This window comes from Plantibacter sp. CFBP 8775 (genome assembly GCF_014839505.1).
GTDB classification, from domain to species: Bacteria; Actinomycetota; Actinomycetes; order Actinomycetales; family Microbacteriaceae; genus Plantibacter; species Plantibacter auratus.
The window spans coordinates 1,065,920-1,122,371 of the sequence record NZ_JACYNV010000001.1 but is presented as its reverse complement, the minus strand read 5'-3'; the positions used below and the strand labels follow the sequence as shown (position 1 = coordinate 1,122,371).

The window sequence follows — 56,452 nt, the reverse complement described above, 5'->3', positions numbered from 1 at the left end:
CCGAGCTCCGGGTACTCGTTCGTGGGGGTGCTGAGCAGCTCGCGCAGCCGCTCCCCCAGCAGGTGCCGGCCGAGGTCGGTGATCTCGAAGGTGGTGCGCTCGGGCCGGGCTCCCTCGCGGTCGGTCCCGGAGGCGAGCACGAGGCCGTCGGCCTCGAGTCCGTAGACGGCGCGGTAGAGCGAGCCGGGGCTCACCTTGACGACGCGGTCCTCCTGGCGGTGGAGCGCGAGTTGGTACATCTCGTAGGGGTGCATGGGGCGCTCGGCGAGGTAGCCGAGCGCGGCGACGGCGAGCAGGCCGAGCGGCTTGACCTTGCCCATGACCCTCCCATCACTCCACGCGAACTATTCCACGTGGAATATACTCGTACCGCCCTGAGGTCGCAAGCCCTGGCGACCGACCCGGCCACGGCCGATGCACGATAATGAACGAGTGAGCGCACCCTCGGAGACCAACGCCTGGAACCACGTCTACTCGGGCAAGGTCCGCGACCTGTACGAGCCGGCCGCCGGGCCCGACGACCTCTTGCTCGTCGTCGCGAGCGACCGGGTGAGCGCCTTCGACCACGTGCTCGAGCCGGGCATCCCCGGCAAGGGCGATCTGCTCACCAGCCTGAGCCTCTGGTGGTTCGACCAGCTCCGCGAGGTGCCGAACCACCTCGTGCCCGATCATGAGCTCGACGCCGCGGGTGTCGCGGTGTCCAGCATCCCGGCCGGGTTCGCCGGCCGGGCGATGCTCGTCCGGAAGCTCGACATGTTCCCCGTCGAGTGCGTCGTCCGCGGCTACCTCACCGGCTCCGGCTGGAAGGAGTACGTCGCGAACCGCACCGTGTGCGGCATCCCGCTGCCCGATGGCCTCCGCGACGGCGATCGCCTGCCCGAGCCGCTGTTCACCCCCGCGTACAAGGCACCGCTCGGCGAGCACGACGAGAACATCTCGTTCTCCCGGATGGTCGAACTCATCGGCGAGGACGACGCGGTCGCGCTGAAGGACCTGTCACTCGGCATCTACGAGACGGCATCACTGACGGCGGAACGCCACGGCGTCATCCTCGCCGACACGAAGTTCGAGTTCGGCCGCAACCCGGGGACAGGCGTCATCACGCTCGGCGACGAAGTGCTCACCTCCGACTCCAGCCGGTACTGGGACCGCGACGTCTACCTGACGAGCGACGACCCCACCGCACGCATGGCCAGCTTCGACAAGCAGATCGTCCGCAACTGGCTGGCCCACAACTGGGACCAGGACGACCCGTCGACACCCACGCCTCCGACCCTGCCTGCCGAGATCGTCACGCAGACGGCCGACCGCTACCGCGAACTCCTGGAGCGCCTCACCGGCAGCGGGCGCTGACCACCGGAACCATCCGCATCGCGGAGGTGCCGGTCAGCTCGTCTTCCGACGGGCGCGGAGCCGAGCGTTGTCGGCCAGGATGGCCTGCGCGTCGGGCAGCGGTCCCTCCGGCACGATGACGCCCATGAGCGTGGCCGTCTTCTCGAGTGCGTCGCGCGCATCGTCGGCCGCGAGCCGCGCCTCGACGAGATCGCAGGAATCGTCACTGCCCACCTCGCTGCGGGTGCCGCTGCGCTCCACGAGCTCGCGCTGCAGCCGCTCCGCGGTGGCGTACATGCGCGTCAGCGTCCAGAGCGAGGTCCACGGGAGGTCGTCGCTCAGCCCGATGAGGTGATCGTTGAGCGGGTCGATCCACCGCGACGGCTGGTGCCCGCCGTCCAGGCGACGACGACGGTTGCGTCGTTCGGCCGACACGAGCAGGAAGACGGCGACGAGGATGGCACCGAGCAAGGCACCGACGACGTCGAGTCCGGGCGCCCAATCCGGGTCGAAACCGGGGAGCGACACGGACGAGCGTTCGTCGTGGACGATCGACCACTCAACGAGCACGCCCACCGTCGCACCGATGACGAAGCCCGTGAGCAGGAGGAATGCACCGAGCAGGAGCGTGATCCTCCGCCGCAGCTGGTGGCCGCGCTGTTGATCCCCGGTGAGCTCACCTCGTTCCGCGAACGGATCCACGACCATGAGGCGACCACCGACACGGACCACACCAGGGTGGCGAGTCGTGACCGTCATGGCCCGAGGATACCCCACAAGGTGGGTCATGCGGCGGGATTCACGAGCCGAGATCGGCGGAAATCCGCGGTGGATCGGCCGTCGTGACCCCCGGAATGGGGGCGCTCGAAGAGGTCACGTCGCCCTCGGACGCCGTCGCCGAGACCTCGACCGGATCCCGCGAGGCTCGCCGGAGGGTTCGAGCCGGCTCGCGTGACCTCCCGCGGGTCGTTCAGGGTCGGACACCGACGCGCGGGAAGGCGCCCGATGCAGCTGCGACGAGCGCCTCGTCGACGTCCTGCAAGGGGAACTCCGGGCCGACGAGTTCGGCGAACGGATACCGACGCCACGCACCGGTCAGGAAGTCGACCGCGCGTGCCAGATCCCGCGGTCGGTAGTTGTGTGCGCCGCGCACCGTGAGGAGGCGTCGGACGATCCGTTCGGCGTCGATGCCGAGCGGCGCACCGGGCGACACGCTGCCGACGAGGACCGCCGTCCCGCCGATCGACAGCGACGCGATGGCGGCGTCGACGGCACGGGCGTCGCCGGACATCTCGATGGCCACCGGGAAGCCCTCAACGCCCGCCGCCAGGTGCGCGGCGTCGAGGTGCTCGGCGGCGCCGACCGTGGGGTCGACGGTCGCGATGGCGCCGAAGCGACCGGCGAGCAGCCGGCGGGCGGGGTCCGGATCGCTCACGACGACGCGCGCCCCGGCATCGGTCGCGATGGCCGCGACCGTCAGCCCGAGCATCCCGGCGCCGGTCACGAGGACCGCCGTGCCGGGCAGATCGTGCCCGGCCGCATCCAGTGCGGCTATCGCGGTGGCCGTCGCGCAGGACGCCGGCGCGAAGACGGCGGCGGGCGGCGTCTCCCCCACGATCACGATGGCGGTGCCCTCGAGGAGTTCGACGTGGGTGGCGAATCCGCCGCTCAGCTCCCAGCCGCGGTGGACCCGGTCGTGCCCGTACTTCGCGAGCCGGCGGCACTTCTGCTCCAGGCCGGCGGAGCAGCGGTCGCAGACGCCGCAGCTCACGACGACCGACCACACGACCCGCATCCCCGCGACGAGGACCGTGCCGTCCACCGCGGTGACGGGGCCCCCGACCGCCACGACGCGTCCCACCTGTTCGTGCCCGAGGACGAGCGGCGTGGCGGCGTCACGGTGCCCGAGGACGGTGTGCACGTCGGAGCCGCACACGGTCGCCAGTTCCACCTCGACGAGGACGTCGCCCGGCCCGAGCGTCACCCCGGGCACCGCCATCGCCTGGTGCGGGTGCCCCGGCCCCTGCCAGACCATCGCGATCGGCGACGGTCTGATGAAGACGTCGTTGCCCTCGTGCGCGGTGAGCGTCGTGTGCATGGTTCCCCCGGTCGGTCGTTCAGTCGAGACCGAGCAGCGCGGGCAACTCGGCGATGCTCGTGATGATCTCGTCGGCGCCCGCCTCGAGCAGCGTCTCCTCGTCGTGTGCTCCGGTGAGCACCCCGACGACGAGCCCGGCGCCGGCGTTCACCCCGGACAGCATGTCGCTGGCCGTGTCGCCGACGACGACCATGGTGTCGACGGCGCTCGCACCGAACCGGAGGAGCGCCGTCAGCGGCAGGTCCGGCGCTGGACGCCCTCGACCGGCGTCGGCGGGCGACAGGGCGTCGTCGGCGAGTTCGGACCACCCGAGGCTCGCGAGGAGCGCGTCGCGCGTGGCGGGGGCGAACCCGGTGGTGAACACGACGCCCACGCCGAGCTCGCGGAGCCGCCGCACCGTGCCCTCGGCTCCGGCGATCGCCTCGACGCGCCCCTCGCCGACGAGTCGCTCGTAGGCCGCTTCGAAGGCGGCGTTGCCGGAAGCGGCTCGAGCCTCGTCGCCGTCGGTCAGCATGAGGAACACGTCGAGCTTCGACTGGCCCATCGTGTCGCGGACGAGCTCGATGGCCGCGTCGAGCGCGTCCTCGGTGTCGATGCCGATCGTCTCGGCGGCGACGCGGAAGGCGTCCTCGACGACGCCGTCGTCCGAGACCGTCGTCCCGGCGAGGTCGAGGACCACCAGTTCGAGCAGGAGGTCGTCCTCGTGCGCGTCGTCGAACCCGCCCTCCAGCTCGTCGAGGTCGGCGAGGTCGGTCTCCACGTCGTCGTCGAGGTCGGGTGCCGCGGTGCTGTCCTGCTGGGGTCGATCGATGCTGGTCACGAGAGGCCTTTCTGAAGGTGGGCTGATGCGGCACGGATGCTGGTCGGCTGCGCCGGCGAGAAGGTCGGGCCGAGGTGCTCGGCGACGGCCAGCTCGCCGAGCGCGGGTCCGGTGGTCATCCCGATGCCCGTGGTCGCGGCGACCACACGGACGCCCGGGGTCGGTTCGTCGATGAGCAACTCCTCCGGGGCGGTGGCGTAGACGCCCTGCCAGCGTTCGAGGACGTCGAGCCTGGTCCCGAACAGCGTGCGTCCAGCCCGCAGGAGTTCGTCGAAGGCGTGCTCGGACTGGAACGGGGAGACCGCTTCGCCGCGACTGTGGGTGTCGCCGAGGATGATCGAGCCGTCCGGCAACTGGGTCGCCATGAGGTTGACGTCGAGCGAGGCGAGCCCGGGGTGGTCCTGCTGCAACCGCTCACGGAGTGCCGGGATGGCGGGTGAGTCGGCGAATCCTGCGTAGCGCAGGAGCGACCACCCGGTCAGGAGCGGCGCCGGCATCGGCATCGGGAGTTCGGCGCGCACCCGCACCATGTCGAGTGCGCATCGACGGACGACCGCCCGCTCGGCCAGCTCGGGGAGGAGCGTGTCGATGTCGTGGTTCACCGCGACCACGGTGAGGCCTGCGGCGATGACGCCGCGGCTGGTGTCGACGAAGCCGGAGCGCAGCCCCGTCACGGTTGTCCGGCGTCGGAACTCGACACCGCGGCGTTCCAGGTACGCCGTGACGGCGCCCAGCGCCTGACGCGGGTTCACCTGGAGGTCGCGTGGCAGCCAGGCGCCGCCCACCACGTCGTCGGCACTGATCGGCACCTGCTGCAGGAACTCGGCCGTGTCGTACAGGCGGACGTCGGCCGCAGCTCCCGCCTGGGCACGGGACGCAGCGAAGTCCTCGAGGACGCGCAGCTCGTCGAGGTGCCGGGCGACCACGTGCGTGCCCCAGCGCCGGACCCACAGCCCAGCGTCCTGCTCGAGTCGCTGCCAGATCTCCGCCGAACGCGCGGCGAGGCGGGCGGCGAGCCCGGCCTGCGGCGTCGCGGCCAGATGACCGAAGTTGCGGACCGACGCACCCTGGGCTTCGGCCGAACGTTCGACGACCACGACCTCGGCACCGGCGTCCACAGCGGCGAGCGCCGCGGACAGCCCGACGATGCCGGCTCCGACGATCACGACGTCCGCGCGATCGGCCGAGGCACCGAGCGAGCCGACGCCGAGGCCGACCCGCGGCGCCGACACCCCGCCGCTCATCCGTCGTCCGTTCACGAGAACACCCTCCGCATCCACATGGCGATGCCCTCGACGACGAGGACCACCGCGAGGATCATCAGCACGATGGCCGTGACCTGGTCGTAGTTCCCACCCTGGTCCGCCTGGATCAGGTAGTAGCCGATGCCGCCTCCGCCGACGATGCCGAGCATGGTCGCGGCGCGGATGTTCGTGTCGAGCGTGTAGAAGGTGTGCCCGACCAGTGCACGGGCGCCCTGCGGGAGCGTCGCGGCGGCGTAGACCTGTGGGCGCGTCGCGCCGACGGCGGTCAGCGCGCGTTCCGGTCCGGGCGCGACCTCCTCGAAGGAGTCCGCGATGAGCTTGCCGAGGAGGCCGATCCCGCAGATGCCGAGCGCGAGCGTCCCCGCCTGGGCCCCGAGCCCGGTGACCACGATGAGGAGGATCGCGAGGATGAGCTCCGGGATGCCGCGGATGCCGACGAGCGCGAACCGCGCGCCGGTGCGGACACCGCGGTTCGGGGCGACGTTCCGTGCCGCGAGGGACCCGATGACGATCGAGCAGACGAGGGCGATGAGGGTCGCCGCGAAGGCGATGGCGACGGTCTCGAACATCGCCTCGACCATCTGCTCCGTCGTGCGCATGCCGAACGACGGAGGCCAGAGTCGGACGAGGACGTCGGGGGCCTTGGCCCAGAACGTCACGAGGTCGCCCCACTGGATGTCGGACACGACGACGCCCCAGACCACGACCGCCACGGCGAGCCAGGCACCGACGGTGTCGCGGACGCGGGCCGGCGTCCACGGACGCTTCGCTGCAGCGACGATCCGGGACTCGGCGCTCGGAGAGGCGACCGTCCGGCTGCTCCCACCCGCCGCACGACGTGCCTCCCGGCCCGCGGCCACCCGACGCACGACGCGGTCACCGAGTCCACGTCCGGTCGGCTGCACCCCGAGCATCACGGTCCGCACGGTGCTCGACACGATCTCCATGACGACGCACAGCGCGAAGATGACGATCGCGAGTCCGATGCCGAGCGAGTAGTCGAGGGATTTGAACGCGAGCGACAGTTCACGGCCGAGGCCGAGGACGCCGACGTAGCCGAGGAGGACCGAACCGCGCAGGTTGATGTCGCCGCGGTGGAGGACCGTGGCCACCCAGGACGGGAGGACCTGCGGCAGGACACCCGAGGTGAACTCCTGCAGTTTCGAGCCGCCGGCCGCCCGGATCGCGAGTCGTGGCCCCTCGTCGACCTGCTCGATCGCGTCCGCGAAGAGCTTCGAGATCATGCCGACGGAGTGCAGCCCGATCGCGATGATGCCGGGCAGCGAGCCGAGCGAGAACATGAGCACGAGGATCATCGCGATGACGACATCGGGCACGGCACGGCTGAGCACGCCGACGAACCGACCGACCGCGCGCCAGGCCGGTCCCGGGGTCGTGTTGGCGGCCGCGAGGTACGCGACCGGGATCGAGAGCACCGCAGCGAGGACGGTGCCTGAGATGACGATCCCCAGGGTCAGGGCGGTGAGCGACAGCAGTTCCCCGGGCGGCGGGAACGTGATCGTGCCCACCCGGTTGAAGAAGTTGACCGCGTTGCCCCAGCTCGCCACCATGTTCGGGATCGAGATCCCGACCTCGATGAGCGAGTAGACCGAGAACGCGAGCAGCGCGATCAGCGTGAGCACGGCGGCGATCGTCTGCGGTCGGAGCCGACCGACGGGAACGGGTCCGGAGAGTCCTGGCGGGCGGCCGGCGGGCGGTGCCGTCTTCGCGGGTGCGGTGACGACCATCAGCGGGTCCCGCCCGGTCGACGGAGCTCGTCGGGCTCGCGGCCGTCGACATCGGCGTCGAACTCCCACTCCGGGTCGTCGGGCAGTTCGTCCTCGCCCACGCGCTCCTCGACACCGAGCAGGCCGCGGAGGTCGTCGTCGGGGTCGCCGAGCAGCTCGTCGGTCTCCAACTCCACCGCGATCGCCTGCAGCTCACGGGTGCTCGTCGCGACCCGGCCGTAGATCTCCATCACCTCGGTCTTGGACAGGCCGTCGGTCGTGGTGTCGAGGACCACCTCGCCGTGGCGGAGACCGACGATGCGGTCGCCCCAGGAGAGCGCGAGGTCGACCTGGTGCAGGCTGCACACGACGGTGAGTCCGCGGTCGATCGCGATCTCGCGGATGAGGGCCATCACCTGCTCGCTCGATTCCGGGTCGAGGGAGGCGACGGGCTCGTCGGCGAGGAGGATCTCGGGGTCCTGCATGAGCGCTCTGGCGATGGCGACGCGCTGCTGCTGACCGCCGGAGAGGGTGTCGGCGCGCTGGTAGGCGCGCTCGAGGAGCCCGACGCGGTCGAGGTGGCCGAGCGCCTTCAACTTCAGGGTGCGGCCGTAGCCGAGGATGCCGAGACGCGGTCCGCGGACGCCCGCCAGCGAACCGGTCAGGACGTTCTCGAGGACGGTGAGCGACGGGACCAGCTCGAACTGCTGGAAGACGAACCCGACGCGGGCGCGGAGCCGGCGCAGGGCACGCTGTCCGAGGGCCGGCACCTCGTCACCGAGGACCGAGACCGACCCGGCGGTGGGCCGCTCGAGGCCGTCCAGGTGACGGAGGAGCGTCGACTTGCCGGAGCCCGACAGACCGAGCAGGACGACGATCTCGCCGCGACGGATGTCGAGGTCGACGCGCTGCAGGGCGACCGTCCGGTCGAAGCGCTTCGTGACCCCGCGGAGACGCACGAGCGGTTCCGCTCCGTCGGGTGCGGTGCGACGCGCCTGCTGCTCGGTGACGCTCATGGCTGCTGCCTCTCGTGAGGTTGATGGTGGTACGGATGTCGCAGCTCGACAGGCTCGGTGACCGGGTGCCGGAGCACCGGTCACTGCCCTTCGACAAGCTCAGGAACCGCTTGTCGAAGGGCGGGACTGGCGCTCAGGTCAGGCCTGGCACTGCTTGGCGTTGGTCTTCTTGCAGATGTCGCGGATGGTGTCGTAGTACGCGTCGTCGACCGGCGAGGTGCCGTAGAAGGTCGCGCGGAAGGCGTCGCTGTCGGCGCTCTTCACGCCGGAGTCGATGATCTGGTCGATCGTGACCTCGGACAGGGCCTTCTCGAGCTTCTCCTTCACGTCGGCGGGCAGCGAGTCGGACTCGACGATCGGCGCACCGGGGACCATCGTGCGGTCGATGACCTTCACGCCGTCGTTCTTCTCGACCTCGGAGTCCTCGGCGAAGCCCGCCTCGCACTCGACGCCCTCGGCGGTCTTCGTCACCGAGACGTCGTGCTTGCCGGCGAAGACCGGGGTGATGTCCTTCTCGGGGTCGATGCCGGCCTCGAGCAGGTTGTAGCTCGGGAACAGGTACCCGGACGTCGAGGACGGGTCGACGAAGCAGACCTTCTTGCCCTTGAACTCCTCGATCTTCGTGATCGACGAGTCCTTCGGGACGATCGCCTCGGAGTAGTAGCCCGGCTCCTGCCCCTTGACGGTGATGATCGACGAGATCGGCGTGATCTTGGCCCCGTTGTTGAGCGCGGTCACGTAGGTGAAGCCGGAGAAGGAGGCGACGTCGATCTTCCCGGCCACGGCCGCCTCGATGAGGGCTGCGTAGTCGGTCGACTCGTGGTACTCGACCTTCTTGCCGGTCTCCTTGGCGATGTAGTCCATGAGCGGCTGGTAGTTGGTCTGCGTGTCGACCGAGTCGGGGACGACGCCGAAGACGAGGGTCTGATCGTCGACCGCGAAGGTCCCGGCCGCGGCGGAACCGGTGTCGCTGGCGGTGGCGCTCGAGCAGGCGGCCAGGCCGATCGAGAGGAGGGCGGCGGCGCCGAGCGCAGCGACGCGGGTGAGGGAGAGCTTCATGTGCTGGGACGTACCTTTCAGAAGGACCGATGCACCCGCCCGCTCCGCGCGTGGCTCCGGTGGATCGGAACCGCGAGTGACCGACGCGGGCACTGCTGTGTGCCGTACGTGTGATCACGCTACGAGCGGCGCCCGAACAGGGCCGGGCCTCCCGGTGAACAGGAGGTGAAGCCCCGCGGAAGGATCGATCAGGCAAGCCACGGCCGTCGTCCGCCGAGCCGCCTAGACTGCTGGAATCCGCCCATCCGAGCAGCAGAGCAGGTGAGTCGTTTGCCCCTCGACCCGATCTTCGTCGAACGAGCGCGGACGCACCGCGCCTACCTCATCTCGACCGCACTCGAGCAGGCGAAGGCCTTCTTCCTGCGGCCGAAGACGACCACCGTAGCGCGCCCGAAGCCAGCTCCCGCGGCGGACCCGAAGGCGACCTCCCCGAAGGCCGCCGGGCCGAAGGCGAAGCCCTCGAGCCCGACGGCGAAGGCGACCACCGCCGCACCCCGCCGCAAGAAGACGCGCGCACAGCACCGCAAGGCCGCGCGGAACTGGGACAAGAAGGAGCTCGCGACCGTCGGCGTCCCGGGCCCGGAGCTGCGCATCGAGGAGCACACGATCCCGGTCGCCGGCTTCCCCGACGTCCGCATCCGGCTCTACCACCCGCCGACGGCCGAGGGCGACCAGGCGGTGCCCGCGGTCCTGTCCTTCTTCGGTGGGGCGTTCCGCATCGGCGGGATCGACTACCCGACGACCGACGCGGGGTTCCGTCGTCGGGCGGCCGACGCCGGCGTGGTCGTCGCCGCCGTCGACTACGCGCTCGCTCCCGAGCACCGGTACCCGACGCAGCTGGAGCAGGCCCATGCGGCGCTCGAGTGGCTGTTCGCCGAGGCCGCGACGCTCGGGATCGACTCGGGGCGGATCGCCGTCGCCGGGGTGTCCGCCGGCGGCAGCATCGCGGCGGCGCTCACGCTCGTGAACCGCGAACGCGGCCGGCTGCCCATCCGACTCCAGCTGCTCGAGGTGCCGGTCACGGACCTCACCGGCGGCCACATCGACCTCCGTCCCGTGCGGGAGATGGGCATCCCGAGGATCTTCGCGATCAAGGAGCTGCGCTCCGTCGCGAAGACCTACCTCCTCGATCGACGTCAGGCGAAGGAACCGCACGCGTCGCCCCTCCTCGCCCGTTCGCACGCGGACCTCCCCCGCGCCGTGATCCTCACGGCCGAGTACGACCCCCTCCGCGGCGACGGCGCGGCCTACCTCGCCGCGCTCCGGGCCGACGGCGTCGACGCGAGCGGGACGATGTACCTGGGCGCGACGCACGACACCCCGATCTTCGGCGGCGTACTCCCTGCGGCCCGCCGCTGGCACGACGACGTCGTGACCGCCCTGCGGTCACTCCACGACGCGGACTGAGTCGGGCCGCCGCGCCCACCGGCTTCCCCTCGGGCCGGAAAGCTGGAATCGTGTCGGCATGGACGCCCACGAGATCCGGAACGCCTACCTCGACTTCCTCGAGCGGAACGGCCACGCGCTGATCACGCGGGCGCCGCTCGTCCCACGCGGCGACACGAGCACCCTGTTCAACGGCAGCGGGATGCAGGCACTCCTGCCGTACCTCCTCGGTGAGGATCACCCCGACGGACGGCGGCTGACCGACAGCCAGCCGTGCGTCCGGGCCCAGGACATCGAGGACGTCGGCGACAACCGGCACACCACCTTCTTCGAGATGCTCGGCAACTGGTCGCTCGGCGACTACTTCAAGGAGACGCAGATCCGGCAGTTCTTCACCTTCCTGGTCGACATCGTCGGGCTGGACCCGGAGCGGATCTCCGTCACCTGCTTCATCGGCGATCCCGCGAACGGCATCCCGCGCGACGACGAGGCCGCGTCGATCTGGGCATCCGTGTTCGCCGAACGCGGGGTCTCCAACGGGATCGCGGAGATCGGCTCCCAGGCCGACGGCGACGCCCGCGGGGTGCGGCCCGGAGAGCGGATCTTCTTCTACGACGGTGGCGAGAACTGGTGGTCCCGCGGCGGGTCACTCGAGGGCACACCGATCGGTGACCCGTGCGGCCCCGACAGTGAGGTGTTCTACGACTTCGGCCCCGAGTACCAGGATCCGTCCTTCGGCCTCGCGCATCCCGCGAGCGACGGCGGACGGTTCATGGAGATCGGCAACCAGGTGTTCATGCAGTACCGCCGACGCGAGGACGGCTCGTTCGAGGAACTCGCCAGACGCAACGTGGACTTCGGCGGCGGCCTCGAACGCATCGCCGCCGCGTCGATCGACTCCGACGACGTCTTCCGCATCTCGCTCCTGTGGCCCATCGTCGAGCGACTCCAGGAGCTCACCGGGAAACGCTACGAGGACGAGACCGCCGCGATGCGCATCATCGCCGACCACCTGCGCGGGGCGACGTTCCTGGCCGTGGACGGGGTGCGTCCGTCGAACAAGGAGCAGGGCTACGTCATGCGGCGGCTGCTCCGACGGGCGATCCGGCTCGCGCTCTCGCTCGACCTCCACGAGAACTTCTTCGGCGAGATCGTGCCCGTCATCGCCGGCTTGTACGCCGACGACTACCCGGAGGTGGCCGCCGCCCGTGACGAGGTCGTCGCCGTCCTCGTCAAGGAGGAGCAGTCGTTCCGACGCACGCTGGGCGCAGGCCTCCAGATGGTCCAGGGGTACGCCGGGCGGGTCATGACGGGACACGACGTGTTCCGGCTGTCCGACACGAACGGCTTCCCGAAGGAGCTGACCATCGAGGAGGCGGGGCGCCTCGGCATCGAGGTCGCTCCCGACTGGGAGGCGGAGTTCGCCGCCGCCCTCGCCGAGCAGCGTGCGCGGTCCCGCGGGGCGACGCACCTCGGCGCCGCCGGCCTCCCGGGCGGCGACACCGCCTGAGGGTCGGCCTCCGCTCAGTCGCGCTTGAGCATGTCGATGCCGGCGCCGGCGAACTGCCGAAGCGTCGCGTCCGGCAGGAACGCGCGGGTGAGCGCGGCGGCGATCCGAGTGAGGTCGCCCTCGTCGCGGTACAAGAGGTAGATCGGCTCCGATCGCGGGTTGAACTTCTGCTTGAACCGGTGGAGGGACGAGAAGCCGTACACGGGCTCCAGGATGCCGCTGAGCTGACCCAGCAGGTGCGCGATGCGGCCCTCGTCGTCCTCCACCCGGTGCGCCAGCGGCGCACCCGAGAGCGAGAGGATCTGAGCGCCCTCCTCGGCGAAGACTTTGGCCGAGGAGGCGATGAGGAACTCCATGACCGATCCGAAGCCCTCCTCGCGTCGCCGCATGAGGTCGAGCGTCCACCCGCGGTGCTCGCTGTCGGGGCCGAATACCGGGAGCCAGCTGAGGAATCCGTCGACGTCGCCGTCGGGTGAGATCGCGAGTGCCAGACGGACCTCCGGGTCGTCGGCCTCCTGCAGGGTCCCGAGGGTGAACCGCATCTCGGGCAGACCCTTGTCGCCGACCCAGCCTTCGGAGATGGCGCGGATCTGCTGTCGCACGCCCCAGGTCTCGGCGGCGTAGGTGCTCATCCGGAAGACCATCCCCTCGCGCTCGGCCTTGTTGAGCGCCGTGCGGATGTTCGACCAGGCCTTGCCGGTGAACGCGAGGCCCGGGAGGTCGACGATCGTGTCGTCGGCGATGATGAGGTCGCGCCATCCCTCGGGCATCGCGTCCTTCGTCGCCTGGCTGGAACTGAAGAAGCACGGGATGAGGGAGTCACGCTCGGCCGCCTGGACGAACTCCTCGACGCTGGCCTGGAGGTGCTCCGGCGGGCCGAGCGGGTCGGCGAGCACGATCGCGACGCCGGCGTGCTTCTGGTAGGGCACGAGGCCCACCGAGGTGCGGAAGTACTCCATGCCGTCCCATGTGGCCATCCAGGAGAGCGAGCCGCCGCCCTCGGTCCGGATGAGCGCGCGGGCGTCGTCCGCCGAGGGCAGATCCTGCTGCTGCTTCCGCCCGACGCCGAGTTGCCGGCGTCGGTGGGACGAGAACGCGCTGCGGGTCGCAAGGAGGTAGACGAGGAAGGCGAGCCAGAGCACCGACGTCGCCAGGAACACGTCGGTGTCGCCCCAGTCGATCGGGAGCTCGGCGGGGTCCAGCGGCGACAGCGCCAGGTACAGGACAGCGACCAGGACGTTGAGGATCGCCCAGACGACACTCAGCACCCATGCCCAGCGGCGACCGAGCCGCAGGCCGTTGGCGACCAGGATGATCACGACCGTGTCGATCGCGACGTCGAGCCACGGGCCCTCCGCCGGAGCGGTCGGACCGAACGGCCCGTTGGTCGGCACGAGCAGGGCGACGATCTGGACGACGCCGAGTGCCACGCTCGTCGTGAACGCGAGCAGTCGACGCTCGCGCACGCTGGCCCGCTGGATGCGGAAGGAACGGTTCACCGCGAGGACGAAGAGCACGGCGAAGGCGTGCTCGAGGTCCGCGAGCGAACCGATGAAGAGGACACCGATCGCGGCGTAGGACGCGACGATGATCCAGCCCCGCTGCCGCCAGGGCGAGGCGAAGAGCGACACACAGGCGGCGAAGCAGGCCATCGTCCCGCCGGACGGACCGACGTCGAGCATCCCGGCGAGGCTCGTCGCCCAGGGCCAGGGCAGCTGACTCGCGGCCCAGAGGAACCCGGCGGTGGCGAGGACGGCGACGAGCTGACCGGCGGCGAAGGTGATGAGCGCCACCTTCGATCCCCGCCACCACTCCAGCAGGCCGACCCAGGCGAACCCGATCACCGCGAACACGTAGGCCCACGGCTCCACAACGAGGAACGTGCCGGTGACGGGAGTCCACCAGCGCCCGGCCTCGAAGGCGGGCAGGCCGTAGGCGACCGCGTCCCACCACGGTTGCGCCGTCGTCGACTCCCAGAGGCCACGTCCGACGACACCCACGACGAGGACGACCAGCACCAGGGCGATCGTGACCGGCACCCGGGCGACCACCGTTCGGATCCTCATGCGCGCTGCCCCCTTCGTGGCTCCACGGAGCACACGCGCGCCGTGCGGTCGAGGCTACAGAACGGCCGCGCGGGACCGCAACGCATCGCCGTCCGGCAGGCTGACCAGCGCGAGCCAGAGTTCGGCCCGGGCGGCGAAGGTGTCGAGGGGTCGCCCGAGCACCTGTTCGACCCGGGTGATGCGGTTGCGGAGCGTGTGTCGATGGATCCCGAGTCGCCGCGCGGCGGGCTCCCACTGACCGTTCGCCTTGAGCCAGCCACGGAGGCTCGGCACGAGATCGGAGCCCTCCTCGCGGTCGACGCGGAGCACGGGCTCGAGCAGTTCCTCGGCCACGGCGGCGGCGCGGACGGGGTCGAGCAACCCGGCCATCCCCGCCGCGGCGAGCGCCCCGAACCGTACGACGGCCTCGCCGGCGGAGACGGCGTGCTCGTGTGCGGAGACCGCCTGCTCGATCCCGGTCGTCAGATCAGCGAGCGCGAGGGATCGGGAGAGGCCGAGCCGCCGAGCGGGGGCCGCCGCGATCACCGCCTCGACCGCCCGGTCGACGTCCGTCTCGGTGTCCCCCTCGGCCGGTGCGAGGAGCAGGACAGGCCGTCCGTCCTGCTCGGCGACGAAGAGCGAGCCCGGGCTGAGCGTCTCGGCCCGTTCCAGCTCGGTGAGGAGCGCCTCGCGCCCTTCGGTCGGCCCGGAGCAGACGCCGACACGAACCGCTCCGGTCGGCAACGGCGTACCGAGCTGTTCGGCGACCTCGCGCGCCGCGGTGGCCTGTCCGGCGCGGAGGAGCTGCCAGACGCCGGTGCGCAGCGAGCGCCCCGCCCGTCCGAGCGCGCCGCCCTGCTCGAGGGTGAGCCCGGCGATGGCGACGACGGAGGTCACGACGCTCTGGGCCGCGGCGTCCAACGGGCCATCGGTCCCGGCGATGGCGAGCACGCCCCGGAGGTCCCCACGCCGACCGAGGGTCTGGAGCGACACCGTCCGGGTGCGGCTCGCGAGCGTCGCACCCGACCGCTGTCCGCGGCTGAGGAGCATGGTGGCCTCGCCGGCCACCCGCTCCAGAAGGCGCTCGGTCTCGGGACCGGCGGAGGGCCCGTCGCCCGCGATCGCCACCGGCGTCGCATGCGCGTCGAAGAGCACGACCCAGGCACCGAGCGACCGCGCGAGTTCGGCGACGACGGCGGCCGTCGCGTCGGGTCGGAGTGCGGCGAACGCGATGGCGCGCTGGGCTCCCAGGGCCCAGGCGTCCCTCGCCCGCGCCGCCTCGGTGAGGAGGTCGGCCGCGTACCGGATGACGGCGATGAACGGCGTACGGTACGGGACCTCGATGAGCGGCATCCCGTGCGCCGCGCAGGCCTCGGCGAGTTCCGGCGGCGTCCCGGCCGTGATCACCTCAGTACCGAACCCCAGTCCGGCGACACCGGCGTCGGCGAGACGGGCGACGTACGCCTCGACCTGCGTCGTCGAGACCGCGGTCCCGAACTGCGTGCCCGTCGTGAGCAGCACCTGGTCGGCGAGAAGGAAGGGCGTGGGGTCCGGGAGGTCGGATCCGGAGACCCAGGCGACCTGCCGGTCGAGCGCGCCCTCGGACCCCGCCACCACGAGCTTCAGGCCGAGCGCACGGTGGTCGAGGAGGTCCTGCAGCGTCGGTGCCATGGCGTGAGTCTACGCACGGATGCCGGATCGTCCAACTGATGCCAGGTGCATGGACAGACTGTCGACTGCCTCGACGCGAGCCGCTGCCTAGCCTGGGTGCACTGCTCGCGGACGACCTCGGCGCCCCCGCCGGACGCGGCAGCCGAAGGAGTACCGATGACGAGCAGCACCGCAGCCCCCGCGCCCTCCATCCTCGGCGGACCCTCGCTCCCCCAGGAACGTCGCCTCGTCACCGCCATCCCCGGACCGATCTCCGAGGAACTCATGGCCCGGAAGCACGCCGCGGTCGCGTCCGGCGTCGGCACCACGATGCCGGTGTTCGCGGCCGGCGCGGGCGGTGGGGTCCTCGTCGACGTCGACGGCAACTCCCTGATCGACCTCGGGTCCGGCATCGCCGTGACCGGCGTGGGCAACAGCAACCCGCGCGTCGTGGAGGCCGTCACCCGACAGCTGCAGGAGTTCACCCACACCTGCTTCACCATCACCCCCTACGACTCCTACGTCGAGGTCGCCGAGGCGCTCAACCGCCTCACCCCCGGCGACCACACCAAGCGCACGGCGCTGTTCAACTCGGGCGCCGAAGCGGTCGAGAACGCGGTGAAGATCGCCCGCAGCCACACGAAGAAGCAGGCGGTCGTCGCCTTCGACCACGCGTACCACGGCCGCACGAACCTGACGATGGCCCTGACGGCGAAGTCCATGCCCTACAAGAGCGGTTTCGGCCCCTTCGCCTCCGAGGTGTACCGCGCTCCGTTGTCCTACCCCTTCCGCGACGGCGGACTGACCGGCCTCGAAGCGGCACAGCGCGCGATCACCCAGATCGAGAAGCAGATCGGCGCCGACAACCTCGCGGCGATCATCATCGAACCCATCCAGGGCGAGGGCGGCTTCATCGTCCCGGCGGACGGCTTCCTGCCGGCCCTGCTCGACTGGGCCCGCGCGAACGACGTCGTCTTCATCGCCGACGAGGTGCAGACCGGCTTCGCCCGCACGGGTGCGATGTTCGCGTCCGAGCACTTCGACATCGTGCCCGACCTCATCATCACCGCCAAGGGCATCGCGGGCGGCCTGCCACTCTCCGCCGTCACCGGACGCGCGGAGATCATGGACGCCCCGCACGCCGGCGGCCTCGGCGGCACCTACGGCGGCAACCCACTCGCCTGTGTCGCCGCCCTTGCAGCGATCGAAGCGTACGAGGAGGAGGACCTCGCAGCCTCGGCCCGGGCGATCGAAAGCCGCATCGTCGACCGATTCACCGCGGCGCAGGCCTCCGACCCCCGCATCGGCGACATCCGCGGGCGCGGCGCCATGATGGCGGTCGAGTTCGTCGACCCAGCGACCGGCGAGCCCGACGCCGCCCTCACGGCACGCGTCGCGAAGGCCGCCCACCAGGCCGGGGTGATCGTCCTCACCTGCGGCACCTACGGCAACGTGGTCCGCTTCCTCCCGCCGCTGACCATCCCCCTCGAGCTGCTCGACGAAGGACTCGACGTCGTCCTCGAGGCGCTCGCCGCGAACTGACGCCCCGCCCGCCGCTTCCTGAGCTTGTCGAAGGGCCGCCCTTCGACAAGCTCAGGGACCGAGGCGGCCCCCGCCCTTCGACAAGCTCAGGGACCGATGTGATCGTCCCCGAGCTTGTCGAGGGGCATGCACGCTGAAACACTGTGACCGACGGCACCGACACCACCAAGGAGCTCCACCCATGACCGACGCACGTGAAACCGATCTGCTCGCCAAGGTCCCGAACGGCCTGTTCATCGGAGGCGTCTGGCGCGACGCGGCGGAGGGCGCGACGCTCGACGTGAGCGACCCGTCCACCGGCGACGTCATCAAGACGATCGCGGACGCCTCGGTCGCCGACGGCACGGCGGCCCTCGACGCCGCGGTCGCAGCCCAGGACGAGTGGGCGGCGACCGCTCCCCGCACCCGCTCCAACATCCTCCGGAAGGCTTTCGACCTCCTCCAGGAGCGTCGCGAGGAGTTCGCCCTCCTCATGACGCTCGAGATGGGCAAGCCGCTCGCCGAGGCGAACGGCGAGGTCACCTACGGTGGTGAGTTCCTCCGCTGGTTCTCCGAGGAGGCCGTCCGCATCTCCGGACGCTACGGGTCGAACCCCGAGGGCACCGGCATGATGACCGTCTCGCAGCACCCCGTCGGTCCGTGCTTCCTCATCACCCCGTGGAACTTCCCCCTCGCGATGGCGACCCGCAAGATCGCCCCGGCGCTCGCCGCCGGCTGCACGGTCGTCGTCAAGCCCGCCGAGCTCACGCCGCTCACGACCCTGTACTTCGTGAAGCTGCTCGAGGACGCCGGGCTTCCCGCCGGCGTCGTGAACGTCATCACCACCTCCAGCTCCTCCGCGGTCTCCGGCCCGATCATCGCCGACCCGCGGCTCCGCAAACTGAGCTTCACGGGTTCGACGGCCGTCGGTCAGAAGCTCATCGAGCAGTCCGCGAAGAACGTCCTCCGCACCTCGATGGAGCTCGGCGGCAACGCCCCGTTCGTGGTGTTCGAGGACGCCGACCTCGATAAGGCCGTGGAGGGCGCGATGGCCGCCAAGTTCCGCAACATCGGACAGGCGTGCACCGCTGCGAACCGCTTCATCGTCCACCGCGACGTCGCGGACGAGTTCGCGAAGCGCGTCACCGACAAGGTGAACGCGTTCCGCATCGGTCGCGGCACCGAGGACGGCGTGACGATCGGTCCACTGATCGACGACCGCGCGGTCACGAAGGCGAAGACCCTCGTGGGCGACGCCGTCGAGCGCGGCGCCGAGGTCCTCACCGGCGGCGAGGCCGTCGACGGACCGGGCACCTTCTTCCAGCCGACGGTTGTCACCGGCGTCGTGCCGGGGTCCGACATCCTCCGCGAGGAGATCTTCGGCCCGGTCCTCGCGATCGTGCCGTTCGACGACGAGGACGAGGCCGTGCGGCTCGCGAACGACACCGAGTACGGGCTCGTCTCCTACGTGTTCACCACCGACCTCGCCCGCGGACAGCGCATGATCGGCCGTCTGCAGACCGGCATGATGGGCCTCAACGTCGGCGTCATCTCGAACGCCGCAGCACCGTTCGGTGGTGTCAAGCAGTCGGGCATCGGACGCGAAGGCGGACTCGAGGGCATCCACGAGTACCTGTACACGAAGTACACCATGACGCCCATCGGCTGACCCGCCTCGGTCGGCACAACGGAAACCGTCGCCGATCGCCGATACGACCGGCGACCTCGCCATCCTCGGTTCCATCCGACCGCCGGATCCGCCATACTCGACTATCGGCGCCGGTCCCGAGCACCAGCCGACACCAGCGCATCACCCCAGTCCCGAGCACCACCCGGTATCGAGAGCACCACCCGGCCCCGAGCACCACCCCGGTCACCCGAGCACCACCCCGGTCCCTGAGCTTGTCGAAGGGCCACGAACAGGAAGACACCTCATGAGCGCTATCGAACGCGACGTCGTCATCATCGGCGCCGGGGCCTCCGGGCTCACGGCCGCCACCAAGCTCCGCGCGGCGGGCCTGTCCGTCGCCGTCCTCGAGGCGCGCGACCGCGTCGGTGGTCGCCTCTGGACGAACCACATCGACGGAGCCATGCTCGAGCTGGGCGGCCAGTGGGTCTCCCCCGACCAGACCGCCCTGCTCGCCACGCTCGAGGAGCTCGGGCTCGACACCTACTCCCGCTACCGCGAGGGCGACAGCGTCTACGTCAATGCCGAGGGCGTGCGCACCCGCTTCACTGGCGACATCTTCCCCGTCGCCGAGTCGACCGCAGCCGAGATGGAGCGACTCATCACCCTGCTCGACGAGCTCGTGGAGGAGGTCGGCGTCACCGAGCCGTGGGCGCACGCCCGGGCGAAGGAGTACGACCGCATCTCGTGGAGCGCCTGGCTCGCCGAGCAGACGGACGACGTCGAGGCGCGCGACAACATCGCCCTCTTCATCGCCGCCGCGATGCTCACGAAGCCCTCCCACTCCTTCTCGCTCCTGCAGGCGCTCCTCATGGCGGCGTCCGCCGGCAGCTTCACCCACCTCGTCGAGGCCGACTTCATCCTCGACAAGCGCGTCGTCGGCGGCCTGCAGCAGGTTCCGATCAAGCTCGCCGAGGCCCTCGGCGACGACGTCCACCTGTCCTCGCCCGTGCGTCGCCTCGAGTGGTCCGACGCCGGCGTCTCGGCCGAGGCGGACAGCGTCACGGTCAACGCGCGGTACGCGATCGTCGCCGTCCCGCCGAACCTCTACTCCCGCATCGACTTCCAGCCGCCGCTGCCGCGCCTCAGCCACCAGATGCACCAGCACATGTCGCTCGGGCTCGTCATCAAGGTCCACGCCGTGTACGAGACGCCGTTCTGGCGCGAGGACGGCCTCTCGGCCACCGCGTTCAGCCCGTACGAGCTCGTCCACGAGGCCTACGACAACACGAACCACGAGGACCCGCGCGGCACGCTCGTCGGGTTCGTCTCGGACGAGCGCGCCGACGAGGTCTTCAAGCTGAGCGCCGAGGAGCGTCGCGAGCGGATCCTCACCTCCCTGTCCCACTACTACGGCGAGCAGGCGCTCTCCCCCGTCGTCTACTACGAGAGCGACTGGGGCAGCGAGGAGTGGACGCGCGGCGCGTACGCAGCGAGCTTCGACCTCGGTGGGCTCTCACGCTACGGCGCCATGCAGTCGACGCCGGTCGGTCCGATCTTCTGGTCGACGAGCGACCTCGCCGCCGAGGGCTACCAGCACGTTGACGGCGCGATCCGCAAGGGAGCCGACACCGCGGAGGCGATCATCGCCCGCCACCAGGCGTAAGCGTCTCCCGGTTCCTGAGCCTGTCGAAGGGCCTCGGCCCCTGCCCTTCGACAAGCTCAGGAACCGCGTGTCGAAGGGCGCTCCGCTCCCCGCCCACCGCCTCCGGTCCCTGAGCACCACTTCCGGTCCCTGAGCTTGTCGAAGGGCCACCCCCGTCGATACCCTGCACCAACGAAACACCCGCACACCGCCGTGCATCCTGGTCCCGGTCCCTGAGCTTGTCGAAGGGCGCACCCGATCGAAAGCGAACACCAGATGAGATACATCGTTGGCTACACCGATACGCCGGCGGGACGCGACGCGCTCGCGCTCGGCATCCGGATCGCTCGGACCACCGGCGCCCGGCTCGACATCGTCCTCGTACTCGCGAACGAGGAACGCCCGACGATCACCCCGGCCGATCCCGGGTACGAACGGTTCCTCCGTGAGACGGCCGACCGCTGGCTCGCCGAGGCGCTCGACGCGGTCCCCGCCGACATCACGGCCAAGACGCACCTCGTGTACGACGAGTCGTTCGCGGAGGGCCTCCTGGAGGCTTCCCGCATCCTCGAGGGCGGGCTCATCATCATCGGTGCGGCGCGCGGCGGACTGCTCGGCCGGTTCACGCTCGGCAGCGTCGCGAACACGCTCCTGCACTCAGCGGTCGTCCCGGTCGCCCTCGCTCCGGTCGGCAGCCGCGACCTCCTCGACGCGCAGCCCACCGGCGGCACGGTCAGCCGGATCACCTGCGCGATCGGCACCCGTGCCGGCGCGCACCAGCTGCTCGACGCGGCCATCGTCGTCGCCAAGAACGCGGTCATCCCGCTCCGCTTGGTCTCGCTCGTCGCGCTCGACCAGCCCGAGGGCGCCGAGCACCCCGAGGCGACCGCCCGGGCCGAGTCGCACGCGGCGGAAGTGCTCGCCTACGCGACCGAGCACCTGCCGAAGGACATCGACGTGACCACCGAGATCGCCTCGGGCACCCGCATCGAGGACGCCGTCTCGCACCTCGAGTGGAAGCCCGCGGAGATCGTGCTCGTCGGTTCCAGCCGACTCGCCACCCCCAAGCACCTCTTCCTCGGCTCCACGGCAGCGAAGATGCTGCGGGAGCTCCCCGTACCCATGGTGGTCGTGCCCCGCGACTCCGTGCTTACCCTCGGAGACCCGACATGACTCCTCCCGAAACCACTCCCCCGCGCGACGTCGCCCACCCCGAGACGACCGCGACGGGCGCCCTCTCCAAGAAGGGCCTCGGCGCGGGCACCGTCGGCCTCGTCGGCGCGATCGTCATCGGCATCTCGTGCATCGCCCCGGCGTACACCCTGACCGGTGCCCTCGGTCCGACCGTCGCGGAGGTCGGCACCCACGTGCCGGCCATCTTCCTCGTCGGTTTCATCCCGATGCTGCTCGTCGCCTTCGGCTACCGGGAGCTCAACAGCCGCATGCCGGACTCCGGCACCTCGTTCACCTGGGCGACGCGCGCGTTCGGCCCGTGGGTCGGTTGGATGGCCGGTTGGGGTCTCATCGCCGCGACCATCGTCGTGCTCTCGAACCTCGCGGGCATCGCGGTCGACTTCTTCTACCTGATGCTGTCGCAGATCTTCCAGAACCCCGACATCGCCGGCCTCACGTCGAACCCGTTCATCAACGTCATCACCTGTCTGGCGTTCATGCTCGGGGCGACGCTCATCTCCTACCGCGACATGCAGACGACGCAGAAGCTGCAGTACGTGCTCGTGGGCTTCCAGTTGCTCGTGATGGTGCTGTTCGGCATCGTCGCCTTCGCGCACGTCGCGGGCGGTGACGCGTTCGACGCCCTCCCGATCTCGCTCGACTGGTTCAACCCGTTCGCCGTCGGGTCGTTCAGCGCCTTCGCCGCCGGCCTCTCGCTCTCCATCTTCATCTTCTGGGGTTGGGACGTCACGCTGACGATGAGCGAGGAGACGAAGGGGTCGAGCTCGACGCCGGGCAAGGCCGCCACGGCCACGGTCGTCATCATCGTCGTCCTCTACCTGTTCCTGTCGGTCGCGCTCATCAACTACGCGGGCGTCGGCGACGGCGAGTTCGGGCTCGGCAACGAGGACATCCAGGGCAACGTGTTCTTCTCGCTCGCGGGGCCCATCCTCGGTCCGCTCGCGATCCTCGTGTCGATCGCGGTGCTGTCGTCCTCGGCCGCCTCGCTGCAGTCGACCTTCGTCTCCCCGGCGCGGACCCTGCTCGCGATGGGGCACTACGGCGCGCTGTCGCCGAAGTTCTCGAAGGTGCACCCGAAGTTCTTCACGCCCGGCTACGCGACGATCGTCTCGAGTGTCGTCGCGTCGGTGTTCTACGCGGTCATGCGCTTCATCTCCGAGGACGTGCTCTGGGACACGATCACGACCCTCGGCATGATGATCTGCTTCTACTACGGCCTGACGGCGTTCGCGTGCGTCTGGTACTTCCGGAAGCAGTGGTTCTCGAGCGCACGGAACTTCTTCTTCCAGTTCTTCTCCCCGCTCGTCGGCGGTCTCATCCTGGGCGTGCTCTTCTTCACCACGATCATCGAGAGCGCGGACCCCGACTACGGCAGCGGCTCGAACATCGGCGGTGTCGGGCTCGTGTTCATCCTCGGCATGATCATCATCGTGGCGGGCATCGTCATCATGCTCATCCAGGCGAAGCTCCGACCGGACTTCTTCCGCAACAAGACGCTCGCCCGCGGCATCGCCGGCGACGCGAACGAAGCGGACGCAGCCCTCCCCGAATGACCCGATGACCTCGACGCCCGTCCGACGCACCGCCGTCGGACGGGCGTCGTGCGCTCGGCGCTAGACTGTTCGCATCCCCGCCGCGTCGCAACGAAAGAGACCTCCGTGCCGACCATCGTCGTAGAAGTCATGCCGAAAGCCGAACTGCTGGACCCCCAGGGCAAGGCCGTCGCCGGCGCCCTCGCGCGTCTCGGCAAGAGCGAGTTCACCGATGTCCGCATCGGCAAGCGCTTCGAGCTCACGGTCGACGGCCCCATCACCGACGCCACGCGCGCCACGGTGCAGCAGATCGCCGACGACATCCTCTCGAACGCCGTGATCGAGGACGTCGTGGCCATCCACTACCCCGAGGGCTCCGAGGCATGACGACCCGTATCGGTGTCATCACCTTCCCCGGTTCGCTCGACGACCGCGACGCCCAGCGCGCGGTCCGCATGGCGGGTGCCGAGGCCGTCGCGCTCTGGCACGGCGACCACGACCTCCAGGGTGTCGACGCCGTCATCCTGCCGGGTGGCTTCAGCTATGGCGACTACCTCCGCGCCGGCGCGATCGCCGCGGTCTCGCCGATCATGACCGAGCTGAAGGACGCCGCCGGCAAGGGCATGCCGATCCTCGGGATCTGCAACGGCTTCCAGATGCTCGTCGAGGCGCACCTGCTGCCCGGCGGCCTCATCCGGAACGCCCACCAGCAGTTCATCCGTCGCGACCAGCTGCTCACGGTCGAGAACGCCGACACCGCCTGGACCCACCAGTTCTCGAAGGGGCAGGAGATCACCATCCCGCTCAAGAACGCCGACGGCGGCTACATCGCCGACGCCGAGACTCTGGCACGCGTCGAGGGCGAGGGCCTGGTCGCCTTCCGCTACGCGGGCGTGAACCCGAACGGTTCGCTCGACGACATCGCCGGCCTCACGAACCCCGCTGGCAACGTCGTCGGGCTCATGCCGCACCCCGAGCACGCGATCGAGCCGGGCTTCGGTCCCGACACCCCGCTCGCCATGCGCTCCGGTGTCGACGGTCTCGCCTTCTTCACGAGCGCCGTGCAGGCCCTCCAGGCGGTCTAGCCAACACACGTCGTTTCCACGCCCGTCCCGATCCGTCGGGGCGGGCGTGTTGCGTCGGTGGAGGGATCCCGCAGCGCCGCCCAGGTCCCTGAGCGCCGCCCGGTCCCTGAGCCTCAATCCGATCCCTGAGCCCCACCCCGGTCACTGAGCCCCAATCCGGTCACTGAGCCCCAATCCGGTCTCTGAGCCTCAACCCGGTCCCAGAGCGCCAATCCGGTCCCCGAGCCCCCATCAGGTCCCTAAGCCCCAATCCGGTCCCTAAGCCCCAATCCGGTCCCTGAGCCCCAATCTGGTCCCTGAGCTTGTCGAAGGGCGGCCCGCACCACCGGCTACCATCGACACTGGTCGGACCAATCGAGGGGGCAGCATGGCGGAGCCGCTCGAAGCGCTCGTGGCGAGGCTCGTCGAACTGGCCACGCCGGAGCCCGGCACCACCGCGCGGCGCCTGCCGCCGGAACGCGAACTCGGCGAGGCACTGCAGATGAGCCGCGGTGCCCTTCGCGAACAGCTCGCGGTCCTCGAACGGCTCGGCTTCCTCCACCGCACTCAGGGTCGGGGCACCTCCATCGACGCTCCTGGCGACGACTTCGTCCGCAGTTGGTTCACCATCTCCCGTCAGCTGGGCTACCTGTCCGACGGCCAGTTCGCCCGGTCGCGCATGATGCTGGAGGAGACCGTCGCCGAGGCGGCGGCCGGTCTCGTCACCGACGAAGCGGTCGCGGTGCTGCGCGACGACGTCGATCGCATGATCGCCGCGACGCTCGCCGGGGATCACGATGCGGCGCTCGAGGCCGACGTCGACTTCCACAGCCGACTGAACGCCATCGTCGACGACCCGATCTTCCGACTCATGCACGAGGGCTTCAGTCACGTGCTGCGCGAGACGATCCGGCAGCGTCGATTCCGCGCGATCGAGGTGGAGCAGCCGGACGAGCGAGGCGTCCGGCGGACCGACAGCGTGCACTACGCCGTCGTCGACGCCCTGGCAGCTCGAGACGCCGAGGCCGCCCGACGCGCGATGCGCCAGCACTTCGAGGACTGGTTGCAGCTCGAAGCCGACGACGGCGCGAGCTGACGCGTCGCGACCCCGACGCCGTCCGGGCAACCTCAACCGGTCCCTGCCCCTGTCGAAGGGCCCGCGGAACACATCCAAACCGGCGCACCCTCCCACTCACCAACCCCGTCGACGAGCAACCCTTCCCCGCTCCCTGAGCTTGTCGAAGGGCCAACGATGGAACCCCGCGAGTCCGGCCACACCCCTCCGGCCTCCGAGTCTGTCGAAGTGCCCACGTCAGCACTTCGACAAGCTCAGTGACCGGAAGAGGTGCATGCGAAAACCCTCCGGTCCCAGAGCACCCCCTCCGGTACCCGAGCAACCCCCTCCGGTCCCTGAAGCACCCCCTCCGGTCCCTGAGCTTGTCGAAGGGCACACGGAGGAACCCTGCGAATCCGGTATGCCTCCTCCGGTCCCTGAGCCTGTCGAAGGGCCCACGGAGGAACCCTGCGAATCCGGTATGCCTCCTCCGGTCCCTGAGCTTGTCGAAGGGCACGCGGAGAACCTTGCGAATCCGGTACGCCCCCTCCGCTCCCTGAGCCTGTCGAAGGGCACACGGATGAACCCCGCGAATCCGGCATACCTCCTCCGCTCCCTGAGCCTGTCGAAGGGCACACGGATGAACCCCGCGAATCCGGCATACCCCCTCCGGTCCTGAGCCTGTCGAAGGGCACACGGATGAACCCCGCGAATCCGGTATGCCCCCTCCGGCCCCTGAGCCTGTCGAAGGGCACACGAGCAACTTCCACAACCGCTTCGACTCAGCATCTGGAATGTCAGTGGTCCGTGGTGGACTTGTTCCATGACCGAGACCACCTCCGCCGCGATCCGCGCGAGCGACGAGTACGCCGCGCGGCTGGTGGAGTTCTCGGACGAATACGCGGAGATCCAACGGCTGCGAGCAGCGCTCGATGCACGAGAGGCCCGGCTCCTGGCCCGCTCCGCCGCATACGCGGACGCCTTCGCAGACGTCACGGTCCCGGCGATCTTCCCGCCCGCGGAACGGCAGGCGCTCTCGCGCCGGTCGACCTGCGCAGCCCTCGCGATGGCGACCCGCACGCCCGAGCGGACCGTCCAGCGGGCGACGAACGACGCGGAACGGCTCGTCAACGACGCACCGGCCGTGCTGGCCTCCCTCGAAGCCGGCCGCATCTCGGCGCGGCACGCGCAGACGATCATCGACCAACTCAGTGATGTGCCGACCGCAGGGCGCACGGCGTTCCTCGCTGAGGTCCTGCCGGTCGCGGAAGAGTCCACCAACGCGAACCTCCGCAGGCGAGCCCGCGTCCTGCGCGAGCGCCTCCACCCCGAATCGATCACCGCCCGAGCGGTCCGCTCCGAAGCTGACCGCCGGGTCGAGTTCGAACCCGCAGCCGACGGCATGGCGTGGGTGCACCTCTTCACCACGGCGCCGATCGCGCAGGGCATCATCGAGCGGGTCGAAGCAGCGGCGGCGGAGTCACGCAAGGCCGGTGACACCCGCACCTGCGCCCAGCTGCAGGCGGACGCCCTCGCGGCGCTCGCGCTCACCGGGGTGACCCAGGAAGATGTGATGACGAGCCCGGTCCTGCCGCACCCGATCGAGGTGCAGGAGCACATCAAGCCCACCGTGCAGATCACCGTCCCGGCGCTCAGCATGGCAGGTGCCAGCGACGCGCCGGCCACGCTCGACGGGTACGGTCCGATCGATCCGGAAACCGCTGCACGTATCGCGGTGAACGCACCAAGCTTCACCCGGATCCTCGTCCAACCGGAAACGGGTGCGATCCTCTCCGTCGGCCGCAATCAGTACCGGGTTCCGGCTAACCTCCAGCGCGCGGTGCGCCGCCGGGACGGCACCTGTCGGGCACCGGGCTGCAGGCGACGAGCCAGAGCCTGCGACCTCGACCATTCCGTGGCATGGGACGACGGCGGGACGACAGATGTCGGCAATCTTGCCTGTCTCTGCCGACATCACCACCGCCTGAAACACCTCCCCGGCTGGAACCTCGACCACGGGCCCGGCGGGGTCCTCGATTGGACGACACCCGACGGGAAACACCATCGAACGGAACCGGACCCCGCCCCGTTCTGACCTCCGTCGGTCCCTGAGCCCGTCGAAGGGTTCCTCGTGGGCACTTCGACAAGCTCAGTGACCGGAAGAGGTGTACCCGGAACGACGAGGAGTCCTCGTGGGCACTTCGACAAGCTCAGTGACCGGCAGAGGTGAACCCGGAACGCTTCGGTACACGAGCCAGTCGAAGGGTTCCTCGTGGGCACTTCGACAGGCTCAGTGACCGGGCTGGCCTGTGCTCGCACGCTTTCGGTCCCTGAGCCTGTCGAAGGGCACTCGGGTCGCGCCGCCTCGATGAGCGGGAGAGGTTCACCCGGATGGCCCGGTCCCTGAGCCCGTCGAAGGGCAGCCGAGCCGCGCCACCTCGGCCATCGGGCTAGGGTTCTACGAATCACCCTCGATCGCTGAGCTGCGCCGCAGTGCGCCTGTCGACGGGTCCTCGGGGGCATTTCGACAAGCTCAATGGCCGGAAGGAGCCGCGTACCCCGTGTCGACGGGCAGCCGGGCGCCCACCACCGGGCGCTTGCCCGTGTCGACACCGGCGGCTACGATTGGTCCAACCAATCCACCGGAGGACGCCATGGCATCGACGCCACTGCCCGCACGCACCATCACCTTCGTCGGTATCGGCGCGATCGGCCTGCCGATGGCCACCCAGCTCGCCGCGGCCGGCCACCGGGTCACGGGCGTCGACCCCTTCCCCGCCGCACGGGAACGCGCGGACGCCGCCGGCATCAGCGCGGTCGAGTCGATCACCGAGGCGCCACAGGCCGACACCGTCGTGGTCATGGTCGCGACGCCCGACCAGCTCGCCGAACTCGTCACCCTCGCCCTCGCCGCCACCGATCCCTCCGGCCAGACCTGGATCATCATGAGCACCGTCGGCCCCGCCTCCGTCGTCGAGCAGGCCGCCCGTCTCGAAGCCGCGGGCGCAGCGGTCGTCGACGCACCGGTCACCGGCGGCGTGGCACGCGCCAGCACCGGCGAGCTCACCATGTTCGTATCCGGATCCCCCGCCGCCACCGCGGCCGCAGCGGAGCCGCTCGCCGCCCTCGGCACAGCCAGGCTCGTCGGCGAAGCCATCGGCGACGGCCAGGCGATCAAGGTCGTCAACCAGCACCTCTGCGCGGTGCACATCGCCGCTGCCGCCGAAGCCCTCGCCCTCGCGTCCTCGCTCGGCCTCGACCCGGCGGCCGTCCTCCCCCTCGTCGAGTCCGGTGCAGCCGCGTCCTGGATGCTGTCGGACCGTGGACCCCGCATGCTGCAGGACACCGATGCCCCGGTGATGAGCCGCGTCGACATCTTCGTCAAGGACACCGGCCTCGTCGCCGATGCGGCGAGCGCCGCCGGAGCCGCGACCCCCGTCCTCGACGCAGCGCGCGAACGCTTCCTCGCCGCTGCGGCGTCCGGCCTCGGCGCACGCGACGACTCCCGAGTGATCGAGACCTACCAGGAGCCCCACGCATGAAGACCCTCATCCTCGACGACGACCCCACGGGCACGCAGTCGGCCTCCGGCGTCGACGTCCTGCTGGAGTGGGACGCCGACCTCATCGAGCAGGCCCTCGGCGGAGCCGACGCGGTCTACCTGCTCACCAACACCCGCGCCGTCCCGGAGGACGAGGCCGTCGCGCTCCTGGAACGCACCCGCGAGCAGGCGGCGGAGGCCGGCCGTCGTCTCGGAGAACGCATCCACATCGTCCTCCGAGGTGACTCGACCCTGCGCGGGCACGTGTTCCCCGAGACCGCCGTCTTCACCGGGGACCGCAGCATCATCGTGTTCGTTCCGGCCTTCCCGGAGGGCGGGCGCACGACGATCGACGGCACCCACTACGTCCGGATCGGTGACGAGACACTGCCGGCCCACGAGACGGAGTACGCCCAGGACCCCGTCTTCCCGTTCCGCTCGGGACACCTGCCGGACTACGTGCGCGAACAGTCCGGGCGGGAGGCCGCCCACTTCGGTCTGGCGGGTCTCCGCGACGGCGCCGCCGAGTTCCGTGCAGCTCTCCGCGAAGCCGTTCCCGGAACGGTGCTCCTTCCGGACGTGGAGACGGGAGACGACGTCCGGATCATCGCGCAGGCCATCACGGCGGCCTGGGCCGACGGAGCCGACGTGGTCGTCCGGTCCGCGTCCCCCCTCGCTGCGGCCATCGCGGGCGTCGAGAGCGACGGGCTCCTCCCCTCGCCGCTCGTCGCGGAGCCGGTCGCCGCGCTCCTCGTCTGCGGCTCCCACACCATCGGTGCGACGCGACAGCTTGCGCCCGTCGAGGCGGCGTTCGGCCCCGCCGAGATCGTCCCCACGAGCGACGCCCTCCAGGATGCCGTCGCCACCGGACGGGCCGTGGCGGAGGCCGCTCGAGCGAGACTCGCCGCGACGGGGTTCGCCGCGATCTCGTCCGAGCGGGAACGGGACGCCTCGCACAATACGCTCGACCACGGCGAGCGGGTGATGATCGCGCTGACGTCGGCGACCGCCGCGCTCCGACGATCGGTGGAGGTCGTCGTGTCGAAGGGCGGCATCACCTCCGCCGAGGTCGCCCGGGTCGGCCTCGGCGCCAGGCGGGCGCGCGTCCTCGGGCAGGTACTGCCCGGGGTCTCGGTGTGGAGCGTGGTGACACCCGAGGACGAGGAGAAGCTCTACGTGGTCGTCCCGGGGAACGTCGGCGACCCATCGACGCTCGTGGACGTCCTTGCGGCACTCGGCCGGACCGCCTAGCGTCCGAGGATCTCCGACGCGTTGTGGTCGATCCACGCCATCAAGGGCATCAGGTGCTCGTTGAGGTCGCGACCCCGGTCGCTCAGGCTGTACTCGACGCGAGGCGGGATCTCGGGGTGCGCGACGCGGACGACGAGGCCGTCCTCCTCGAGCGTGCGGAGCGTCTGGGCCAGCATCTTCTCGCTGATGCCCTGGACCACCCGTCGCAGCTCACCCCAGCGATGGGTGCCGTCGGACAGCGCCAGGAGGACGAGGACGCCCCACTTGCTGGTCACGTGGTCGAGCACCGTGCGCGAGGGGCAGGCGGCAGGCAGGATGCCGTCGGTGAATCCGGGGCGTCTTCCCAGCTGCGTGTCTACGCTTGTCATGACTCATTCCTTACTTATTGGACAGTAGCTTACCTCAAAGTGGGTACTGCAGATCGGGAAGTAATGTGATCGGAAGCGGGTTCCTCCTCAGCGAACCCCATCGAAAGGACCCTCACATGTCTCTCGTCGTCACCGGAGCCACCGGCCAGCTCGGCCACCTCGTCGTCGAGCACCTGCTCGCCCGCGGCACCGACCCCGCCACCATCGTCGCCACCGGCCGCCGGACCGAGGCGCTCGCCGATCTCGCTGCGCAGGGCGTCCGCACCGCGAAGGTCGACTTCGCCGACCCGGCCACCCTCGACGCCGCCCTCGAGGCCGGCGACACGGTCCTGCTCGTCTCCAGCAGCGAGGTCGGCCAGCGCGTCGCCCAGCACGCCGCGGTCATCGACGCCGCCAAGCGCGCCGGCGTCGCCCGCCTCGTCTACACGAGCGCGCTCCGGGCCGACACCTCCCCGCTGATCCTCGCCCCCGAGCACAAGGCGACCGAGGAGCTCATCCACGCGTCCGGCCTCCCCTTCACCATCCTCCGCAACGGCTGGTACACCGAGAACTACGGCCAGTCCGTCGACCAGGCCAAGGCGACCGGATCGTTCGTCGGGAGCGTCGGCGACGGTCTCGTGTCGAGCGCGTCGCGTACCGACTACGCGGAGGCGGCCGCCGTCGTCCTCACGACCGACGGCCACGAGGGCAAGGCCTACGAGCTCGCCGGCGACGTCGCGTGGTCGCACAACGAGCTGGCGCAGGCGATCGGCGAGGTCATCGGCCGCGAGGTCGCGTACCAGGACCTCTCCCCCGAGGACCACCTGACGGCCCTGCTGGCTGCCGGTCTCGATGAGGGCACCGCGGGATTCGTCGTCGCCCTCGATGGCAACACCCGTGACGGGCTCCTCGCCGACACGAGCGGCGACCTCGGTCGGCTGATCGGGCGTCCGACCACGCCCCTGATCGAAGGACTGCGCACGCTCGTCGCCTGAGCCGCGTCCACACCTCCTGCAATCAGCCGGGCCCGGAGCACATGCTCCGGGCCCGTTCGCGTGCACTGACGCCACGGCTGGAGGAATCCGTTGCAGAAACGCGATCCGACGCACGAATCCGTCACCTCGATCCGGGTTATGCTCTCGATACCGCTAGCGCGCCGAGGATGACGCGCCGGCCAGACGGCACCACCGACGCTTCGAGCAGGTGATATGACGAGCAACGCGGACACGGTCTTCACCGGAGGCACCGTCTTCCGGAACGCCCTGCTCACGCCGCAGACCGGTGCCGTCGCCGTCTCCGACGGCCGGATCGTCGCCCTCGACGCCGACGCGCGCGCGGCGATCGGTCCCGACACCGAGATCGTGGACCTCCGAGGCGGTCTCCTGCTCCCCGGCTTCGTCGACGCGCACGTCCACCCCGTCGAGGCCGGACTCGAACAGCTCGCGTGCGACCTGTCGGCCGAGCGCACCCCCGAGGAGTACCTCGCCACGATCGCGGCCTACGCCGAGGCCCACCCCGAGCGCCCGTGGATCGTCGGCGGCGGCTGGCAACAGGCCGCCTTCCCCGGCGGCACCCCGCTCGCCGCTGACCTCGACCGAGTGGTGCCCGACCGCCCCGTCTTCCTCCAGAACCGCGACCACCACGGCGCCTGGGTGAACACCGCGGCACTCCGCCTCGCCGGCATCGACCACACCACACCGGACCCCGCCGACGGCCGGATCGAGCGGGACGCGGACGGCACCCCGAACGGCATGCTCCACGAGGGTGCCCGCTCGCTCGTGTCCCGGTTCGTCCCGGTCGACACCGACGAGGACGTCGCGGCCGCCCTCGTCGCAGCCCAGCAGACCCTCCACAGCTTCGGCGTCACCGGCTGGCAGGACGCGATCGTCGGCGACTATGGCAGCCACACCGACACGAGCGACGCCTACCTGCAGGCCATGGCGGACGGGTCGCTCACCAGCGACGTCGTGGGGGCGCTCTGGTGGGACCGGGATCGTGGGCTCGAGCAGATCGACGACCTCGTTGCACGCCGCGCCGCGATCGCACGCCGCGCCGCAGCCCTCGGGACGACGACCGGGCGCTTCACCGCGGGCACCGTCAAGATCATGCAGGATGGCATCCCCGAGAACCGCACCGCGGCGATGATCGACCCCTACCTCCGCACCTGCCACTGCGGTGACACCGCGCCCGAGCACGGCATCTCCTTCCTGGAGCCCGCCATCCTCATCGAGGCGGTCACGAGACTCGACGCCGCGGGGTTCCAGGTCCACTTCCACGCGATCGGCGACCGGGCGGTCCGCGAGTGCCTCGACGCCCTCGAGGCCGCGCGGGAGCGCAACGGCGAGAGCGACAACCGGCATCACATCGCGCACGTGCAGATCGTCCATCCCGACGACCTGCCGCGGTTCGCCCGACTCGGCGTCACGATGAACATGCAGGCGCTCTGGGCCACGTGGGAGCCTCAGATGCTCGAGCTGAACCTGCCCCTGCTCGGCGACGAACGCGCCTCCTGGCAGTATCCGTTCGGCGATGCGGCACGACTCGGCACCCTGCTCTGCGCCGGATCGGACTGGCCCGTCACGACCCCCGACCCGTGGCAGGCCCTGCATGTGGCCGTCAACCGGACGCTGCCGGCCGACGATCCCGACCACCACCCCGAACCACTGAACCCCGGCCAGTCGCTGACGCTCGGAGCGGCGATCGGCGCGTACACCCACGGGTCCAACCGGATCGACCACCGCGACGACACCGGAGTGATCGAGGTCGGCGCCGTCGCAGACCTCGTCCTCGTCGATCGTGACCCGTTCGCCGGCCCCACCACCGAGATAGCGCACACCAGGACCCTCGGGACCTGGATCGCCGGACGCCGCGTCTTCACCTCCACCACCACATCAACCGAGCAAGGAACCTGACATGAAGAACCGATACCTGCTCCCGGCCGCACTCACGGCCGCCGCCGCGCTACTGCTCACCGGCTGCGTCAACAACGAGGTCGCCACGCCCGACGCCACCGGCTCCACGGCCGCGGTGACGGTCGACAAGGCCGCCGAGGCCCTGCTCCCCGACGACATCCGTCAGGCCGGCAAGCTCATCCTCGGCACCGACGCGACCTACGCGCCCAACGAGTTCAAGGACGCGAACGGCGACCCGATCGGGTGGGAGATCGAGCTCGCCGACGCGATGGCCGGCAAGCTCGGCCTCACCACCGACTACCAGGTGGCGAAGTTCGACAACATCATCCCGAGCATCACCGGTGGCAAGTACGACGTCGGGCTGTCGTCCTTCTTCGACACCAAGGAACGTCAGCAGCAGGTCGACATGGTCGACTACTTCACGGCCGGGATCCAGTGGGCCACCCTCGCGGGCAAGTCCGTCGACCCCGACGACGCCTGCGGGCTGAAGGTCGCCGTCCAGAACGGCACGACGGAGGCCCTCGACGACGTCCCCGCCAAGTCGCAGGCCTGCACCGACGCCGGCAAGCCCGCGATCGAGGCCCTCGGCTACGACACGCAGGACGAGGCGACGGCAGCAGTCACGCTCGGCCGCGCCGACGCGATGACCGCCGACTCACCGGTCGTGCAGTACGCCGTCCAGCAGAGCGACGGGAAGCTCGAGCTCTCCGGTGACGTCTACTCGACGTTCCTCTACGGCATGCCGATCGCCAAGGACCGCGGCGACCTCGGCAAGGCCCTCCAGGCCGCCCTGCAGTCCCTCATGGACGACGGCACCTACGGCTCGATCCTGAGCAAGTGGGGCGTCGAGTCCGGCGCCATCGACAAGATCGACATCAACGGCGCGACGAGTTGACCATGAGCGACTCCAGAACCACCGGAACGGCGTCCGCGCCCCCGGTGCCGTTGAAGGTCGTCAAGCTCCGCCATCCCTGGCGGAACGTGTTCGCCGTCATCATCGTGCTGTTGCTCGTCGCCTTCGTGGTCGACGCGGCGACGCGGCCGGCGTACGACTGGCCGGCCGTCGGCAAGTACGTCTTCGACCGGCGGATCACCATGGCAGCGCTCATCACGCTGCAGCTGACGGTGTACTCGATGATCGGCGCCATCGTCCTCGGCGTCGTGCTCGCGATCATGCGACTGTCACCGAATCCGGTGCTCAAGGCCATCGCATGGGGCTTCGTCTGGCTGTTCCGCGGGACGCCGGTCTACGTGCAGCTGGTCTTCTGGGGCCTGCTCGCGACGATCTACCCGACGCTCAACATCGGCCTGCCGTTCCTCCCGCCGATCGCGCAGCTGCCGACGGACGCCGCGCTGAACACGTTCTGGATCGCCGTCATCGGGCTGGCACTCAACGAGGCCGCCTACATGTCGGAGATCGTGCGCGCCGGTCTGCTGTCGGTGGACCGCGGACAGGAGGAGGCGTCGACGGCGCTCGGGATGAGCTGGGCGCAGACGATGCGGCGGGTCATCCTGCCGCAGTCGATGCGGATCATCATCCCGCCGACCGGCAACGAGGTGATCTCGATGCTCAAGACCACCTCGCTCGTGACGGCCGTCCCGTTCACGCAGGAGCTCTACACGAGGTCGCGGGACATCTCGTCCGAGACGTTCAACCCGATCCCGTTGCTCATCGTCGCGTCGCTCTGGTACCTGCTGTTCACCTCGATCCTGATGGTGGGTCAGTACTTCCTGGAGAAGCGGTTCGCGCGCGGGCTCACCCGGATCGACGCGGGGGCACCGGTCACGACCGAGGCCATCCAGGTCCAGGAGGCGGAGGCGCGCGCGAAACAGAGCCCCGCCGACGGCGAGAGCGGAGAACGACGATGACGATCACGGACACGACCGACATGGTCCGCGCCGAGGGCGTGGTGAAGTCCTTCGGCTCGAACACGGTGCTCAAGGACATCTCCCTGACGGTGCGACGCGGCGAGGTGATGTGCCTGGTCGGGCCGTCGGGCTCCGGTAAGTCGACCTTCCTGCGCTGCATCAACCACCTGGAGCGGGTCGACGGCGGACGGTTGCTCGTCGAGGGTGACCTCATCGGATACCGCGAGCGGGGCGACAAGCTCTACGAGCTGAAGCCCAAGGAAGCGGCGAAGCAGCGGCGCGACATCGGCATGGTGTTCCAGCGGTTCAACCTGTTCCCCCACATGACGGCGCTCGAGAACATCATCGAGGCGCCCATGCAGGTGAAGGGCCAACGGCGCGCGGTCGCCGAGCAGCGCGGCCGGGAACTCCTGGACCGGGTCGGTCTGAGCGACAAGGCGGCTGCGTACCCCGGCCACCTGTCGGGCGGTCAGCAGCAGCGGGTCGCGATCGCGCGGGCCCTCGCGATGGACCCGAAGCTCATGCTGTTCGACGAGCCGACCTCGGCACTCGACCCGGAGCTGGTCGGCGAGGTCCTCGACGTCATGAAGGGGCTCGCGAAGGACGGCATGACGATGATCGTCGTCACGCACGAGATGGGGTTCGCCCGGGAGGTGGCCGACTCGCTCGTGTTCATGGACGGCGGCGTCGTCGTGGAGACGGGAGCACCTCGCGAGGTGCTCGCCAATCCGCAGCACGCCAGGACGCGCGCGTTCCTGTCGAAGGTGTTGTGAGCACGAACGCCGCCCGCTCCCCCAGACCTGGGCGAGCGGGCGGCGTTCTGCCCGAGGACGGGCGGACGAAGGGGCTCAGTGGAGCTTCTTCTGGACTTCCTTCTGGGCCTTCGCCGTGGCCTTCTTCGCGTTCTTCACGGCCTTCTTGCGCGCCTTCTCGACGCGAGGGTCGTTCCAGAACTCTTCTGCGGCGTGCTTGATCTCGCGGTACCGGGTGCGTCCGGCCTTCGCGCCGAGCGTGTAGGCACCGAAGGCGATGAGGCCGACGATGATGAGGAGGATCTTCTTACCCATGGTGTTGCTCCCTCTCCCACGGATCGCCGTGGGGCGTTGATGTGTCCCGATGGTTCATCCCGCGACACTGGCATTCTGCGACGCGTGGCTGCGGATCAGCCGATTCGGACGGGGGCTTGCAATTGCACCGGCATGTCCGGATCAGTGACGGTCACTGGAGGACGCGCTTCGGCTTGGCGGCGCGGAAGCCGCCACCGACCTCGACGAGGACGGGGAGCTCGACGCCGAGCAGGCGGTCGAGCGACTCCACCGCCGTGCTGACGGTCTCCACCGCCGTGCGGGGCGAGACGCCGCGCCGGCAGGTGACGGCGACCTTGAGCGCCTGCGCCCGGTTCACGTCCCAGGCGGAGACCCGGACCGACGAGAACGCTTCGGTGTCGTCGAGCGCATCGCCGAGCGCGTTGGCCGCCACGTCCGTCTCGAGCACGATGTCGCCGTGCTCGACGGTCGCGCGATGCACGACGCCGGAACGGCCGCGACCCTGGCGCAGGACGAACGAGATGAGCAGGGCGGCGACGATCACGAGCAGCACGATCCCGGCGATCGGGACGAGGACCGGGGCCGTCTGACCGGCGTCCGCGCCGGGCGCCGCGGCGAACGGGTTCCAGGCGAACCAGCCGTCGATCGTGTCGAGCACGGCGTTCCGGTTGTCGCGCCACCAGTCGGCGACGACGGGCACGGTGACGACGGCGAGCGCCGCCGCCCCGATCACGACGAACACGAGTCCGATGAGGAGGATGAGCAGACGGTTCAGTCCGCGGTTGGTGGAGTTCACTGTCCGACCTTCCCGTTCGACGAGATGGAGGTGGTCGCCCGGAGCGACGGCTGCAGGCCGAACGCGTCGAGGTCTGCGGCGACGGCGCGGTCGACCTCGGACCGGTCGACGGGCATGCCGCTGGCGGGGGTGATCCGGATCGCGGCGCTCCGCCGGCCGACGGCCACGGAGGTGCCGTCAGGATGCGTGGCAGCCGTCGTCGAAGCGCGCTGCGCGAGGGCCGACGCGATGACCTCGTCGTCGACGACCGCGAGCACGCGCCCGGTCGACAACAGGTGGCGGTGCCGACGTCCCGGTCCGAGCGCGATCCCGATGAGGATCACCCCGAGCAGGAGCACGAGTGGCCCCGCGACACCGAGGATGACGGGTTGCGTCGTCGGCAGGCTGGCCGCGGCTCCCGGGATCTCACCCGGGGCGACGAGGAGCGGGCGGACGCCGATGAGGGCGAGCACCGTCTCCACGGCGATCCAGAGCGCGACGAGCACGAGCAGGACCGCGAGGAGGATCGCGGCGGTCGAGCGCGGCGAGTGCAGTTCGCGACGAGCCAGGCGCCGGAGCACCCTCGTCGGGCCGGCGGCCGGGGTCGTGGCTGCGGTGGCGGTCATGAGACGCGTCCTTCCTGGTCGATCTCGAGTCCGCTCACGCGGATGGAGACGCGCGAGACGCTCGAACCGGACAACTGCTCGACGCGAGCGGCGATGGCACCGGTGGCGGCCGAGACCCGTTCGACGATGGAGCCCCCTGAACGCTGGAGCGCGTCGGAGGTGGCCGAGACGCGCGCCAGTGGGATCGCGCGCATCGGCGAGGTGACGATGAGCGCGAGTGCACCCCGGTCGTCGGCGAGCTCGACCTTCACGCGTCCCGCCGGGACCCCGAGCGATTCGGCCGCGATGTTCACGGCGACGTGCTCGAGGGCCTTCGCGGTGATCCGCGTCCGGCCCGGCCCGCCGTGCGGGTGCACGCCGGGAGCTTCGGCGACCGAGGGGACACCCCGGTCGAGGACGGCGGTGGTCATGACGAGACGCGCTTCCCGCGGACGGCGTCGACGATCGCGTTCAGGTCTGTCTGGCCGGTGACGATGCGGGCCACGAGGGCGCCGATCCCCATCGCGACCGCGACGAACACGAACGCCCAGAACCCGAAGGCCACCCAGCTGAGTGCGAGGACGGCACCGATCAGGATGCCGGTGTTGGAGGCGGTCACTGGACTCGCGCCTCGGCGTTCTGGTCCTCGTCGTCGGACGGGATGAAGACGTCGCTGACGGTCACGTTGACCTCGGTGACCTCCATGCCGACGAACTGCTCGATCGCGCGGATGATGGAGGCGCGGACCTCGCTCGCGACGGCCTGCAGGTCGACCGGGTAGTCGGCGACGATCACGACGTCGACGGCGACCTGGGTCTCGCCGACCTCGACGCGGATGCCCTGCGACAGGTCGGAGGAGCCGATGGCGTCGCGAATGGCACCGAAGGCACGGGCTGCGCCACCACCGAGGGCGTGCACGCCGCGGACCTCGCGGGCTGCGATGCCGGCGATCTTCGCGACCACGCCGTTGTCGATGACCGTCTTGCCGTGGGTGTTCGTCTGCGTGGCGGCGTTGTTCTCGCCGACGACACCCTTCGTGACGGTGGGCTTCGGGGAGTTGGTGGTGTTCGACATGGTGTTGCCCTTCCTGGTTCGTCTCGAGCGAGCGGTTGATCGCTTCGTTGGTGATAGGACGCAACCATCGCACCGATCGTCACGGTCGATCTCGAAGCTCGTGAAGAGACCGCGAATCAGGCACCGCACCGTGACGAATCGGCGTCGACCTCCGACGCCCATCCGAGGATCTGTTCGTCGCCGCGCGCCGCTAAGATTGGTGGGTCCGGCATCCCACCACTTCCTTTGGAGTCCTGCCCTCGTGACGACCACCACCCCCACCAGCTCCGCCGTCGCCGACACCGTCGAGAACGCCGTCGCGACACCGGACCGCGAGCAGCCCTACGGCGCCCTCGGCCTGAAGGCCGACGAGTACGCGAAGATCCGCGAGATCCTCGGCCGTCGTCCCACGAGCGGCGAGCTCGCCATGTACTCGGTCATGTGGAGCGAGCACTGCTCCTACAAGTCCAGCAAGATCTACCTGCGCCAGTTCGGCCAGAAGGTCACCGACGACATGAAGAAGAACCTCATGGTCGGCATGGGCGAGAACGCCGGCGTCATCGACGTCGGCGAGGGCTGGGCGGTGACCTTCAAGGTCGAGAGCCACAACCACCCCTCCTACATCGAACCCTTCCAGGGTGCGGCCACGGGCGTCGGCGGCATCGTCCGCGACATCATCTCGATGGGTGCCCGACCGGTCGCCGTCATGGACCAGCTCCGCTTCGGCGACATCGACCACCCCGACACCGCGCGCGTCGTGCACGGCGTCACCGCCGGCATCTCCTCCTACGGCAACTGCCTGGGCCTGCCGAACATCGGCGGCGAGACCTACTTCGACAAGGTGTACCAGGGCAACCCGCTCGTCAACGCCCTGTCGGTCGGCGTCCTGCGTCACGAGGACCTCCGCCTCGCCAACGCCTCGGGCGTCGGCAACAAGATCGTCCTCTTCGGTGCCCGCACCGGTGGCGACGGCATCGGCGGCGCCTCCATCCTCGCGTCCGACTCCTTCGACGCGAACGGCCCGACGAAGCGTCCGGCCGTCCAGGTCGGCGACCCGTTCGCCGAGAAGGTGCTCATCGAGTGCTGCCTGGAGCTTTACCGCGACAGCCTCGTCGAGGGCATCCAGGACCTCGGTGCCGCCGGCATCTCCTGCGCCACGAGCGAGCTCGCGGCCAACGGCGACGGCGGCATGTTCGTCGAGTTGTCGCACGTCCTGCTGCGCGACCCCTCGCTGACGCCCGAGGAGATCCTCATGTCGGAGTCGCAGGAGCGCATGATGGCGGTCGTCGAGCCGGGCAAGCTCGACGCCTTCCTCGCCGTCACCGACAAGTGGGACGTCGAGACCTCGGTGCTCGGTGAGGTCACCGACACCGGCCGCCTCGTCATCAACTGGCACGGCGAGGAGATCGTCAACGTCGACCCCTCGACCGTCGCGGTCGACGGCCCGGTCTACGAGCGCCCGGTCGCCTACCCCACCTGGATCGACGCCCTGCAGGCCGACTCCGCGTCGGCCCTCCCCCGCACTGACGCCCCTGCCGAGCTGGAGCAGCAGTTCCGCTCCCTCCTCGGCTCGGCGAACCTCGCCGACAAGAGCTGGATCACCAACCAGTACGACTACTACGTCATGGGCAACACGGCGCTGTCCTTCCCCGACGACGGCGGCATGATCCGCGTCGACGAGGAGTCCGGCCTCGGCTTCGCCATCGCGACCGACGCGAACGGCCGCTACTGCCAGCTCGACCCGCGCCAGGGCGCGCAGCTCGCGCTCGCCGAGGCCTACCGCAACGTCGCCGTCACCGGTGCCGTCCCGGCCGCCGTCACCGACTGCCTGAACTTCGGCTCGCCGGAGAACCCCGAGGTCATGTGGCAGTTCTCCGAGGCCGTCGCCGGCCTGTCGGACGCCTGCCTCGAGCTCGGCGTGCCGGTCACCGGCGGCAACGTGTCGTTCTACAACCAGACGGGCGACGTCCCGATCTTCCCGACGCCCGTCGTCGGCGTGCTCGGCGTGATCGACGACGTCGCGCGCCGCATCCCGAGCGGATGGCAGGACGAGGGCGACAACCTCTACCTCCTCGGCACCACGTCACTCGAGCTCGACGGCTCCGCCTGGGCCGGGACGATCCACGACCACCTCGGTGGCCTGCCGCCGAAGGTCGATCTCGCCGGCGAGAAGACGCTGGCCGAGCTGCTGCACGCCGCAGCCAAGGAGGGCCTCGTGTCCTCCGCCCACGACCTCTCCGACGGCGGTCTCGCCCAGGCACTGGCGGAGAGCGTCATGCGCTTCGGCGTCGGCGCCCGGGTCTTCCTCGGCGAGCTGCTCACCCGCGACGGCGTCGACCTCACGACGGCGCTCTTCTCCGAGTCCACCGGACGCGTCATCGTCTCGGTGCCGCGCGAGGACGACGTCAAGTTCCAGGGCCTGTGCGAGGGCCGCGGCTACCCGGTGCTCCGCATCGGCGTGACCGACGCCTCGGCTGTCGGCGACGCGACCGAGCCCGCCCTCGAGATCCAGGACGTCTTGACCATCCCGGTCTCCGAACTGCGTCGGGTGTCGAAGAGCGTGCTCCCCGAGCGGTTCGGCCCGGTCATCGGCTGAGCGACCCGCCTCCACACAGCCCCTGCGCCCGACGGCGTGGGGGCTGTGCTGTGTCAGGAGAGGCGTGCGCGGCACCGACGCGTGAGCTGCATCGAGGTGACCGCTCCGTCGCTAGAGGATCAGACGCCGGGTGGGCGGATACCCGAAACCCACCCACCCGACTCACCACCGGGCGCTCAGGCCAGGAACCCGAATGTCCTGACCGGCGTCTCCGGCAGTGGTGTCGCAAGCGACGACTTCAGCATATCAGCATTTGGAATGCTTCACGGAAGCATCGCGGCCATGCCCCACAGTCGTTCCACGGCCAGTTCCGCGGCGATCGCGTCCCCCTCCGCGACCGCGTCCCGGAGGATCGGGAAGTCCACCGCGAGTGACGGCCAATCGAGCCAATCGGTGTCGGCGGTGACCTCGAGTTGCGGCGACAGCAGCGCGAGGGCATCGCGAGCGGTCGTGACCAGGATGCGATTCGGGCAGAGAGCGACGAGATGGTCCATGAGCGGCCACGAGAGCTCGGCGTAGGCGACCGGGTCCTGCAAGCCGATCACTCGCGACACCTCGTCCAGCTCGGCGACGAGCGCCGCTCGGTCGGCGTCCTCGAGGACGGGCACGGTCACCCGCGTCACACCGCCCAGCAGCGCCCCGAGCGTCTGGAACAGATGGATCCGCCGATGGCGGGGCCTGCTGGCCGCCGAATCTGCCGACATGCGTCCCACCTTCCTGCCGCTCCGAGGTACGCCCGTGCGCGCCAGGATAGCAAGGCTCGGCGCACCCGGCTGCACCTGTGCATCCGGCATGTTCACCAACACATGAGGCACAAAACTATCCAACACACCTTGGATATCGGTATTCTGAACTGGTCACATCCCAGCTCGACGATCGGAGTCCCATGCCTGTTCCCAAAACCGTCGAGACGAGCCCTCGGAAGCTCCTGCGCGACATCGTCTTCGAGCAGCTCCTGACCGCCATCGAGGACGGCACCCTCGAGCCCGGCGAGCGCCTCAACGATGAAGAGCTCGAGAAGTGGCTCGGCGTCTCGAGGACCCCGATCCGCGAAGCGATCAGCAAGCTCGCCGACATCGGACTGGTCGAGACCGCACCGCAGCGGTACACCCGCGTCGCGAAACCCACCGCCGAGCAGTACGCCGAAGCACTGCGCCTCCTGAACGGCTTCCACGAGCTCAGCGCACGCTGGAGCATCCCGCAGTTCACCGACGAGGACGTCGCGGCGTTCCGCGAGCTCGGCGACGCCGTGCTCGCGGACATCGAGGCGCGTGACAAGCACGTCCTCCGGTCGTCGTCCGCCTTCGCCGACTTCATGGTGGAGCGTTCGGGCAACTCGCTGCTGCAGCAGGTCGCCCGTCAGATGAACACCCGGGTGACCTACACCTCGCTGCCGACGATCGACTTCTTCCAGTGGGACATCTTCGCCGCCTACGTCACCGGGCTGGTCGCGGCCGCCGAGGCGCGCAGCGCCGAGGACGCCGAGCGCGTCATGCGCAAGCAGGCCGAGGCCACCGACGCCTTCCTCGAGCAGGTCATCGCCGCCGGTGGAGGACTGCCCGCCGCGAGCTAGTCGGCGAACGCTGTCGACCAGCGGAACGTCACAGAGCCTGTCGAAGCGCCGACCGCCCTTCGACAGGCTCAGGGACCGGAACATTCCGCGGACACCTCGCCCGGTCACTGAGTCACACACTCCTCCCGGTCACTGAGCTACACACTCCTCCCGGTCACTGAGCTTGTCGAAGTGCCCACGAAAGACTTCCTGAGCCGCAGATCGTCACAGAGCCGCCTCCCGATCGGGAGGCGGCTCTGCACGTTGTACGGTGGACCGTCGGTCGCGTGACCGCGCATCATCTGGCCACGGACCCGATCGGAGCACTGCAGTGGGGATCCTCCTCTGGCTCTTCGACGCGACGTTCAGGGTCGGCGACCAGGTGGTCCTCTGGCGGGAAGTCGTCGGCAACCTGTTCGGCCTGGCGAGCGCCCTCGGCGGCGTGCGTCGCCGCGCCTGGGCCTGGCCCGTCGGCATCATCGGCAACGCGCTCCTCCTGACCGTCTTCCTCGGCGCGGTGTTCCACACGCCGAACCCGACCAACCTGCTGGGACAGGCGGGCCGCCAGCTCATGTTCATCGTCGTGTCGATCTACGGCTGGGTGCAGTGGCGACGGGCTGAGCACGTCGAGGCGACGACCGGTCCCGTCGCCGTGATCCGGCCCCGCTGGGCCGGCTGGCGGGTACGGCTCGTCCTCGTCGGCCTCCTGCTCGGCGGCACGCTGCTCCTGATCCCCGTGTTCCAGGCACTCGGTTCCTACGAGCCGGTCTGGGCCGACGCCTGGATCTTCATGGGCTCCCTGCTCGCGACCTGGGGGATGGCGAAGCGCTGGGTGGAGTTCTGGCTCATCTGGGTCGCGGTCGACCTGGTCGGCGTGCCGCTCCTGTTCGGCGCCGGGTACTGGGTCTCGGCGTCGATGTACCTGTTCTACGGGGCGTTCACCCTCGCCGGCTTCTTCGTGTGGGCTCGCGGCGAGCGCGTCGCGACGGCGCGCTGAGCTGACGCCTCGGTGCCGGCGTCCGGGCCGCTCGGCGGGAACGTGACTGTCACCACCAGCCCACCCTCCGACCGCGCGGTGAGCTCGAGCGACGCCCCGTGCACCTCGGCGATGCTCTCCACGATGGCGAGTCCGAGCCCGCGTGACCGCTCCGGACCCCGCGCGACCCGGCCGCCGGCGCGGTAGAACGGTTCGGTGAGCCTCGCGACCACGTCCGCCGGGATCGACTCCCCGGAGTTCTCGACCCGGAGGACCACCGCGCCACCCGCCGGACCGCCCGACCGGCGCACCGAGACCCGCACGAAACCACCGTCGACGTTGTGTCGGACGGCGTTCTGCAGGAGGTTGCCGCACAGCTGGTGCAGCATGCCCTCGTCGCCCCAGACATCGAGGTCCTGCACCTCGGCCGTGCAGTCGATCCCGCGCTCTCGAGCCGCGGAGGCCGCGGCGACGCAGGCCTCGGAAGCCAGCTCTCCGAGTGCCGCGCTCTCACCCCGCAGCTCCGAGTGCTCGAGGTCGGCGAGGTCGAGGACGGCCTCGACGGTCTGGATGCTGCGCGTGTTGGTCTCACGGAGCCGGGCGATCAGTCCCCTGACGGTCTCGTCGTCGAGGTCGCCGCTGGTCGCCGCGACGTCGAGCATCGCCTGGGTCGTCGCGAGCGGGGTGCGCAGCTCGTGCGAGGCGTTCGCCGCGAACCGTTGGTGGGCTCGGAACGACCGGTCGAGTCGCTCGAGCATGTGGTCGAAGGTGTCGGAGAGGTCGGTGATCTCGTCCCGCGGGCCGACGAGGGCGACCCGATGGTCGAAGGATCCCGTCGCCGCCCGCTGCGCGGCCACGTTGATCGCGTGCAGCGGACGCAGCAGCCGGCCCGACAGGATCCAGCCACCCCACGCGCTCGCCGCCGCGAGGACGGCGAGCACGATGAGCGACCAGACGAGGAGCGTGTTCAGGATGTCGCTCTGGTCCGAGACGACGAGGGCCGCAGTACCGTTCGCCGAGGTCAGCCCCTCGGCCGGCTGGTAGGTGGCCGCCCCGGCGACCTCGGTCGGCGCGGTCGCCCACCAACGGGTCGCGCCGTCCATGGCCTCGTCGGCCCGCACCGCGGTGATCGCGTACGTCGGGACGTACCGCATGAAGGCGTAGATGAGCGCGAGCATGATCGAGCCGGCGACGGTGAACAGCAGCGCGTACGTCAGCGTCAAGCGCATACGCACCGTCAAGCGGTTCGGGCGGCTGAGCAACCCCGCAGCGTCGGAACGCGGCATCAGTCGCCCTCGATCCGATAGCCCGCGCCCGGGACGGTCGTGATCACCCACGGCGAGCCGAGGCGTCGGCGGAGGTTGGAGATGGTCACGCGGATGGTGTTCGTGAACGGGTCGACGTTCTCGTCCCAGGCCTTCTCGAGGAGGGTCTCGGCGCTCACGACCCCTCCGTCGGCGAGCAGCAGCTGCTCGAGGACCGCGAACTCCTTCCGTGACAGCTTCACGTACACGCCGTCGCGGAAGACCTCCCGCCGGAACGGGTCGAGTCGCACCCCCGCGCGCTCCAGGACCGGTGGACGCGATTCCGCCGTCCGCCGGGCGAGCGCGCGGAGCCTGGCCACGAGCTCCGGGAACTCGAACGGCTTCACCAGGTAGTCGTCGGCGCCGAGGCCGAGGCCGGACACGGTGTCGTCGAGTCGACGGGCCGCCGTCAGCATCATGACGCGGACACCGGGATGCTCGGCGACCACCGTTCGACACACCTCGTCGCCGTGGGTGCCCGGCAGGTCCCGATCGAGCAGCAGGACGTCGTAGTCGTTGATCGTGAGCGCCTCGAGGGCTGCGTCGCCATCGTGGACGAGATCCGCGGCGATGGCCTCCTGTCGGAGACCGGCTCGGACCGCCTCGGCCAGGTAGACCTCGTCCTCGGCAACCAGGACGCGCATGATGTTCCTCTCGATGGGGTGTGGTGACACCGGGAGCGTACGGACGCCGATCGAGCAACCCCCGAGTGTCGGTTATCCATCGTGCCGTTCGGGACGTTCAGGGAACGTCAACGTTTTCCTTGACGCCCGGACAACGCGCCGCCGAGTGGACTGGTCGTCACCAGTCAGCCCCACCCACTGAGGAGTGCAGATGTCCGACATCACCATCACCCGTTCCGTCCGCCGTCCGGCCGGCAGACTCGCCGCCCTCATCGCGATCCCGTTCCTCATCGGATCGTTGGCGGCCTGCAGCTCGGGCTCGCCCGAGACCGTGGGCAAGACGCCCGAGGCCGAGCAGACCTTCGACGACTGGCAGATCGCCTTCGCGTCGTGCATGCGCGATGAGGGCGTCGACATGCCGGACCCGGAGCAGAGCGGATCGGGCGGCGCGTCGGTGACCCTCGGCGGAGAAGACTCCGGCGCGTTCCAGGCCGCCTCCGAGACGTGCATCGACCGGCTCGGTCCACCGCCCGCTCCGGCCGGCGGCTCGTCCTCCGTCGCCGACGCCTTCGAACAGCAGCTCGAGATGGCCGACTGCTTCCGCGAACACGGATACGACGTGTCCGACCCGGTCGAGGGCCAGGCCATGGAGATCCCCTCGGACATCACCGAAGAGGTGATGGAGGCCTGCGGTCTCGGAACGACGCCCGGCACCACCACCGGGTCCACCAGCCGATGAGACGACGACGCCCGCTCGTCGTCGCCGCGGTCTGCGTCGGCGCCGTCCTGCTCGCAGGCGGCGCCGTCGCAGCCGCGACGACCCTGATCCCCGCCCAGGGGACGAGCCAGGAGGAACCGCGCAGCAGCATCCGCACCGGCACCGCACCGATCACCGCCGGCGACCTGGCTGGCACGACGCAGGCGAGCGGCACCCTCGACTACGCGGACCAGCGCACCATCGGCGGCGGGACCGGCATCGTGACGAGCACCCCGGCCCCGGGAAGCACGGTCTCACTCGGTGGCACCCTGTACGCGGTCGCCAACGTCCCGGTGACCCTACTCCACGGGCCATTGCCCGCCTGGCGCACGTTCGAAGCCGGGATGGGCGACGGACCGGACGTCCAGCAGCTCGAACAGAGCCTCGCGGCGCTCGGGTACTTCGACCGCGAACCGGACGGCGAGTTCGCCGCGTCGACCGAACGCGCCATCGAGCGGTGGCAGAAAGCCCTCGGCGTCGAGGAGACCGGACGCCTGGAGCTCGGATCGGTCGTCTTCATGCCGGGCGACGTACGGATCGCATCGGTCGACGCCGCGGTCGGCACCACCGCCTCGGACAAGATCGTCACCGTCTCGTCCCTCGTGAAGCGCATCGACGTCCCGCTGAAGCTCGCCGATCAGCGGCTCGGCGTCGTCGGGACGAAGGTCGACGTCAACCTCCCCGGCGGACAGCGGACGACCGGCACGGTCACCGATGTCGGCGTCCCGACCGAATCGGATGCGGACGGGCAGAAGAAGGTCACGATCCCCGTCGGGATCACCCTGGACGACCCGGCGGCGGCAGCCGAGCTGCAGCGCGCGACCGTGACGGTCGGCTTCCCGACGGAACGACGCGAGAACGTCCTCTCCGTCCCGGTCCAAGCGCTCATCGCGATCGACGACGAGCGCTTCGGCGTCGAGGTCGTCGACGGGAAGGGGAAGCACCGGCAGGTCCCCGTCACGACGGGCCTGTTCGCCGACGGTCGCGTCGAGGTCTCGGGCGACGGCATCCGCGAAGGTCTCGACGTCGTGGTGCCGGTCTCATGACGGACACCACGACGGCATCGGCAGCCGCACTCACGCAGCCGGCCGGACCACCGATCATCCACCTCGACGGGGTCACCCGGGAGTACGGCGAGCCACCCACGCTCGCACTCGCGGGTGTCGACCTCACCGTCGAGGAGGGCGAGTTCGTCGCCATCGTGGGGCCCAGCGGATCGGGGAAGTCCACGATGCTCAACCTCATCGGGACACTCGACCGACCCACCAGTGGGACCGCCCGCATCGCGGGCTCGGACGTCGGACGCCTCTCGGACGCGAAGTTGTCGGCCCTGCGCGCCTACCGCATCGGCTTCGTCTTCCAGCAGTTCCACCTCGCCGACGGCGTGACCACGGTGGACAACGTCGCCGACGGCCTCATCTACGCCGGAGTACCGCGGGCCGAGCGCCGACGACGGGCGCACCTCGCCCTCGAACGCGTCGGACTCGGCCACCGTCTCGGCCACCGCCCGACCCAGCTCTCCGGCGGTGAGCGCCAGCGGGTCGCGATCGCACGCGCCGTGGTCGGTGACCCGCCGTTGCTCCTCGCCGATGAACCCACCGGCAACCTGGACTCCGTGTCCGGCGCGAGCATCGTCGAACTGCTGCACGAACTCCACGAGGCCGGCACGACCATCGTCGTGATCACGCACGACGCCGAACTCGCTGCGCGACTCCCCCGCCAGGTGGCGATCCGCGACGGCCGGATCGTGAGCGATTCGGGGCTGGCCGCAGGAACGAGGACCACATGAACGCCGACCACGATCGACGGTCGCGGCTCCTCGGTCGCGACATCCTCCGGCTCGGGACGACGGGTCTGCGGGCACGGCCGACGCGCGCGGTCCTGTCCGCCCTCGGGATCGCGATCGGCATCGCGGCGATGATCGCGGTCGTCGGCATCTCCTCATCCAGTCAGGCCAAACTGCAGGCGCAGCTCTCCGCTCTCGGGACGAACCTACTGACCGTCCAACCGGGCCAGAACCTCTTCGGTGAAGCAGCGACCCTGCCCACGAACACCGTCGGCAAGGTGGGACTGGTCGACGGTGTGGAACAGGCCGGCTCCGCCGCGGTGCTGAACGGCGTCCTCGTCTACCGCAGCAGCCTCATCGACCGGGCGTCGAGTGGGGGCCTCGGCGTAGCGGCGGTGACGGAGAGCCTGTTGGACGTCGTGGGCGGTACCCTCGCCACCGGTGGGTGGCTGAACCGGGCGACGGCGAGCTACCCCGCGGTCGTCCTGGGGTCGAAGGCCGCGGAACGGCTGGGTGTCGCGACGGTCGGCTCGATGATCCAGCTCGGCGACCAGTACTTCACGGTGGTGGGCATTCTGGATCCGCTCGACCTCGCCCCGGAACTCGACACCACGGTGATGATCGGTGAGACCGTCGCCGCCGAACGCTTCGGGTACGACGGCAAACCGACCACGGTCTACGAACGGTCCTCCGACGAACGCGTCGAGGCCGTCCGCGAGCTCCTCCCCCGCACCGTGAACCCTGCTGCACCCGAGGAGGTCGAGGTCTCCAGGCCGTCGGACGCCCTCGCCGCCAAGCAGGCTGCCGACCAGGCCTTTACCGGTCTCCTCCTCGGACTCGGCTCGGTCGCGCTGCTCGTCGGTGGCATCGGGGTCGCGAACACGATGGTGATCTCCGTACTGGAGCGCCGCCGGGAGATCGGCCTGCGCCGGGCGCTCGGCGCCACCCGCGGGCACATCCGGTCCCAGTTCCTGACCGAGGCGCTCCTCCTCTCGGCCCTCGGCGGGGTCGCGGGCGCGCTCATCGGAACGGGCGTGACGAGCGTCGTCGCCGCGGTGAACGACTGGCCGACCGCCGTACCGCCGGAGGTGCTGCTCGCGGGCGTCGGCGCGACCCTGGTGATCGGCGCGATCGCCGGCCTCTACCCGGCGATCCGCGCGGCCAGGACGCCACCGACCTCGGCCCTCAGCGGCTGAGTCGGGCCACCCCCGGACTGCTCCGACGCGGGCCCGCTCCAGGAGACCCTGGATCGGGCCCGCGCGGCCGGGTAGCGTGCAGCCCATGGACATCAGACTCGAGAACGTCGGGATCGCGGTCCGCGACCTCGAGGCGACGATCGCCTTCTTCACCGACCTCGGCCTCACCGTGCTCGGCCGCGACACGGTGAGCGGCGAGTGGGCCGACACGGCCGTGGGCCTCGACGGCAACCACGCCAAGATCGCGATGTTGCAGACGCCGGACGGTCACGGACGCCTCGAACTCTTCGAGTACCTCCACCCGGACGCGATCGAGACCGAGCCGACACTGCCGAACGAGATCGGCATGCACCGCGTCGCGTTCGCCGTCGACGACATCGACGAGGCGCTGGCGATCGCCGCCAGACACGGCTGCCACCCGCTCCGCGGGGTCGCGGATTATCAGGGCGTTTACAAGCTCAGCTACGTGCGCGGGCCGAGCGGCATCATCGTCATGCTGGCCCAGGCGCTGCAGCCGGATCGATCCGGCGAGTCCGCCTGAGGTCAGTCGGTGATCGACTCGGTGAGGGCGCGGACGATGGCCGGGAGCGTGCGCATCGCGAGCTCGCGCGGTGAGCCCTCATCGCCGTCCGGGTCCATGAGCACGGCCGTCTGGATGGCCGACTCGTAGAGGGCGACGACGATGTTCGCGATGTCGGGCGTCGGGATCGTGAACCGGACGTGCGCGAGTCCGGCCGCCTGGTCGAGCCACGCGGCGAGCTGGCGGCCGGCACTCTCCTGGTGCTGGAGGTAGCGGGCTGCGACGTCGGCGTCGCGCATCGCCAGCATCCGGAACTCCGACTGCACGAGGCACCAGCGGCGGTCGTCCGGCTGGAGTTCGAGGAAGGCACGGATCAGGGCCTCGAGCGAGCCCTCGGTGTACCGGCCCGCTGCATCGAGGAGCGACGGGCTGACCGCCTGCAGTCCGGCCTCCAGGCGATCGAGTCGGAGCTGGTTCTCACGCGACTCGAGGGCGAAGAACAACTCCTCCTTCGAGTCGAAGTTGGAGTAGAAGGCACCGCGGGTGAAGCCCGCGCGCTCACTGATCTGCTCGACCGACGCCGCGTGCACACCGAACTCGGCGAAGACCTCGTAGGCGGCGTCGACCAGCCGCTCGCGCGTCCGCTGCCGACGCGCGGACTCGACGGGTGCCTCGTCGCTCGGGGACTCGACCGCTTCGTGCACGCGCATCCTGACACCTTACTGACAGCTCGTCCGACTTCTTGCCGATACACCACTGTATCCAATACAGTCATGTATCGGATACACCGCTGTATCGATCCTGTCCGAACATCTCCGTCGGCTCGCCTGCAAGCAGCGCCGACCTCCCTAGGAGCGACGCGTGTCCTCACTGCTCTACACCCTCGGCCGCTGGGCGTTCGGCGCCCGCAAGCTCGTGCTGATCCTTTGGATCGCCGTGCTCGCCCTCGCGGGTGGCGGCGCGCTGCTCTTCAACCAGGGAACCGACAACGCCTTCTCCATCCCCGGCACGGAGTCGCAGGAGGCCCTCGATTCGCTCGACCACACCTTCCCGCAGGTGGCCGGCGCCTCGGCGCAGATCATCGTCGTCGCACCGAAGGGCGACACCGTCGAGGACGCCGGGGTCAGGTCGGCGATCGACGACGCCGTCACCGCCCTGGGCGACATCGGGCAGGTCGAGCAGGCTGTCTCCCCCTTCGACGAGAACGTGACGGGGGCGGTCTCGGAGGATCAGCGGGCGGCGCTCATCTCGATCCAGTTCGACGGCGCGCAGACCGACATCACCGCGGCCACGATCAGCGACGTCGAGGACGCGGAGGCAAGCCTCGCGAAGGCGCTCCCGGCCGGAGCCGAGTCGTCCCTCGGCGGGCAACTCTTCAGCAACAGCCTGCCGACGCTGAGTGTCATCGAGCTCGTCGGCGTGGTCGTCGCGCTCGTCGTCCTCATCCTCACCTTCGGCTCCTTCCTCGCCGCGGGCATGCCGCTCATCACCGCACTGCTCGGGGTCGGCATCTCGATGGCGCTCATCTTCGTGGCGACGCTCTTCGGGCCGATCTCCTCCACGACGCCGATGCTCGCACTCATGCTCGGCCTGGCCGTCGGCATCGACTACGCGCTGTTCATCATCTCGAGACACCAGGACGGCCTGCGCAGCGGGCTCGACCCGGCCGAATCAGCAGCCCGCGCGACCGCGACGGCCGGTTCCGCCGTCATCTTCGCGGGCCTCACGGTCATCATCGCCCTCCTCGGGCTCGCGGTCGCGAACATCCCGTTCCTCACGACGATGGGTGTCGCCGCGGCGGTCGGCGTCGCGATCGCCGTGGTCATCTCGCTCACCCTCATCCCGGCCATGCTCGGCTTCGCCGGCGAACGTCTCCGGCCCAAGGCGAGGCGGGCGAGCAAGCGCGCGGCGGCCCGGGGCGCTGCTGCTGAGCCGGTCGACGGCCCACAGGACGCGGTCCCTGAGCACCACAGCCCGGTCCCTGAGCCCCGTACCGCGGCCCCTAAGCACCACAACGCGGTCCCTGAGCCCCACAACGCGGTCCCTGAGCCCCACAACGCGGTCCCTGAGCCTGTCGAAGGGCACCCCAACCGCTTCTTCCTCGGCTGGGTGCGAGGCGTCACGCGACTCCCCATCGTCACGATCGTCGCCGTCGTCGCCGTCCTGGGCGCCCTCGCCATCCCCGCCCTGTCGCTCCGACTCGCGCTCCCCGACGCCGGTTCGCTGCCGGAGGGCGACGGAGCCCGCACGACGTACGACCTCGTCTCCGAGCACTTCGGCGAGGGATTCAACGGGCCACTCATCGTCACCGGCGGCATCGTCGGCAGTACCGACCCGCTCGGACTCATGGCCGACCTCAAGCAGGAGATCGAGGGACTCGACGGCGTCGCCGCCGTCCCACTCGCCACCCCGAACGCAACGGCCGACACCGGCATCATCCAGGTCATCCCGAGCGGCAGCCCCGACTCGCAGGCGACGAAGGACCTCGTCGCCGAGATCCGGGGACTGCACCAGTACTTCCAGGACGAGTACGACGTCGACCTGCAGGTCACCGGGTTCACGGCCATCGGCATCGACATCTCCGACCGCCTCGGCGGCGCCCTCCTCCCCTTCGGCCTGATCGTCGTGGGCCTGTCGCTCGTGCTCCTGACGATGGTCTTCCGCTCGATCTGGGTCCCGATCAAGGCGACCCTCGGCTACCTGCTGTCGGTCGCCGCGTCGTTCGGCGTCGTGGCCCTCGTCTTCGAGCACGGCGTGTTCGCCGAGGCCCTCCACGTCGCCAGGACCGGTCCGGTGATCAGCTTCATGCCGATCATCCTCATGGGTGTCCTGTTCGGGCTCGCGATGGACTACGAGGTCTTCCTCGTCTCCCGGATGCGCGAGGACTTCGTCCATTCGGGACTCGCGAGGCGATCCGTCGAGACCGGCTTCCTCGGCTCGGCGAAGGTCGTCACCGCCGCGGCCGTCATCATGTTCGCGGTGTTCGCCGCATTCGTGCCGGAGGGCGACACGAACATCAAACCGATCGCCCTCGGACTCGCGGTGGGCGTCTTCGTCGACGCGTTCATCGTGCGCATGACCCTCGTGCCGGCGGTGCTCGCGCTCCTCGGCGACCACGCCTGGTACCTGCCGAAGTGGCTCGACCGCCTCCTGCCGTCGTTCGATGTCGAGGGTGAGGGGCTGCAGCGCGAGCTCGAACTGCGCGAGTGGCGCAGCGGTGACGAGGTCGCCATCGCCGCAGCAGGGGTCACCCTGGCCGGTGCGGACGGCCCGCTGTACGAGGACGTCGACACGACCGTCGCCGTCGGTGGCGTGCTCGCGGTGCAGGGCGCGCGCCCGGTCTCGGTCACCGCCCTCCTGCTGACGCTGGCCGGTCGCCTCGAACCCGATCACGGCCGACTCAAGGTCGCCGGTCTGGTCCTGCCGGTCCGCGCCGGGGCCGTCCGGTCCCGCGTCGCGTACGTCCGTCTCGACCACGGCGAACCCGTCGGGACGCTCGCTTCGGCGCTGGCCGAACGCCCGGCCGTCATCGTCCTCGACGGGGTCGACACCGTGCCGGACGACGACACGAGACGCGGACTGTACGAGCGCCTCCTGATGGCGACCAGAGCCGCAGAGCGCTCGCGCCGGCCGCTCACGATCGTCGTCGGCACCGCGGACGCGACCTCGCTCGCCGACGTCCTGCCGACCACGACGCCGGAGGTACTCGACCTCGACCGCGCCACCACCTCCTCCACTCCCACCGCCATCGCTGAATCGAAGGTCGACGCATGAGCACCATCCTGAACCGCCTCGAACGGGCCCGCTCCGGCAAGGGCATCACGGTCGTCTCGATCATCGGCCTCATCCTCGTGCCGCTCGTCATCGCGGGCGGACTCGTCTGGGCGCTGTGGAACCCGGCGGAACGACTCGGTCAGGTGACCGCCGCCATCGTGAACGACGACAAGCCGGTGACCGTCAACGGCCAGACCGTGCCGCTCGGACGCCAGCTCTCCGCGGGCCTCGTCGACGGCGACCAGGAGACCAACTACACCTGGGTCATCACCGACGCCTCCGACGCGAAGGCGGGCCTCGCCGACGGTTCGTACACGGCCGTCGTGACCATCCCGGAGAACTTCTCGAAGGCGGCGACCTCGTTCTCGGGCGACGCCGCCGACGCCGAGCGCGCCCGCCTCGACGTGGCGACGAGCGACCGCAGCAAGCTCGTCGACGACGCCATCTCCCAGACGATCACGCAGACCGCGGCTTCGCTCCTGGGTCGACAGCTCACCACCACCTACCTCGAGAACGTCTACGTCGGGTTCAACACCCTCCACGACCAGCTCGGCGAGGCCGCCGACGGTGCGAAGCAGCTCTCGACGGGCGGACTCTCCCTCGCGCAGGGCGCGCAGCAACTCGCGAACGGCACCACGCAGTTGGCCACGGGCGCGACGCAGTTGTCGTCGGGTGCGACACAGCTGAGTGACGGGGCCGGACAGTTGTCGAACGGTCTTTCCGCCCTCTACGCCGGCACACAGCCCGACGCATCGACCGGCAGCCCCGGGCTCGTCCCCGGTGCGGCAAAGCTCGCCAGCGGCGCGAAGGAGCTGGCGGACGGCGTCTCGCAGCTCGCGACCGCTGCAGACGGTACGGCCGCCGCGACCACGCAAGTGGCACAGCAGCTCGCACTACTCAGCGCCGGATGCGCCGCCTCCGGCGCGTCCGAGGAGTACTGCGAAGGAATCGCGCAACTCGCCACGACCAGCGACGTGATCGCGAACGGCGGTTACCTAGACCCCTCGAACCAGTCGGTCAAGTACCCAGGGACCACGGCACTCGCGGCTGGTACCGCGGCGAGCGCCTCCGGAGCGCAGGACCTGTCGACCGGTGCGGCGACCTTCTCCGCAAGCCTTCCCACGCTGGTGGACGGCATCGCCACCATCAACGCCGCTGCGGCACAGGTCGCGTCGGGTGCGTCCTCACTCGCCGACGGTACCGGTCAGGCGGCCACGGGTACGACCCAGCTCGCCGACGCGTCGAACCAGCTCGCGTCGGGAGCGGGAACGCTGTCCGGCGGGATCACCTCGCTCGCGTCCGGGCTGCAGAGCGCGGTCGACAGTCTGCCGACCTACACGAGTTCCGACCGACAGACGCTCGCGGACGTCGTCGCCGACCCGGTCTCGGCCGGGGATTCGGCGACCGTGTCCTTCGGCACGAACAGCGCTCCCTTCTACGCCGTCCTCGCCCTCTGGCTGGGTGCGCTCGCGAGCTTCCTCGTCCTGCGGCCGGTGCCCACGCGGGCGTTCGGGTCCACCCGCTCATCGCTGCGGCTCGCGCTCGGGGCCTTCGTCCCGGCCGGCGCGATCGGGATGCTGCAGGGCCTGCTCGTCGCCGTCATCACCGCGCCACTGCTCGACCTCGACGCGGGTGGCTGGCTCGCCTTCGCCGGGATCGCCGTCCTCGCGGGACTCGTGTTCGCCGCCGCCAACCAGGCGCTCAACGCCCTGTTCGGCGGAGCGGGTCGGTTCATCTCGATGATCGTCGCGCTCGTCGGTCTGGCGACCGGGATCATCGCGACCGCTCCGCAGGTGCTGGACCAGATCCTCTCGTTCCTGCCGATCGCACCGGCGCTCGGTGGCCTGCAGGCGATCGCGATCGGCGACACGGGAGCAGCGGCCGGCGTCGTCGGCCTCGTCCTCTGGCTCCTCGGATCGCTCGCCGCGACGACGTTCGCGATCGCCCGAGCGAGGACCACGTCGGTGAAGGCGCTCGTCCCGGCCATCGCCTGATGACCGGCGAGAACCTCGCCGATAGGCTGGGGTGATGAGCAGCAGCGAAGACCGGGAACTGGCCGAGTGGGGCGAGCAGCGCAAGCGTCGTCAGCGACTCATCGCCTGGGTCCTCGTCGTCGCACTCGTCCTCGGTGGAGGCGGCGCGACCGTCCTCGGCTTCATCTTCAACTAGCCCCGCCCTCCCTGCCCGATCGCCAGCGCGGTGCGCTGACGCGAGCGCGCCCCACACGCGCGAGCGCGGGTCTCCGGAGGGTCGCGCTCACGCCCTGGACCCGCGCCCGCGCCGGGACCGAGCATCTCGGGTCAGCGCACCGCGCTGGCGCCGGAACCCGACGTCTCGGGCCAGCGCACCGCGCTGACCGTCGTCAGGGTCGGGCGTCGTGCAGGTCCCGCTGCTTGACGATGCGCTCCGGGTTCGCCGGACGCA

The 56,452-nt window shown here is 70.1% G+C and carries 52 protein-coding genes (2 of these 52 cut by a window edge); 30 read left to right on the top strand and 22 right to left on the bottom strand.

Features of this window, described 5'->3' with window-relative positions; genetic code table 11:
- Positions 1-320, bottom strand: the beginning of a protein-coding gene (locus tag IFR14_RS05395) for a PadR family transcriptional regulator (RefSeq protein ID WP_191940490.1). It extends 322 nt beyond the left edge of the window; the window shows 320 of its 642 coding nt (coding positions 1-320); its start codon is at positions 318-320; the stop codon falls past the left edge of the window.
- Between the two features lie 94 nt (positions 321-414).
- Between IFR14_RS05395 and IFR14_RS05390 the strand changes: the two genes are divergently transcribed.
- Positions 415-1,353 (top strand): phosphoribosylaminoimidazolesuccinocarboxamide synthase, encoded by a 939-nt coding sequence (locus tag IFR14_RS05390; RefSeq protein ID WP_191940489.1) that lies wholly within the window; start codon positions 415-417, stop codon positions 1,351-1,353.
- Positions 1,354-1,386: 33 nt separating this feature from the next.
- On the opposite strand, the gene IFR14_RS05385 is transcribed toward IFR14_RS05390, so the two are convergent.
- From IFR14_RS05385 to IFR14_RS05355, 7 genes are all read right to left on the bottom strand, one after another.
- Positions 1,387-2,091, bottom strand: coding sequence for a hypothetical protein (locus tag IFR14_RS05385; protein WP_191940488.1), 705 nt, complete (start codon positions 2,089-2,091; stop codon positions 1,387-1,389).
- Between the two features lie 211 nt (positions 2,092-2,302).
- A complete protein-coding gene (locus IFR14_RS05380; RefSeq protein WP_191940487.1) occupies positions 2,303-3,430 on the bottom strand; it encodes a zinc-binding dehydrogenase in 1,128 nt (375 codons plus the stop codon).
- Between the two features lie 19 nt (positions 3,431-3,449).
- On the bottom strand, positions 3,450-4,250 hold the full coding sequence (locus tag IFR14_RS05375; RefSeq protein ID WP_342365648.1) for an HAD family hydrolase: 801 nt from the start codon (positions 4,248-4,250) through the stop codon (positions 3,450-3,452).
- A complete protein-coding gene (locus IFR14_RS05370) occupies positions 4,247-5,509 on the bottom strand; it encodes a TIGR03364 family FAD-dependent oxidoreductase (RefSeq protein ID WP_342365647.1) in 1,263 nt (420 codons plus the stop codon). The genes IFR14_RS05375 and IFR14_RS05370 overlap by 4 nt, the downstream gene beginning before the upstream one ends.
- Complete coding sequence (phnE, locus tag IFR14_RS05365; protein ID WP_191940486.1) at positions 5,506-7,263, bottom strand: phosphonate ABC transporter, permease protein PhnE; 1,758 nt, start codon at positions 7,261-7,263, stop codon at positions 5,506-5,508. The genes IFR14_RS05370 and phnE overlap by 4 nt, the downstream gene beginning before the upstream one ends.
- Positions 7,263-8,258 (bottom strand): phosphonate ABC transporter ATP-binding protein, encoded by a 996-nt coding sequence (gene phnC, locus IFR14_RS05360; RefSeq protein WP_191940485.1) that lies wholly within the window; start codon positions 8,256-8,258, stop codon positions 7,263-7,265. Before phnC ends, phnE begins: the two co-directional genes overlap by 1 nt.
- Positions 8,259-8,396: 138 nt before the next feature.
- Entirely contained in the window at positions 8,397-9,317 is a 921-nt protein-coding gene (locus IFR14_RS05355) for a phosphate/phosphite/phosphonate ABC transporter substrate-binding protein (RefSeq protein ID WP_159877690.1), read from the bottom strand.
- 261 nt (positions 9,318-9,578) lie between these two features.
- Between IFR14_RS05355 and IFR14_RS05350 the strand changes: the two genes are divergently transcribed.
- Together IFR14_RS05350 and IFR14_RS05345 are read left to right on the top strand one after the other, a co-directional pair.
- Positions 9,579-10,724 carry an alpha/beta hydrolase fold domain-containing protein gene (locus tag IFR14_RS05350; protein WP_342365646.1) on the top strand — a complete coding sequence of 382 codons (1,146 nt, stop codon included), beginning with the start codon at positions 9,579-9,581 and terminating at the stop codon, positions 10,722-10,724.
- A gap of 58 nt (positions 10,725-10,782) precedes the next feature.
- Complete coding sequence (locus IFR14_RS05345) at positions 10,783-12,213, top strand: alanine--tRNA ligase-related protein (protein WP_191940484.1); 1,431 nt, start codon at positions 10,783-10,785, stop codon at positions 12,211-12,213.
- 14 nt (positions 12,214-12,227) lie between these two features.
- Here the strand turns inward: IFR14_RS05345 and IFR14_RS05340 are convergent, their stop codons facing one another.
- Both IFR14_RS05340 and IFR14_RS05335 read right to left on the bottom strand, forming a co-directional pair.
- Positions 12,228-14,279: a bifunctional lysylphosphatidylglycerol flippase/synthetase MprF gene (locus IFR14_RS05340; RefSeq protein ID WP_191940483.1), complete on the bottom strand. Its 2,052-nt coding sequence runs from the start codon at positions 14,277-14,279 to the stop codon at positions 12,228-12,230.
- Positions 14,280-14,333: 54 nt separating this feature from the next.
- Positions 14,334-15,929, bottom strand: coding sequence for a PucR family transcriptional regulator (locus tag IFR14_RS05335; RefSeq protein WP_191940482.1), 1,596 nt, complete (start codon positions 15,927-15,929; stop codon positions 14,334-14,336).
- A gap of 156 nt (positions 15,930-16,085) precedes the next feature.
- On the opposite strand from IFR14_RS05335, the gene gabT reads away from it, so the two are divergent.
- From gabT to IFR14_RS05280, 11 genes are all read left to right on the top strand, one after another.
- Positions 16,086-17,450 carry a 4-aminobutyrate--2-oxoglutarate transaminase gene (gabT, locus tag IFR14_RS05330; RefSeq protein WP_191940481.1) on the top strand — a complete coding sequence of 455 codons (1,365 nt, stop codon included), beginning with the start codon at positions 16,086-16,088 and terminating at the stop codon, positions 17,448-17,450.
- Between the two features lie 181 nt (positions 17,451-17,631).
- The gene (locus tag IFR14_RS05325; protein WP_191940480.1) at positions 17,632-19,098 is read left to right on the top strand and encodes an NAD-dependent succinate-semialdehyde dehydrogenase; all 1,467 of its coding nucleotides are present in this window, start codon (positions 17,632-17,634) and stop codon (positions 19,096-19,098) included.
- Between the two features lie 265 nt (positions 19,099-19,363).
- On the top strand, positions 19,364-20,722 hold the full coding sequence (locus IFR14_RS05320) for a flavin monoamine oxidase family protein (RefSeq protein ID WP_137242332.1): 1,359 nt from the start codon (positions 19,364-19,366) through the stop codon (positions 20,720-20,722).
- A gap of 255 nt (positions 20,723-20,977) precedes the next feature.
- On the top strand, positions 20,978-21,874 hold the full coding sequence (locus IFR14_RS05315; protein ID WP_079705049.1) for a universal stress protein: 897 nt from the start codon (positions 20,978-20,980) through the stop codon (positions 21,872-21,874).
- Positions 21,871-23,448 carry an APC family permease gene (locus tag IFR14_RS05310; protein WP_079705048.1) on the top strand — a complete coding sequence of 526 codons (1,578 nt, stop codon included), beginning with the start codon at positions 21,871-21,873 and terminating at the stop codon, positions 23,446-23,448. The genes IFR14_RS05315 and IFR14_RS05310 overlap by 4 nt, the downstream gene beginning before the upstream one ends.
- A 105-nt stretch (positions 23,449-23,553) precedes the next feature.
- The gene (purS, locus tag IFR14_RS05305; RefSeq protein WP_064294182.1) at positions 23,554-23,814 is read left to right on the top strand and encodes a phosphoribosylformylglycinamidine synthase subunit PurS; all 261 of its coding nucleotides are present in this window, start codon (positions 23,554-23,556) and stop codon (positions 23,812-23,814) included.
- Positions 23,811-24,512, top strand: a complete 702-nt coding sequence (gene purQ, locus IFR14_RS05300; RefSeq protein WP_137242334.1) for a phosphoribosylformylglycinamidine synthase subunit PurQ — start codon at positions 23,811-23,813, stop codon at positions 24,510-24,512. The genes purS and purQ overlap by 4 nt, the downstream gene beginning before the upstream one ends.
- Before the next feature lie 367 nt (positions 24,513-24,879).
- The gene (locus tag IFR14_RS05295) at positions 24,880-25,587 is read left to right on the top strand and encodes a FadR/GntR family transcriptional regulator (protein WP_191940479.1); all 708 of its coding nucleotides are present in this window, start codon (positions 24,880-24,882) and stop codon (positions 25,585-25,587) included.
- A gap of 781 nt (positions 25,588-26,368) precedes the next feature.
- Positions 26,369-27,640, top strand: coding sequence for an HNH endonuclease signature motif containing protein (locus IFR14_RS05290; RefSeq protein WP_191940478.1), 1,272 nt, complete (start codon positions 26,369-26,371; stop codon positions 27,638-27,640).
- 559 nt (positions 27,641-28,199) lie between these two features.
- Entirely contained in the window at positions 28,200-29,087 is an 888-nt protein-coding gene (locus IFR14_RS05285; RefSeq protein ID WP_191940477.1) for an NAD(P)-dependent oxidoreductase, read from the top strand.
- A complete protein-coding gene (locus tag IFR14_RS05280; protein WP_191940476.1) occupies positions 29,084-30,337 on the top strand; it encodes a four-carbon acid sugar kinase family protein in 1,254 nt (417 codons plus the stop codon). Before IFR14_RS05285 ends, IFR14_RS05280 begins: the two co-directional genes overlap by 4 nt.
- On the opposite strand, the gene IFR14_RS05275 is transcribed toward IFR14_RS05280, so the two are convergent.
- Complete coding sequence (locus IFR14_RS05275) at positions 30,334-30,705, bottom strand: winged helix-turn-helix transcriptional regulator (RefSeq protein WP_064294176.1); 372 nt, start codon at positions 30,703-30,705, stop codon at positions 30,334-30,336. The two genes, IFR14_RS05280 and IFR14_RS05275, sit on opposite strands and share 4 nt — an antisense overlap.
- Positions 30,706-30,821: 116 nt before the next feature.
- Between IFR14_RS05275 and IFR14_RS05270 the strand changes: the two genes are divergently transcribed.
- The 5 genes from IFR14_RS05270 (at position 30,822) to IFR14_RS05250 (ending at position 36,238) form a co-directional block, all read left to right on the top strand.
- Positions 30,822-31,679 (top strand): SDR family oxidoreductase, encoded by an 858-nt coding sequence (locus IFR14_RS05270; protein ID WP_191940475.1) that lies wholly within the window; start codon positions 30,822-30,824, stop codon positions 31,677-31,679.
- A gap of 213 nt (positions 31,680-31,892) precedes the next feature.
- Complete coding sequence (locus IFR14_RS05265; RefSeq protein WP_191940474.1) at positions 31,893-33,596, top strand: amidohydrolase; 1,704 nt, start codon at positions 31,893-31,895, stop codon at positions 33,594-33,596.
- 1 nt (position 33,597) lies between these two features.
- Positions 33,598-34,491, top strand: a complete 894-nt coding sequence (locus IFR14_RS05260) for an ABC transporter substrate-binding protein (RefSeq protein WP_191940473.1) — start codon at positions 33,598-33,600, stop codon at positions 34,489-34,491.
- A gap of 2 nt (positions 34,492-34,493) precedes the next feature.
- Positions 34,494-35,465 (top strand): amino acid ABC transporter permease, encoded by a 972-nt coding sequence (locus tag IFR14_RS05255; RefSeq protein WP_079705041.1) that lies wholly within the window; start codon positions 34,494-34,496, stop codon positions 35,463-35,465.
- Positions 35,462-36,238, top strand: a complete 777-nt coding sequence (locus IFR14_RS05250; RefSeq protein ID WP_274598595.1) for an amino acid ABC transporter ATP-binding protein — start codon at positions 35,462-35,464, stop codon at positions 36,236-36,238. Before IFR14_RS05255 ends, IFR14_RS05250 begins: the two co-directional genes overlap by 4 nt.
- A gap of 75 nt (positions 36,239-36,313) precedes the next feature.
- On the opposite strand, the gene IFR14_RS05245 is transcribed toward IFR14_RS05250, so the two are convergent.
- The 6 genes from IFR14_RS05245 to IFR14_RS05220 all read right to left on the bottom strand — a co-directional run bounded on the left by IFR14_RS05245 (position 36,314) and on the right by IFR14_RS05220 (position 38,965).
- Positions 36,314-36,532: a hypothetical protein gene (locus IFR14_RS05245; protein ID WP_064294172.1), complete on the bottom strand. Its 219-nt coding sequence runs from the start codon at positions 36,530-36,532 to the stop codon at positions 36,314-36,316.
- Between the two features lie 151 nt (positions 36,533-36,683).
- On the bottom strand, positions 36,684-37,307 hold the full coding sequence (locus tag IFR14_RS05240; RefSeq protein ID WP_191940472.1) for a hypothetical protein: 624 nt from the start codon (positions 37,305-37,307) through the stop codon (positions 36,684-36,686).
- Complete coding sequence (locus IFR14_RS05235; RefSeq protein WP_191940471.1) at positions 37,304-37,912, bottom strand: DUF6286 domain-containing protein; 609 nt, start codon at positions 37,910-37,912, stop codon at positions 37,304-37,306. The genes IFR14_RS05240 and IFR14_RS05235 overlap by 4 nt, the downstream gene beginning before the upstream one ends.
- Positions 37,909-38,322 (bottom strand): hypothetical protein, encoded by a 414-nt coding sequence (locus IFR14_RS05230; protein ID WP_191940470.1) that lies wholly within the window; start codon positions 38,320-38,322, stop codon positions 37,909-37,911. The genes IFR14_RS05235 and IFR14_RS05230 overlap by 4 nt, the downstream gene beginning before the upstream one ends.
- Complete coding sequence (locus IFR14_RS05225) at positions 38,319-38,510, bottom strand: DUF2273 domain-containing protein (protein WP_191940469.1); 192 nt, start codon at positions 38,508-38,510, stop codon at positions 38,319-38,321. Before IFR14_RS05225 ends, IFR14_RS05230 begins: the two co-directional genes overlap by 4 nt.
- Complete coding sequence (locus IFR14_RS05220) at positions 38,507-38,965, bottom strand: Asp23/Gls24 family envelope stress response protein (RefSeq protein WP_079001390.1); 459 nt, start codon at positions 38,963-38,965, stop codon at positions 38,507-38,509. The genes IFR14_RS05225 and IFR14_RS05220 overlap by 4 nt, the downstream gene beginning before the upstream one ends.
- A gap of 241 nt (positions 38,966-39,206) precedes the next feature.
- Here IFR14_RS05220 and purL point away from each other — a divergent pair, with 241 nt between their 5' ends.
- On the top strand, positions 39,207-41,540 hold the full coding sequence (gene purL, locus IFR14_RS05215) for a phosphoribosylformylglycinamidine synthase subunit PurL (protein ID WP_191940468.1): 2,334 nt from the start codon (positions 39,207-39,209) through the stop codon (positions 41,538-41,540).
- 263 nt (positions 41,541-41,803) lie between these two features.
- On the opposite strand, the gene IFR14_RS05210 is transcribed toward purL, so the two are convergent.
- Positions 41,804-42,244, bottom strand: coding sequence for an FCD domain-containing protein (locus IFR14_RS05210; RefSeq protein ID WP_191940467.1), 441 nt, complete (start codon positions 42,242-42,244; stop codon positions 41,804-41,806).
- 182 nt (positions 42,245-42,426) lie between these two features.
- On the opposite strand from IFR14_RS05210, the gene IFR14_RS05205 reads away from it, so the two are divergent.
- Both IFR14_RS05205 and pnuC read left to right on the top strand, forming a co-directional pair.
- Entirely contained in the window at positions 42,427-43,113 is a 687-nt protein-coding gene (locus IFR14_RS05205) for a GntR family transcriptional regulator (RefSeq protein WP_064294165.1), read from the top strand.
- Between the two features lie 310 nt (positions 43,114-43,423).
- The gene (gene pnuC / locus IFR14_RS05200) at positions 43,424-44,089 is read left to right on the top strand and encodes a nicotinamide riboside transporter PnuC (RefSeq protein WP_191940466.1); all 666 of its coding nucleotides are present in this window, start codon (positions 43,424-43,426) and stop codon (positions 44,087-44,089) included.
- Here pnuC and IFR14_RS05195 read toward each other — a convergent pair.
- Entirely contained in the window at positions 44,020-45,354 is a 1,335-nt protein-coding gene (locus IFR14_RS05195) for a sensor histidine kinase (RefSeq protein ID WP_191940465.1), read from the bottom strand. The genes pnuC and IFR14_RS05195 overlap by 70 nt on opposite strands.
- Positions 45,354-46,016 (bottom strand): response regulator transcription factor, encoded by a 663-nt coding sequence (locus IFR14_RS05190; protein ID WP_191940464.1) that lies wholly within the window; start codon positions 46,014-46,016, stop codon positions 45,354-45,356. The genes IFR14_RS05195 and IFR14_RS05190 overlap by 1 nt, the downstream gene beginning before the upstream one ends.
- A gap of 190 nt (positions 46,017-46,206) precedes the next feature.
- Here IFR14_RS05190 and IFR14_RS05185 point away from each other — a divergent pair, with 190 nt between their 5' ends.
- From IFR14_RS05185 to IFR14_RS05165, 5 genes are all read left to right on the top strand, one after another.
- Positions 46,207-46,734 carry a hypothetical protein gene (locus IFR14_RS05185; RefSeq protein ID WP_191940463.1) on the top strand — a complete coding sequence of 176 codons (528 nt, stop codon included), beginning with the start codon at positions 46,207-46,209 and terminating at the stop codon, positions 46,732-46,734.
- Positions 46,731-47,798: a peptidoglycan-binding protein gene (locus tag IFR14_RS05180; protein ID WP_191940462.1), complete on the top strand. Its 1,068-nt coding sequence runs from the start codon at positions 46,731-46,733 to the stop codon at positions 47,796-47,798. Before IFR14_RS05185 ends, IFR14_RS05180 begins: the two co-directional genes overlap by 4 nt.
- A complete protein-coding gene (locus tag IFR14_RS05175) occupies positions 47,795-48,541 on the top strand; it encodes an ABC transporter ATP-binding protein (RefSeq protein ID WP_191940461.1) in 747 nt (248 codons plus the stop codon). The genes IFR14_RS05180 and IFR14_RS05175 overlap by 4 nt, the downstream gene beginning before the upstream one ends.
- Positions 48,538-49,734, top strand: coding sequence for an ABC transporter permease (locus tag IFR14_RS05170; RefSeq protein WP_191940460.1), 1,197 nt, complete (start codon positions 48,538-48,540; stop codon positions 49,732-49,734). The genes IFR14_RS05175 and IFR14_RS05170 overlap by 4 nt, the downstream gene beginning before the upstream one ends.
- Positions 49,735-49,819: 85 nt before the next feature.
- The gene (locus tag IFR14_RS05165) at positions 49,820-50,275 is read left to right on the top strand and encodes a VOC family protein (RefSeq protein WP_191940459.1); all 456 of its coding nucleotides are present in this window, start codon (positions 49,820-49,822) and stop codon (positions 50,273-50,275) included.
- A 2-nt stretch (positions 50,276-50,277) separates the two neighbouring features.
- Here the strand turns inward: IFR14_RS05165 and IFR14_RS05160 are convergent, their stop codons facing one another.
- Positions 50,278-50,964 (bottom strand): TetR/AcrR family transcriptional regulator, encoded by a 687-nt coding sequence (locus IFR14_RS05160; protein WP_191940458.1) that lies wholly within the window; start codon positions 50,962-50,964, stop codon positions 50,278-50,280.
- Positions 50,965-51,115: 151 nt separating this feature from the next.
- On the opposite strand from IFR14_RS05160, the gene IFR14_RS05155 reads away from it, so the two are divergent.
- The 3 genes from IFR14_RS05155 to IFR14_RS05145 are packed head-to-tail and all read left to right on the top strand — an operon-like array spanning position 51,116 to position 56,197.
- A complete protein-coding gene (locus IFR14_RS05155; RefSeq protein ID WP_191940457.1) occupies positions 51,116-54,028 on the top strand; it encodes an MMPL family transporter in 2,913 nt (970 codons plus the stop codon).
- The gene (locus IFR14_RS05150; RefSeq protein WP_191940456.1) at positions 54,025-56,022 is read left to right on the top strand and encodes a YhgE/Pip domain-containing protein; all 1,998 of its coding nucleotides are present in this window, start codon (positions 54,025-54,027) and stop codon (positions 56,020-56,022) included. The genes IFR14_RS05155 and IFR14_RS05150 overlap by 4 nt, the downstream gene beginning before the upstream one ends.
- A gap of 34 nt (positions 56,023-56,056) precedes the next feature.
- Positions 56,057-56,197 carry a hypothetical protein gene (locus IFR14_RS05145; RefSeq protein WP_162852291.1) on the top strand — a complete coding sequence of 47 codons (141 nt, stop codon included), beginning with the start codon at positions 56,057-56,059 and terminating at the stop codon, positions 56,195-56,197.
- Between the two features lie 193 nt (positions 56,198-56,390).
- Here IFR14_RS05145 and IFR14_RS05140 read toward each other — a convergent pair whose 3' ends face one another.
- On the bottom strand, positions 56,391-56,452 hold the 3' portion of the coding sequence (locus tag IFR14_RS05140; RefSeq protein WP_085511877.1) for an NADP-dependent oxidoreductase. Its footprint extends 931 nt past the window's final position; only the last 62 of its 993 coding nucleotides appear in the window; its start codon lies off the right edge, out of view; its stop codon occupies positions 56,391-56,393.

What these genes read in the sequence shown, in the direction of transcription:
- IFR14_RS05390 (WP_191940489.1), top strand. Translation starts at nt 415, where the DNA reads ATGCACGATAATGAACGAGTGAGCGCACCCTCGGAGACCAACGCCTGG.
- IFR14_RS05385 (WP_191940488.1), bottom strand. Translation starts at nt 2,091, where the DNA reads ATGACGGTCACGACTCGCCACCCTGGTGTGGTCCGTGTCGGTGGTCGC.
- IFR14_RS05380 (WP_191940487.1), bottom strand. Translation starts at nt 3,430, where the DNA reads ATGCACACGACGCTCACCGCGCACGAGGGCAACGACGTCTTCATCAGA.
- phnE (WP_191940486.1), bottom strand. Translation starts at nt 7,263, where the DNA reads ATGGTCGTCACCGCACCCGCGAAGACGGCACCGCCCGCCGGCCGCCCG.
- phnC (WP_191940485.1), bottom strand. Translation starts at nt 8,258, where the DNA reads ATGAGCGTCACCGAGCAGCAGGCGCGTCGCACCGCACCCGACGGAGCG.
- IFR14_RS05355 (WP_159877690.1), bottom strand. Translation starts at nt 9,317, where the DNA reads ATGAAGCTCTCCCTCACCCGCGTCGCTGCGCTCGGCGCCGCCGCCCTC.
- IFR14_RS05345 (WP_191940484.1), top strand. Translation starts at nt 10,783, where the DNA reads ATGGACGCCCACGAGATCCGGAACGCCTACCTCGACTTCCTCGAGCGG.
- IFR14_RS05340 (WP_191940483.1), bottom strand. Translation starts at nt 14,279, where the DNA reads ATGAGGATCCGAACGGTGGTCGCCCGGGTGCCGGTCACGATCGCCCTG.
- IFR14_RS05335 (WP_191940482.1), bottom strand. Translation starts at nt 15,929, where the DNA reads ATGGCACCGACGCTGCAGGACCTCCTCGACCACCGTGCGCTCGGCCTG.
- gabT (WP_191940481.1), top strand. Translation starts at nt 16,086, where the DNA reads ATGACGAGCAGCACCGCAGCCCCCGCGCCCTCCATCCTCGGCGGACCC.
- IFR14_RS05325 (WP_191940480.1), top strand. Translation starts at nt 17,632, where the DNA reads ATGACCGACGCACGTGAAACCGATCTGCTCGCCAAGGTCCCGAACGGC.
- IFR14_RS05320 (WP_137242332.1), top strand. Translation starts at nt 19,364, where the DNA reads ATGAGCGCTATCGAACGCGACGTCGTCATCATCGGCGCCGGGGCCTCC.
- IFR14_RS05315 (WP_079705049.1), top strand. Translation starts at nt 20,978, where the DNA reads ATGAGATACATCGTTGGCTACACCGATACGCCGGCGGGACGCGACGCG.
- IFR14_RS05310 (WP_079705048.1), top strand. Translation starts at nt 21,871, where the DNA reads ATGACTCCTCCCGAAACCACTCCCCCGCGCGACGTCGCCCACCCCGAG.
- purQ (WP_137242334.1), top strand. Translation starts at nt 23,811, where the DNA reads ATGACGACCCGTATCGGTGTCATCACCTTCCCCGGTTCGCTCGACGAC.
- IFR14_RS05295 (WP_191940479.1), top strand. Translation starts at nt 24,880, where the DNA reads ATGGCGGAGCCGCTCGAAGCGCTCGTGGCGAGGCTCGTCGAACTGGCC.
- IFR14_RS05290 (WP_191940478.1), top strand. Translation starts at nt 26,369, where the DNA reads ATGACCGAGACCACCTCCGCCGCGATCCGCGCGAGCGACGAGTACGCC.
- IFR14_RS05285 (WP_191940477.1), top strand. Translation starts at nt 28,200, where the DNA reads ATGGCATCGACGCCACTGCCCGCACGCACCATCACCTTCGTCGGTATC.
- IFR14_RS05280 (WP_191940476.1), top strand. Translation starts at nt 29,084, where the DNA reads ATGAAGACCCTCATCCTCGACGACGACCCCACGGGCACGCAGTCGGCC.
- IFR14_RS05275 (WP_064294176.1), bottom strand. Translation starts at nt 30,705, where the DNA reads ATGACAAGCGTAGACACGCAGCTGGGAAGACGCCCCGGATTCACCGAC.
- IFR14_RS05270 (WP_191940475.1), top strand. Translation starts at nt 30,822, where the DNA reads ATGTCTCTCGTCGTCACCGGAGCCACCGGCCAGCTCGGCCACCTCGTC.
- IFR14_RS05265 (WP_191940474.1), top strand. Translation starts at nt 31,893, where the DNA reads ATGACGAGCAACGCGGACACGGTCTTCACCGGAGGCACCGTCTTCCGG.
- IFR14_RS05260 (WP_191940473.1), top strand. Translation starts at nt 33,598, where the DNA reads ATGAAGAACCGATACCTGCTCCCGGCCGCACTCACGGCCGCCGCCGCG.
- IFR14_RS05255 (WP_079705041.1), top strand. Translation starts at nt 34,494, where the DNA reads ATGAGCGACTCCAGAACCACCGGAACGGCGTCCGCGCCCCCGGTGCCG.
- IFR14_RS05250 (WP_274598595.1), top strand. Translation starts at nt 35,462, where the DNA reads ATGACGATCACGGACACGACCGACATGGTCCGCGCCGAGGGCGTGGTG.
- IFR14_RS05245 (WP_064294172.1), bottom strand. Translation starts at nt 36,532, where the DNA reads ATGGGTAAGAAGATCCTCCTCATCATCGTCGGCCTCATCGCCTTCGGT.
- IFR14_RS05235 (WP_191940471.1), bottom strand. Translation starts at nt 37,912, where the DNA reads ATGACCGCCACCGCAGCCACGACCCCGGCCGCCGGCCCGACGAGGGTG.
- IFR14_RS05230 (WP_191940470.1), bottom strand. Translation starts at nt 38,322, where the DNA reads ATGACCACCGCCGTCCTCGACCGGGGTGTCCCCTCGGTCGCCGAAGCT.
- IFR14_RS05220 (WP_079001390.1), bottom strand. Translation starts at nt 38,965, where the DNA reads ATGTCGAACACCACCAACTCCCCGAAGCCCACCGTCACGAAGGGTGTC.
- IFR14_RS05210 (WP_191940467.1), bottom strand. Translation starts at nt 42,244, where the DNA reads ATGTCGGCAGATTCGGCGGCCAGCAGGCCCCGCCATCGGCGGATCCAT.
- IFR14_RS05205 (WP_064294165.1), top strand. Translation starts at nt 42,427, where the DNA reads ATGCCTGTTCCCAAAACCGTCGAGACGAGCCCTCGGAAGCTCCTGCGC.
- IFR14_RS05195 (WP_191940465.1), bottom strand. Translation starts at nt 45,354, where the DNA reads ATGCCGCGTTCCGACGCTGCGGGGTTGCTCAGCCGCCCGAACCGCTTG.
- IFR14_RS05190 (WP_191940464.1), bottom strand. Translation starts at nt 46,016, where the DNA reads ATGCGCGTCCTGGTTGCCGAGGACGAGGTCTACCTGGCCGAGGCGGTC.
- IFR14_RS05185 (WP_191940463.1), top strand. Translation starts at nt 46,207, where the DNA reads ATGTCCGACATCACCATCACCCGTTCCGTCCGCCGTCCGGCCGGCAGA.
- IFR14_RS05180 (WP_191940462.1), top strand. Translation starts at nt 46,731, where the DNA reads ATGAGACGACGACGCCCGCTCGTCGTCGCCGCGGTCTGCGTCGGCGCC.
- IFR14_RS05175 (WP_191940461.1), top strand. Translation starts at nt 47,795, where the DNA reads ATGACGGACACCACGACGGCATCGGCAGCCGCACTCACGCAGCCGGCC.
- IFR14_RS05170 (WP_191940460.1), top strand. Translation starts at nt 48,538, where the DNA reads ATGAACGCCGACCACGATCGACGGTCGCGGCTCCTCGGTCGCGACATC.
- IFR14_RS05165 (WP_191940459.1), top strand. Translation starts at nt 49,820, where the DNA reads ATGGACATCAGACTCGAGAACGTCGGGATCGCGGTCCGCGACCTCGAG.
- IFR14_RS05160 (WP_191940458.1), bottom strand. Translation starts at nt 50,964, where the DNA reads ATGCGCGTGCACGAAGCGGTCGAGTCCCCGAGCGACGAGGCACCCGTC.
- IFR14_RS05150 (WP_191940456.1), top strand. Translation starts at nt 54,025, where the DNA reads ATGAGCACCATCCTGAACCGCCTCGAACGGGCCCGCTCCGGCAAGGGC.
- IFR14_RS05145 (WP_162852291.1), top strand. Translation starts at nt 56,057, where the DNA reads ATGAGCAGCAGCGAAGACCGGGAACTGGCCGAGTGGGGCGAGCAGCGC.